Source organism: Pedobacter sp. GQ55, from assembly GCF_059758925.1.
In genome coordinates this window covers 57672-115342 of the sequence record NZ_JCAXEI010000001.1, presented here as the reverse complement: position 1 = coordinate 115342, position 57671 = coordinate 57672, and the positions used below count along the sequence as shown (strand labels likewise).

At 37.5% G+C, this 57671-nt stretch carries 56 protein-coding genes, 1 tRNA gene and 1 pseudogene (2 of these 58 cut by a window edge); 37 read left to right on the top strand and 21 right to left on the bottom strand.

Annotated features, from left to right (window positions below; all coding sequences use genetic code 11):
• From AC6CH7_RS00500 to AC6CH7_RS00490, 3 genes are all read left to right on the top strand, one after another.
• Positions 1 to 178: the end of an alpha/beta fold hydrolase gene (locus AC6CH7_RS00500; RefSeq protein ID WP_498260803.1), read on the top strand. 788 nt of this gene lie to the left of the window's left edge; the window shows 178 of its 966 coding nt (coding positions 789-966); the start codon falls outside the window, past its left edge; its stop codon occupies positions 176 to 178.
• Between the two features lie 523 nt (positions 179 to 701).
• On the top strand, positions 702 to 1298 hold the full coding sequence (locus tag AC6CH7_RS00495; protein ID WP_498260802.1) for an FMN-dependent NADH-azoreductase: 597 nt from the start codon (positions 702 to 704) through the stop codon (positions 1296 to 1298).
• Positions 1299 to 1324: 26 nt separating this feature from the next.
• Positions 1325 to 2701 (top strand): alginate export family protein, encoded by a 1377-nt coding sequence (locus AC6CH7_RS00490; protein ID WP_498260801.1) that lies wholly within the window; start codon positions 1325 to 1327, stop codon positions 2699 to 2701.
• Positions 2702 to 2907: 206 nt separating this feature from the next.
• On the opposite strand, the gene AC6CH7_RS00485 is transcribed toward AC6CH7_RS00490, so the two are convergent.
• The 4 genes from AC6CH7_RS00485 to AC6CH7_RS00470 all read right to left on the bottom strand — a co-directional run bounded on the left by AC6CH7_RS00485 (position 2908) and on the right by AC6CH7_RS00470 (position 6703).
• The gene (locus AC6CH7_RS00485) at positions 2908 to 4692 is read right to left on the bottom strand and encodes an amidohydrolase (RefSeq protein WP_498260800.1); all 1785 of its coding nucleotides are present in this window, start codon (positions 4690 to 4692) and stop codon (positions 2908 to 2910) included.
• A 58-nt stretch (positions 4693 to 4750) separates the two neighbouring features.
• Positions 4751 to 5440: a hydrolase gene (locus tag AC6CH7_RS00480; protein ID WP_498260799.1), complete on the bottom strand. Its 690-nt coding sequence runs from the start codon at positions 5438 to 5440 to the stop codon at positions 4751 to 4753.
• A gap of 127 nt (positions 5441 to 5567) precedes the next feature.
• Positions 5568 to 5708: a hypothetical protein gene (locus AC6CH7_RS00475; protein WP_498260798.1), complete on the bottom strand. Its 141-nt coding sequence runs from the start codon at positions 5706 to 5708 to the stop codon at positions 5568 to 5570.
• 128 nt (positions 5709 to 5836) lie between these two features.
• Positions 5837 to 6703 (bottom strand): alpha/beta fold hydrolase, encoded by an 867-nt coding sequence (locus AC6CH7_RS00470; RefSeq protein ID WP_498260797.1) that lies wholly within the window; start codon positions 6701 to 6703, stop codon positions 5837 to 5839.
• Between the two features lie 967 nt (positions 6704 to 7670).
• On the opposite strand from AC6CH7_RS00470, the gene AC6CH7_RS00465 reads away from it, so the two are divergent.
• The 10 genes from AC6CH7_RS00465 (at position 7671) to AC6CH7_RS00420 (ending at position 16624) form a co-directional block, all read left to right on the top strand.
• Positions 7671 to 8087 (top strand): OsmC family peroxiredoxin, encoded by a 417-nt coding sequence (locus AC6CH7_RS00465; RefSeq protein ID WP_498260796.1) that lies wholly within the window; start codon positions 7671 to 7673, stop codon positions 8085 to 8087.
• Positions 8088 to 8219: 132 nt separating this feature from the next.
• Positions 8220 to 9095 carry a helix-turn-helix domain-containing protein gene (locus AC6CH7_RS00460; RefSeq protein WP_498260795.1) on the top strand — a complete coding sequence of 292 codons (876 nt, stop codon included), beginning with the start codon at positions 8220 to 8222 and terminating at the stop codon, positions 9093 to 9095.
• A 411-nt stretch (positions 9096 to 9506) separates the two neighbouring features.
• On the top strand, positions 9507 to 9911 hold the full coding sequence (locus tag AC6CH7_RS00455) for a hypothetical protein (protein WP_498260794.1): 405 nt from the start codon (positions 9507 to 9509) through the stop codon (positions 9909 to 9911).
• Positions 9912 to 10026: 115 nt separating this feature from the next.
• The gene (locus AC6CH7_RS00450) at positions 10027 to 10854 is read left to right on the top strand and encodes an alpha/beta fold hydrolase (protein WP_498260793.1); all 828 of its coding nucleotides are present in this window, start codon (positions 10027 to 10029) and stop codon (positions 10852 to 10854) included.
• A gap of 135 nt (positions 10855 to 10989) precedes the next feature.
• On the top strand, positions 10990 to 12903 hold the full coding sequence (locus AC6CH7_RS00445) for a protein-disulfide reductase DsbD family protein (RefSeq protein WP_498260792.1): 1914 nt from the start codon (positions 10990 to 10992) through the stop codon (positions 12901 to 12903).
• 123 nt (positions 12904 to 13026) lie between these two features.
• Positions 13027 to 13482, top strand: coding sequence for a thioredoxin family protein (locus AC6CH7_RS00440; RefSeq protein ID WP_498260791.1), 456 nt, complete (start codon positions 13027 to 13029; stop codon positions 13480 to 13482).
• A 48-nt stretch (positions 13483 to 13530) separates the two neighbouring features.
• Entirely contained in the window at positions 13531 to 14151 is a 621-nt protein-coding gene (gene msrA / locus AC6CH7_RS00435; RefSeq protein ID WP_498260790.1) for a peptide-methionine (S)-S-oxide reductase MsrA, read from the top strand.
• Positions 14152 to 14155: 4 nt separating this feature from the next.
• Complete coding sequence (gene msrB, locus AC6CH7_RS00430; RefSeq protein ID WP_498260789.1) at positions 14156 to 14671, top strand: peptide-methionine (R)-S-oxide reductase MsrB; 516 nt, start codon at positions 14156 to 14158, stop codon at positions 14669 to 14671.
• 63 nt (positions 14672 to 14734) lie between these two features.
• The gene (locus AC6CH7_RS00425; RefSeq protein ID WP_498260788.1) at positions 14735 to 15751 is read left to right on the top strand and encodes a hypothetical protein; all 1017 of its coding nucleotides are present in this window, start codon (positions 14735 to 14737) and stop codon (positions 15749 to 15751) included.
• 384 nt (positions 15752 to 16135) lie between these two features.
• Positions 16136 to 16624 (top strand): hypothetical protein, encoded by a 489-nt coding sequence (locus tag AC6CH7_RS00420; protein WP_498260787.1) that lies wholly within the window; start codon positions 16136 to 16138, stop codon positions 16622 to 16624.
• A 461-nt stretch (positions 16625 to 17085) separates the two neighbouring features.
• On the opposite strand, the gene AC6CH7_RS00415 is transcribed toward AC6CH7_RS00420, so the two are convergent.
• Positions 17086 to 17940, bottom strand: a complete 855-nt coding sequence (locus AC6CH7_RS00415; protein WP_498260786.1) for an AraC family transcriptional regulator — start codon at positions 17938 to 17940, stop codon at positions 17086 to 17088.
• Positions 17941 to 18032: 92 nt separating this feature from the next.
• Here AC6CH7_RS00415 and AC6CH7_RS00410 point away from each other — a divergent pair, with 92 nt between their 5' ends.
• The 5 genes from AC6CH7_RS00410 to AC6CH7_RS00390 all read left to right on the top strand — a co-directional run bounded on the left by AC6CH7_RS00410 (position 18033) and on the right by AC6CH7_RS00390 (position 23332).
• Positions 18033 to 18974 (top strand): NADP-dependent oxidoreductase, encoded by a 942-nt coding sequence (locus AC6CH7_RS00410; protein WP_498260785.1) that lies wholly within the window; start codon positions 18033 to 18035, stop codon positions 18972 to 18974.
• Positions 18975 to 18985: 11 nt separating this feature from the next.
• Complete coding sequence (locus tag AC6CH7_RS00405) at positions 18986 to 19282, top strand: putative quinol monooxygenase (protein WP_498260784.1); 297 nt, start codon at positions 18986 to 18988, stop codon at positions 19280 to 19282.
• 10 nt (positions 19283 to 19292) lie between these two features.
• Positions 19293 to 21257, top strand: a complete 1965-nt coding sequence (locus tag AC6CH7_RS00400; protein WP_498260783.1) for an L-dopachrome tautomerase-related protein — start codon at positions 19293 to 19295, stop codon at positions 21255 to 21257.
• Between the two features lie 299 nt (positions 21258 to 21556).
• The gene (locus tag AC6CH7_RS00395) at positions 21557 to 22378 is read left to right on the top strand and encodes an SDR family NAD(P)-dependent oxidoreductase (protein WP_498260782.1); all 822 of its coding nucleotides are present in this window, start codon (positions 21557 to 21559) and stop codon (positions 22376 to 22378) included.
• 66 nt (positions 22379 to 22444) lie between these two features.
• On the top strand, positions 22445 to 23332 hold the full coding sequence (locus AC6CH7_RS00390; protein ID WP_498260781.1) for a helix-turn-helix domain-containing protein: 888 nt from the start codon (positions 22445 to 22447) through the stop codon (positions 23330 to 23332).
• A 71-nt stretch (positions 23333 to 23403) separates the two neighbouring features.
• On the opposite strand, the gene AC6CH7_RS00385 is transcribed toward AC6CH7_RS00390, so the two are convergent.
• From AC6CH7_RS00385 to AC6CH7_RS00365, 5 genes are all read right to left on the bottom strand, one after another.
• The gene (locus AC6CH7_RS00385; RefSeq protein WP_498260780.1) at positions 23404 to 24270 is read right to left on the bottom strand and encodes a CPBP family intramembrane glutamic endopeptidase; all 867 of its coding nucleotides are present in this window, start codon (positions 24268 to 24270) and stop codon (positions 23404 to 23406) included.
• A gap of 36 nt (positions 24271 to 24306) precedes the next feature.
• The gene (locus AC6CH7_RS00380; protein WP_498260779.1) at positions 24307 to 24819 is read right to left on the bottom strand and encodes a GNAT family N-acetyltransferase; all 513 of its coding nucleotides are present in this window, start codon (positions 24817 to 24819) and stop codon (positions 24307 to 24309) included.
• A 201-nt stretch (positions 24820 to 25020) separates the two neighbouring features.
• Entirely contained in the window at positions 25021 to 25767 is a 747-nt protein-coding gene (locus tag AC6CH7_RS00375) for an SDR family NAD(P)-dependent oxidoreductase (protein ID WP_498260778.1), read from the bottom strand.
• A 57-nt stretch (positions 25768 to 25824) separates the two neighbouring features.
• Positions 25825 to 26577 carry an SDR family NAD(P)-dependent oxidoreductase gene (locus tag AC6CH7_RS00370; protein WP_498260777.1) on the bottom strand — a complete coding sequence of 251 codons (753 nt, stop codon included), beginning with the start codon at positions 26575 to 26577 and terminating at the stop codon, positions 25825 to 25827.
• A 22-nt stretch (positions 26578 to 26599) separates the two neighbouring features.
• Positions 26600 to 27352, bottom strand: a complete 753-nt coding sequence (locus tag AC6CH7_RS00365; protein ID WP_498260776.1) for an SDR family NAD(P)-dependent oxidoreductase — start codon at positions 27350 to 27352, stop codon at positions 26600 to 26602.
• Positions 27353 to 27474: 122 nt separating this feature from the next.
• Here AC6CH7_RS00365 and AC6CH7_RS00360 point away from each other — a divergent pair, with 122 nt between their 5' ends.
• Complete coding sequence (locus AC6CH7_RS00360; protein WP_498260775.1) at positions 27475 to 27819, top strand: winged helix-turn-helix transcriptional regulator; 345 nt, start codon at positions 27475 to 27477, stop codon at positions 27817 to 27819.
• Between the two features lie 645 nt (positions 27820 to 28464).
• Here the strand turns inward: AC6CH7_RS00360 and AC6CH7_RS00355 are convergent.
• Positions 28465 to 28881, bottom strand: coding sequence for a hypothetical protein (locus tag AC6CH7_RS00355; RefSeq protein WP_498260774.1), 417 nt, complete (start codon positions 28879 to 28881; stop codon positions 28465 to 28467).
• A 120-nt stretch (positions 28882 to 29001) separates the two neighbouring features.
• Here AC6CH7_RS00355 and AC6CH7_RS00350 point away from each other — a divergent pair, with 120 nt between their 5' ends.
• Both AC6CH7_RS00350 and AC6CH7_RS00345 read left to right on the top strand, forming a co-directional pair.
• Positions 29002 to 29253, top strand: a complete 252-nt coding sequence (locus tag AC6CH7_RS00350; RefSeq protein WP_498260773.1) for a hypothetical protein — start codon at positions 29002 to 29004, stop codon at positions 29251 to 29253.
• A 140-nt stretch (positions 29254 to 29393) separates the two neighbouring features.
• Entirely contained in the window at positions 29394 to 30182 is a 789-nt protein-coding gene (locus tag AC6CH7_RS00345; RefSeq protein WP_498260772.1) for a nuclear transport factor 2 family protein, read from the top strand.
• A gap of 254 nt (positions 30183 to 30436) precedes the next feature.
• Here AC6CH7_RS00345 and AC6CH7_RS00340 read toward each other — a convergent pair whose 3' ends face one another.
• From AC6CH7_RS00340 to AC6CH7_RS00330, 3 genes are all read right to left on the bottom strand, one after another.
• The gene (locus AC6CH7_RS00340; protein ID WP_498260771.1) at positions 30437 to 30598 is read right to left on the bottom strand and encodes an Arm DNA-binding domain-containing protein; all 162 of its coding nucleotides are present in this window, start codon (positions 30596 to 30598) and stop codon (positions 30437 to 30439) included.
• A 156-nt stretch (positions 30599 to 30754) separates the two neighbouring features.
• Positions 30755 to 30828 (bottom strand) — tRNA-Ala (locus tag AC6CH7_RS00335).
• Positions 30829 to 31470: 642 nt separating this feature from the next.
• The gene (locus AC6CH7_RS00330; protein WP_498260770.1) at positions 31471 to 32055 is read right to left on the bottom strand and encodes an SMI1/KNR4 family protein; all 585 of its coding nucleotides are present in this window, start codon (positions 32053 to 32055) and stop codon (positions 31471 to 31473) included.
• A gap of 181 nt (positions 32056 to 32236) precedes the next feature.
• Between AC6CH7_RS00330 and AC6CH7_RS00325 the strand changes: the two genes are divergently transcribed.
• The 3 genes from AC6CH7_RS00325 to AC6CH7_RS00315 all read left to right on the top strand — a co-directional run bounded on the left by AC6CH7_RS00325 (position 32237) and on the right by AC6CH7_RS00315 (position 33667).
• A complete protein-coding gene (locus AC6CH7_RS00325; RefSeq protein WP_498260769.1) occupies positions 32237 to 32488 on the top strand; it encodes a DUF8617 domain-containing protein in 252 nt (83 codons plus the stop codon).
• Positions 32489 to 32657: 169 nt separating this feature from the next.
• On the top strand, positions 32658 to 33062 hold the full coding sequence (locus AC6CH7_RS00320) for a hypothetical protein (RefSeq protein ID WP_498260768.1): 405 nt from the start codon (positions 32658 to 32660) through the stop codon (positions 33060 to 33062).
• Between the two features lie 119 nt (positions 33063 to 33181).
• On the top strand, positions 33182 to 33667 hold the full coding sequence (locus tag AC6CH7_RS00315; RefSeq protein WP_498260767.1) for a hypothetical protein: 486 nt from the start codon (positions 33182 to 33184) through the stop codon (positions 33665 to 33667).
• Positions 33668 to 33853: 186 nt separating this feature from the next.
• Here the strand turns inward: AC6CH7_RS00315 and AC6CH7_RS00310 are convergent, their stop codons facing one another.
• Positions 33854 to 34096 carry a hypothetical protein gene (locus AC6CH7_RS00310; RefSeq protein WP_498260766.1) on the bottom strand — a complete coding sequence of 81 codons (243 nt, stop codon included), beginning with the start codon at positions 34094 to 34096 and terminating at the stop codon, positions 33854 to 33856.
• Positions 34097 to 34958: 862 nt separating this feature from the next.
• Here AC6CH7_RS00310 and AC6CH7_RS00305 point away from each other — a divergent pair.
• The 6 genes from AC6CH7_RS00305 (at position 34959) to AC6CH7_RS00280 (ending at position 42096) form a co-directional block, all read left to right on the top strand.
• Positions 34959 to 36134: a GmrSD restriction endonuclease domain-containing protein gene (locus tag AC6CH7_RS00305; protein WP_498260765.1), complete on the top strand. Its 1176-nt coding sequence runs from the start codon at positions 34959 to 34961 to the stop codon at positions 36132 to 36134.
• Between the two features lie 11 nt (positions 36135 to 36145).
• Positions 36146 to 36721 (top strand): HEPN domain-containing protein, encoded by a 576-nt coding sequence (locus AC6CH7_RS00300; RefSeq protein ID WP_498260764.1) that lies wholly within the window; start codon positions 36146 to 36148, stop codon positions 36719 to 36721.
• Positions 36722 to 37102: 381 nt separating this feature from the next.
• A complete protein-coding gene (locus tag AC6CH7_RS00295) occupies positions 37103 to 38146 on the top strand; it encodes a DUF2806 domain-containing protein (protein ID WP_498260763.1) in 1044 nt (347 codons plus the stop codon).
• 116 nt (positions 38147 to 38262) lie between these two features.
• Positions 38263 to 40323 carry a hypothetical protein gene (locus tag AC6CH7_RS00290; RefSeq protein WP_498260762.1) on the top strand — a complete coding sequence of 687 codons (2061 nt, stop codon included), beginning with the start codon at positions 38263 to 38265 and terminating at the stop codon, positions 40321 to 40323.
• A 92-nt stretch (positions 40324 to 40415) separates the two neighbouring features.
• Positions 40416 to 41402: a DUF4062 domain-containing protein gene (locus AC6CH7_RS00285; protein WP_498260761.1), complete on the top strand. Its 987-nt coding sequence runs from the start codon at positions 40416 to 40418 to the stop codon at positions 41400 to 41402.
• A gap of 235 nt (positions 41403 to 41637) precedes the next feature.
• On the top strand, positions 41638 to 42096 hold the full coding sequence (locus AC6CH7_RS00280) for a JAB domain-containing protein (protein ID WP_498260760.1): 459 nt from the start codon (positions 41638 to 41640) through the stop codon (positions 42094 to 42096).
• Between the two features lie 653 nt (positions 42097 to 42749).
• Here the strand turns inward: AC6CH7_RS00280 and AC6CH7_RS00275 are convergent.
• Positions 42750 to 43136, bottom strand: a complete 387-nt coding sequence (locus tag AC6CH7_RS00275) for a hypothetical protein (protein ID WP_498260759.1) — start codon at positions 43134 to 43136, stop codon at positions 42750 to 42752.
• Between the two features lie 330 nt (positions 43137 to 43466).
• On the opposite strand from AC6CH7_RS00275, the gene AC6CH7_RS00270 reads away from it, so the two are divergent.
• The 6 genes and pseudogenes from AC6CH7_RS00270 to AC6CH7_RS00245 form a co-directional block, all read left to right on the top strand.
• Positions 43467 to 44159: a hypothetical protein gene (locus AC6CH7_RS00270; RefSeq protein ID WP_498260758.1), complete on the top strand. Its 693-nt coding sequence runs from the start codon at positions 43467 to 43469 to the stop codon at positions 44157 to 44159.
• Between the two features lie 71 nt (positions 44160 to 44230).
• Positions 44231 to 44938, top strand: a complete 708-nt coding sequence (locus AC6CH7_RS00265; RefSeq protein ID WP_498260757.1) for a DUF2490 domain-containing protein — start codon at positions 44231 to 44233, stop codon at positions 44936 to 44938.
• A 45-nt stretch (positions 44939 to 44983) separates the two neighbouring features.
• Positions 44984 to 45724, top strand: coding sequence for a head GIN domain-containing protein (locus AC6CH7_RS00260; RefSeq protein ID WP_498260756.1), 741 nt, complete (start codon positions 44984 to 44986; stop codon positions 45722 to 45724).
• Positions 45724 to 46821, top strand: a complete 1098-nt coding sequence (locus tag AC6CH7_RS00255; RefSeq protein ID WP_498260755.1) for a serine hydrolase domain-containing protein — start codon at positions 45724 to 45726, stop codon at positions 46819 to 46821. The genes AC6CH7_RS00260 and AC6CH7_RS00255 overlap by 1 nt, the downstream gene beginning before the upstream one ends.
• A 363-nt stretch (positions 46822 to 47184) precedes the next feature.
• A complete protein-coding gene (locus tag AC6CH7_RS00250; RefSeq protein ID WP_498260754.1) occupies positions 47185 to 47319 on the top strand; it encodes a hypothetical protein in 135 nt (44 codons plus the stop codon).
• A 93-nt stretch (positions 47320 to 47412) separates the two neighbouring features.
• A pseudogene (locus AC6CH7_RS00245) lies at positions 47413 to 48051 on the top strand (outer membrane beta-barrel protein); the annotation flags it as partial.
• 4 nt (positions 48052 to 48055) lie between these two features.
• Here the strand turns inward: AC6CH7_RS00245 and AC6CH7_RS00240 are convergent.
• On the bottom strand, positions 48056 to 49810 hold the full coding sequence (locus AC6CH7_RS00240) for an ATP-binding protein (protein WP_498260753.1): 1755 nt from the start codon (positions 49808 to 49810) through the stop codon (positions 48056 to 48058).
• Positions 49811 to 49840: 30 nt separating this feature from the next.
• A complete protein-coding gene (locus tag AC6CH7_RS00235) occupies positions 49841 to 50959 on the bottom strand; it encodes a twin-arginine translocation signal domain-containing protein (RefSeq protein WP_498260752.1) in 1119 nt (372 codons plus the stop codon).
• A gap of 261 nt (positions 50960 to 51220) precedes the next feature.
• Here AC6CH7_RS00235 and AC6CH7_RS00230 point away from each other — a divergent pair, with 261 nt between their 5' ends.
• The gene (locus AC6CH7_RS00230; protein WP_498260751.1) at positions 51221 to 52411 is read left to right on the top strand and encodes an ROK family protein; all 1191 of its coding nucleotides are present in this window, start codon (positions 51221 to 51223) and stop codon (positions 52409 to 52411) included.
• A gap of 79 nt (positions 52412 to 52490) precedes the next feature.
• Here AC6CH7_RS00230 and AC6CH7_RS00225 read toward each other — a convergent pair whose 3' ends face one another.
• The 3 genes from AC6CH7_RS00225 to AC6CH7_RS00215 all read right to left on the bottom strand — a co-directional run.
• Complete coding sequence (locus tag AC6CH7_RS00225) at positions 52491 to 53906, bottom strand: glycoside hydrolase family 125 protein (protein WP_498260750.1); 1416 nt, start codon at positions 53904 to 53906, stop codon at positions 52491 to 52493.
• 4 nt (positions 53907 to 53910) lie between these two features.
• Positions 53911 to 56172, bottom strand: coding sequence for a GH92 family glycosyl hydrolase (locus AC6CH7_RS00220; protein ID WP_498260749.1), 2262 nt, complete (start codon positions 56170 to 56172; stop codon positions 53911 to 53913).
• Between the two features lie 168 nt (positions 56173 to 56340).
• A protein-coding gene (locus AC6CH7_RS00215) for a RagB/SusD family nutrient uptake outer membrane protein (RefSeq protein ID WP_498260748.1) crosses the window boundary here: on the bottom strand, positions 56341 to 57671 show its 3' portion. It continues 322 nt past the right edge of the window; the window shows 1331 of its 1653 coding nt (coding positions 323-1653); its start codon lies off the right edge, out of view — the gene reads right to left on this strand; the stop codon is at positions 56341 to 56343.

Sequence of the window (57671 nt, the reverse complement as noted above, 5' to 3'; positions counted from 1 at the left end):
GATTACCTGGGGTAAGGATGATAAGATATTTCCTGGATCTGGTGCCTTGGCCTATAAAAAAGACCTGCCCAATGCGGAAATACACTTATTTGACGGAGGACATTTTCTGCTGGAGGAATACGCTCGGGAGGTTGCGCATCTCATGGGTAGCTTCTTGCAGAAAAAAAACCTTAAGTAGTTATGTTTAGGGTCCTTAACGTGATTAAGGTTTATAACGCGACAGCCTGCTTAAGAAACAGGCTGTCTCTACTTTACTGGCTCACTCCCGGGCTGCATTTCACCCAAGATCATCAATGATGGTAAGTGGTGTGTTAATCCCGTTACTATTACATCAATCCTGTAAGTTCTGAATACATTTTCGGGAAATTTCCGGTAGAAATCCTTGGCATTTGAAACCTGTATCATCAATGACCTGGCATTATCTTAAAGATCAGACACTACACCTTAATAATTTAATTTACAACCATATATACACAGAAAACACCTCGCTGGAAATCGTTCAATACCTATCACTTTTCTGATAACTGATATCTATCCTATGCTATCATTTCTGGTTAAAGCTATCGTAGTTTTACCAAAGTTTAACGGGAGAAAACCAGAGATAATTCATTACCAAACCAAAATTTATAATAAAGCAACAGAGGGTTATACTCCGTCAATATTGATAAAAAAACTAAGGTTAAACTATTAAAACGAAAAAAATGTCCAACATCCTTCACATTATTTCCAGCCCTCGGGGCGATGCGTCCAACAGCATTAAACTTGCCAATGCTATCATTGATCATCTAAGGATAAAAGATCCTGGTGCTGCTGTCCATGTTAAAGACCTAACCAAATCACCATTCCCGCATTTGGAAGAAGTGCACCTGAATGCATTTTTCACACCGGCTGAAAAGCACACCCAGGAAAATAAAACCGCCATCAGTCATTCAGATCATGCCATAGCTGAAATAATAAATGCCGATGTCATTGTCATTGGCGCCCCAATGTACAATTTTGGCATCTCCTCTACCCTTAAGGCCTGGATTGATCACATTGCCCGGGTCGGAATTACCTTTAAATATACTGACCATGGCCCCGAAGGATTAATCCATGGGAAAAAAGTCTACCTGGCAGTTACCACAGGAGGCATCTATAGTTCAGGGGATTATGAGCGCATCGACTTCCTAACCCCATACCTGAGATTCATGCTGGGATTTATAGGACTTGAGGATGTCACTGTTTTCCGCGCAGAAGGCTTTGCTATATCTGGTGTTCAGGAGACCGCACTTGAGAAAGCAATTGACAGTATAGCCTAGCTGATTGTAACAAGCGATTCGAGAATATGCGATCAGGAATTTTATGGACAACGGTATTCATCTTTTTCCTATCGCTGTTCCAGGCACAGGTATCGGCACAAAGCTTTGAGCTATTGCGGTATGATGAGGATTACAGCATTTTAAAGGATTCCACTAAAAATCTTTATCACCGGTTAAAATTCATTTCCCTGAATCACCTAAAGGATAGGTACCTGAGCCTGGGCGGAGAAATTAGGCATGAGTTCGGTGGAAAGATCGACGAAGACTGGATAAAAGACCAGGGGTACAATTATTCCATACTCCAGCGTTATTCAATCCATGCAGACATCAATGCAAGTTCAAGGCTTAGGTTTTTTGTGCAGTTGAACAGTGCCCTGGAGAACGGGAGCAAATACGGCCCTGCCCCGAGTGATGAAGACAAACTCAATGTCCAAAACCTGTTTGGGGAATTCAAATTCCTAAATGGAGCTATTTACCAGCTATCCCTCAGACTAGGACGACAGGAGATCAATTATGGCTCAGGCAGGCTCATATCCGTTCGGGATGGCAACACCACCCGCCAGTATTTCAATGGGGCTAAACTGTTGTTCATTACAGCTGATTTTGCCCTGGATGCCTTTGTCTTTGCCACGGACGAAGTCAAGTTCGGCCTGTTAGATAATCGAACCGGCCATCAGGCCAACCTCTGGGGCACGTACTGGAATGTTAAACTTCAGCACGCACAAAGCCTTGATCTGTATTACCTGGGCATAAGCAGAGAGCATGCTAAATTTGAACAGGGAAACCAACATGAACTCAGACATACCCTGGCCGCACGGTATTTTAAAAACGGCGAAGGCTTCTCTTATAATCTAGAAACCGCCTACCAATTTGGGAAGTTCGGTGAGGGAAATATCAGCGCCTGGACTGCAGCAATTGAACTGGGTTATACTTTTAAAGATGTCAGGTTTAAACCATCTATTCATCTCCGAAACGACTATATTTCCGGGGATAAACTCCCGGGAGACGATAAACTGCAAACCTTTAATCCATTATATCCTAAAGGAGGATACTTTGGTTTTAATCCATTGATAGGTCCATCCAACCTGATTGATATTCATCCTTATCTGACCTTAGCCATCACTGGCAGACTAACCGTGCAAGGCGAGCTGGCTTTCAACTGGAGATACTCCTTACAAGATGGGCTTTACCGACCAAGTGGTAACTTTAACGCTCCTGGATCTGGTTCTGATCGTCGCTATATTGGCACCACCTACCTTATCAGTGCAGATTATCAATTTAACAACCATCTGCAGGTGAGCTGCGGCGGACAATATTTCAGCGTAGGCGATTTCATAAAGGACATCACCCCCCTTTGGGCCGACTCGAAATATTTCAATGTCCAGGTATCTTTTAAATTTTAAACCCGGGACCGGTGTTAGGCTTAACCTCCAGCTTAAGCAGCGTACGATATTGCTCAACAACTTAAATGAACAGTGGGTTGCAAAATGCCAGTAGCGATCAAACTCAGCCCGGAACAGAAATATGAGTTGATATAAAAAAAGCAATTACTAATTAAAGTAATTGCTTTAACAACTTTTATATTCCCTGACTACGGATCGGTTAATGCTTAATGATGTTGGTACCCACCGTAAAAATTTACCGGGCTCCAACTGGGTAGCGCCTTGGGCATCATCGGAGCATATTTGGTAAATTCACCAGAACCGTACACGGCTTTGCCGTTTAAAATGGTCAGCTCTGAGCGTATATTTTTAATGTCTGCTCCGTCAATATTTAAGTAATCCGCCGAAAGAATCACCAGGTCGGCCAGATAACCAATTTTTAGCATGCCTCTGTCTTTTTCCTGACGTATCAGAGAAGCACTACCCTGGGTATATAATTTAAGTGCGGCGATCCTGTCAAGACAATTTTCTTTTGCAGAAAATTCAACTCCGCCAACAGACCTTCCGGTTACAAACTGATAGATACCAATCCAGGGATTATAGCTGGAAACCCTTGTGCCGTCGGTTCCTCCGCCAACCCTAATGCCCTTTTCTAGCATCATGCGTACCGGAGGAGAATTAAGCGCTGCCTTTTTGCCATATCTGGCGATAAAGTTTTCTGCCTGAAAGGCCATACGGTCCTGAACTGCAATTCCGCCACCGAGCACTTTGATCCTGTCAAGATTTTCATTGCTAACCGTCTCGGCATGATCAAAGAACCAAACAAGCCCATCCAGCGGAATTTCCTTGTTGACCTGCTCGATGACATTCAGGAACCGGCTAATGCTTTCGTCATAAGTAGCGTGTAACCTGAAAGGCCAACGATGTTTGACAAGCTCGGATATCACCGCCTTCAACTGGGCCTCCATAATTAATGGAAGTTCCGGCCTCGGCTTGGTAAAGTTTTCAAAATCGCCGGCCGAAGAAACCAGGTTTTCCCCTCCACCCTGGACGTAATATTCGGTGGCTTCATTCGAATGTCCGTCACCGCCATGCTCGGCGATTTCCACCATATTGATCCACTTGAGGTAATCCTGCAATTCTGTACCGGGCTTCTGTGCGAAAAGATAATAAGGCAATCTGATGGTCAGTTCACCCTTTTTAGCTAACAAATCCGTGACACTGTAATCATCTGGGAAATTTTGAAAGCCTCCTCCTGCATCCATTACACTGGTGACCCCAAGGGAATTGAGTTCTGAAACGAACTGCCTGGTAGAATTGATTTTTTCCTGATCAGTTAACTCCGGCAATTTTGACAAAGTAGAGTACAAAATAAACGCATTGGGCTCGGCAATCAACAGCCCGGTGGGCTGGCCTGCCGGATCTTTCTGGATTAGTCCGCCTACAGGATTTGGCGTATCGCCTGTAATGGAAAGTTTTTCCAGGCCTGCCTTGTTTAAATAAGCCTGACCATAAAGATAAAGAATAAAAGCAGGGGTATCACCCGTTGCCTCATTGATCTCTTGTAAAGTAGGCAGCCGTTTTTCCTTAAACTGGTATTCGTTCCAGCCACCAACTACCCTCACCCATTGACCGGCAGGCGTTCGCGCAGCTTGTTCTTTTAGCATAGCCAGCGCTCTTTTGAGGCTTTTTACACCATCCCATCGTAACTCAGTATTGTAAAACCTTCCCCCGCGAATCACATGAAGATGCGAATCATAGATACCAGGAATCACTGTTTTGCCCTTAGCATTGATCATTTTAGATCCGGATTGTTTTAACCGAAGGATCTCCTGATTGCTTCCCAGAGCGATTATTTTATTACCCGCTACTGCGATTGCTTCAGCTGAGGGGCGCTGATCATCAAGGGTTAAAAACTTGCCATTAGTGATGATCATATCTGCTTTTTGTTGGGCAGAAAGCCTGCTGGTAAAAGCAAACACTACGATGATTGAAAAAAGAGATAATTTCATGTCAGTTTGTTTTTGACACAATAAGGCACAATCACCTTGGCCTTATTGTGTCAATGAGTTAGTGTTTGATTACGTCCTGAGCGTACTGAATTCCGATACCATACGCACCACCATATTTCTTGATGAGATCGGTAGTAGCTTTATAGGTTTCCGATCTGGCCCAATCACGCTGAAGTTCCAGTAAATATTGCAAGGAGGTGATTGGGTGCGCACCGGCCTGCACCATCCTGGTGACCGCCTGGTCGTGTGCCTCTTTGGAGACATCCCCACTTGCATCAGTAATCACATAGACGGTATAGCCTTCGTTGATCGCAGACAGAGCCGGTCCAACGATACAAACGCTGGTCCACAGTCCCCCCATCACCAAAGTCTTTTTACCCTTAGCTACTACGGCTTTCTGGGCATTCAGATCTTCCCAGCAATTCATTGTTGTTCTGTCGATTATTGTTGTGGAGGAAGCCGGATAAAACTCGCTGATCTCAGGAAATACCGGTCCGCTGAAAGATTTCGCCGCCACGGTCGTAACGACTGTCGGGACATTAAAAATTTTAGAAGCACCTGCCGAAAGTGCCGCATTGTTGCGCAAAACTTCAACAGGGAGGTTACCAACAGCGAAGGCCATTTGACTCTGATAATCGATGAGTACCAGGGTGTGGTTGGTTGGATTTAACAAGGCCGGGCTTGGCTTTTGTGCAAAACTGTTTAAAGATGCAATGGCAATAATTGATGATAAAATTAGCTTTTTCATTGTTATATATTTACTGATGAATAATGGATTATAAATTGGTATTGTGTTGGGTAGTGTGATGCCCCGCCCTTGGGTTAATTGCTAGCCGAAAATTGAAGAAATACTATCGCCGGCTGGAAGATGCCTCCTAACCAAAAGCGATCCCAGCTGTACCTAACAAGCCGCCAGATGTCATTAAAATCCTTTCGGCAATTAACTTTGCAGCAGGATTGCCCCAGCTAAAGATCAACAGGCGTATTATTTCGCATATTGTGCTGAAAAATGACATCTTGTAGCATATTTTATCCTTTAAGGTAATGAAACCTGTCCGGGCACCGCCAGATAAGATCTATGAAGTCTCCCCATTATGCAGGAGACCAGAGATCCACAGGGAGTTATAAAAGGGATGGATTATAGTTAAACTTTTCGATCCAGAAAATCTTTAATCTTCTCAGCAATCTGATCACCGTGGCTCTCCAGGGCAAAGTGACCGGCATCAAACAAGTGGTATTCCAGGTTTTTGACATCTTTCTTATAAGCCTCAGCCCCGCTTACTGGAAAAATGTAATCGTTCTTGCCATAAACAATCAACATCTCTGGGTTATAGTCCCTGAAATATTGCTGCCACTCCGGGTATTTGGGCGGGTTAGTGCCGTAATCATAGAACATGTCGAGTTGGATCTGCCCATTTTCATGTCTTTCAAGATGTCGAAGGTCAATTTCCCAGTTGTCCGGACTGATTACCGAAGTATCAGGGACTCCGTGCGTATATTGCCATTTCAAACCATCCGGATTGTGGAAAGTGCTCAGGGTATGTTCAGCCTCTTTGTTGGAGTGGTCTGCCCAGTAAACTTTGAAGGGATCCCAGAAGGCTTCCAGTCCTTCTTCATACGCACAACCATTCTGAACGATAAGCGTGTCAATCCTTTCCGGATGCTTTGAAGCAATTCTCCAGCCTACCGGCGCACCGTAGTCCATCAGGTACAAGCTGTATTTGACGACATTTAATTTGCTAAGCAACTCTTCAATGATCAATGCATAATTGTCAAATGTGTACTCAAATTCAGCGATAGGTGGCTGTTCGCTCCGGCCATAACCAGGATAGTCAGGGGCGATCAGATGGTACTTGTCCGATAACTGATCAATCAGGTTACGGAACATGTGTGAAGATGTAGGATAGCCATGCAGCAACACAAGTGTGGGAGCATCTTTCGGCCCTGCTTCCCGATAGAAAATGTTGACACCCTTGATGTCGATAAAATGATAAGTGGTTTGATTTTTCATGATTTTTTTAATTACTGATTAATGGTTACGCCTATCTAAGGATCAATGCCGGCGACATTTCAAAAGTAATGGCCCTGGACTAATCTCGTATATCATGCTAATTATACATCTTATCATTAAAATCATATATGCACAAACACATGATTATCAGCCAAATACCAATAATAATTTAGCATTTCCATACAAACACTTAAGGGATAAATAAAATACCACTCAGCCAGACGGGAGAGCATTATTAAAAATGAATACCAAAATCATATTTAACTTAAACAAAATTCCGGCGGGCACCTGTGGGGCTAGAGTTATGACAAACTTTTCGGACAGAAGACGGCGGCCCGTTTGCTTAATACCTACGGCTTTGATCAGAGAATTCTTCGGCCAGCAGAACCAATACCGCCTCTTCTTTTTAAGGGAGATGGCTCCGAACTTGCGGCTTAACCGCGGATTTTACAACCGTAAGCGGTCAAGCATTTCGGGAGTCTAATAATGGTTTTTCTGGGATCCATTTCTCAATAAGCATGACAACGCCATGAACCTAAATTTTCCAGCGTGAATAATGCAGGCCGGTGATTCAATCATACCCGTATGATCCAATTCACCTAAAGACAAACAGGCAAAACCTTATCTTCCACAAATCACCTTAATCATCAAACCTTTCAGTCCCACAAAACCAGTCTTTCGCCATTGGCATTTAGGAAATCTTTTAATTGACGCTGGGTAAATCGACATATAAAAAACGGGTAGATACTGATTACAGCACAATATTTTAATCTCTGTCTAAATAGACATAAGAGAATATTAGAATGTCTGAGGTTCACAATTCAAAAATGTACTTTACGAGGAATAAGAACGTTTTGACTAGCTGAACTAAATCTCCCAATAATTGACCCGATTTACAAAACCTTTCGCTTTTTTGTGATGCACCTTTGCAATGTCAATAATGACAAACAATTTTAAAATATAAAAAATGAAACGTACCGCAAAAGCACATTGGGAAGGAACCGTAAAAGACGGCAAAGGAACATTAACAACACAAAGTGAAATTTTAGATCAAACAAATTATAGTTTCAGAACACGCTTTGTTGGCGACGAAAAGGGAACTAATCCGGAAGAGCTGCTGGCAGCCGCACATGCAGGTTGTTTTACCATGGCAGTTAGCTATGCATTGACAGAAAAGGGTTTGAACCCAATTTCATTAGACACAGAGGCTGCTGTATCAATGGATGCAGGGGGAATTACAGGAATCCAATTTTCAATAGTCGGAGATGTAGAAGGTATCACTGCAGAAGATTTTGCAGTTATCACAAAAGAGGCAGAGCAAAATTGTTTAATTTCCAAAGTTCTAAATATACCCATAAGTTCAGAAGCTCATCTTATTTCATAATTTTGATTTTAAGATATAGTTTTCGGTAATCTATAATATCTCATTCAACATTTGTACTTTAGCTTAGTTGAATGAGTCTTCATTCTCATCATCCTAGTGTATCCACATTGTTATCAGGATAAAAATACACTGATGACTACACAATATATAAGACAAATGATTTCAGACTATAAGAAAATTGATCTGTTTGGGAAAACATTTATTCAAAAGGTAGATTTAAAACCTCCTTTTGAATTTTCTTTTCCTGTTGCGGAACAGGCTTGCTTTTTATATATGTTAAAAGGCGAGATGCAGTATGCATCTGAAGATGACCATTTAAAGATTTCCACAAACCATTCTTTATTGTTAAACTGTATAAATTCCGGAAAACAAATACATGATGGTAATTCGGATGACCCTGGTGAAATTGTAATTGTAACATTCCATCCCGATATCTTAAAAAAGGTTTACGACAAAGAAATTCCGTCAATCTTTCAGTCAAATGATCAAATATCAAACCAAGCCAGGAGAGCAATCAGTAATGATTTTTTGATTCAAAAATATATTGAGGGGTTACTCTTTTATTTTGAGAATCCTTATTTGGTAAATGACGAGATCTTGATTTTAAAATTAAAAGAAATCATTCTATTATTATCACAAACGCAAGAAGCTGAAACTATACGGACTATCCTATCGCAGCTTTTCTCTCCAACAACTTATACTTTCAAACAGATTATAGAAGCAAATCTGTTTATGGCGATTAATATTGAAGAACTGGCAGTAAAAACCAATTTGAGTGTTTCATCTTTTAAAAGGGAGTTTAAGAAATTGTACAATGATTCTCCTGCCAATTACATCAAGAGCAAAAGATTGGAAAGGGCGGCAGAACTGCTTCTGGCTTCAGATGAAAGGATTACAGGTATTGCCTTTGACTGCGGATTTAATGACTTAGCTAATTTTACAAAAAGCTTTCATGATAAATACGACAGTACGCCAACAAACTATAGAATACAGAACAATAAGAAATAAAGATACGCAGCTGACCTGATTCCACCCTCGTGGAGGGTCTCTTTTCTGAGTACTGGAATCTGTTTAGAATTCATTATTTTCATGAAACAGATAATCTTGTTTGTTTCGGTTCTGGCTAACAGATTGCACTTCATTCTACCTCACTTTCCCTTCTTTATATGTAGTAATTAAGGTGCACCATTATCTCTTTGTGATGGTATTAAACGTAGGCTAAATCGTTATCTTTTAGAATCAATATACACTCAAAGTCTGAATGGTTTATTGTTGAGGAACTACAGATTTTAAATTTCGAATTATACGATTGCATTTTGGCCTAAATTGTCAAATAATTGAGCTAATCTGTAAAATCCTTTTCCTTTTTGTAGCGCAACTTTGTATTGTCAATAGTGACATAACGTAAATTATCAGGAAATGAAAAATTTAAAATTAGTGATGGCATCAACCTTATTTGCCGTTTTGTTTTCAGTAAGTGCTTTTGCGCAAAGTTCAGCAAAAATTATAGCAGTAGTTAACAAGGCCAATTGGTGCAGTGTATGCAAGGCAAACGAAGAAAGAGCAATGGCAGCCTTTAAAGAAAACAACAAGGATGGAGCCTATCAGTTTGTAGTTAACGACCTCTCTAATGCCGAAACTGCTAAAAAATCAGCGGCAGAAATTAATCAGCTTGGGCTTACCAAATTAATGGAACCTTATCAGGCAACAGGAATAGTGTGCCTGTTTGATGCTAAAACGAAAAAACCGATCAATCAATTACTCATGTCTCTGTCTTCCGAAGATATTGGCAGGGCAATGGCAATGCTCAAAAAAGACAGATAATACTGTATCTACTCGTGTTGGAAAGGCTGCCTTAAATGAGGCTGATTTTATAAAACCATTAGAAATTCACGCTAATTGGGTGATGATAATTTAAAAAACTAAAGAATCAAATAACATGAAATTCATAAAAAATATAGGGCTTTTATTGGTATTGGTGCTGAGCCTGAATTCTTGCTCAAAGGATGATAATATTTCAATTAATGAAGGAAAGCATTCAACCTATGTTTTGGTGCACGGCGCCTGGCAGGCTTCTTTTGTGTGGGATAAAGTTAAAGCAGACTTAGAGTCTCAGGGAAACAAAGTTATTAAGGTAGAATTATTAGGTCATGGCAATGACAAAACACCTGTTTCTGAAATTACTTTTGATGGATATGTGCAACAGGTTAGAGCTGTTATAGACAGCTTAAATACACCTGTTATATTAGTAGGGCACAGTTTGGGAGGGGCAATAGTTACTCAAGCAGCAACAAAACTGCCTCAAAAAATAGAGAAATTAGTATATATAGCCGGCTTTATTCCAAAAAGTGGCAGCAGCGTATTCGAATACTCGGCGATGGATGCGGAAACCTTGATTCCTTCGGTACTGGAATTTTCTACAGATGGGAGTACCGTCACGATTGCCAATCCTGAAGTAAATATACGGGATGTTTTCTGTCAATATGGTTCTAATGAGGACATCGGCTTACTGGTAGAAAAACTTCGACCGGAACCGGTTGCTGCTGCTGGAACTCCGCTGAATTACAGCAGTGATGTTTATAATACAATAGCAAATAAGTACTACATCTATACTACCCAAGACAAAGCTATCAGCTATGCTTTTCAACAGCAGATGGCCAATGATGCTCACATTACAAAAACCTATAAAATTGAATCAGGACATAGTCCTTTTCTTTCCAAGCCAGCAGAATTAGTTCAGCTCCTTATTCAAATAGCCCAACAATGATGATTTGCGCTTTGGAGATTCAATGTATTTATTGAGGAATCAGCAGGTTAGCAGTCCTATTATGGAAAATGACGCATTTTCCGTCCTGCTGATTCCTCTAAATAGTAACAATTAAATAATCAGAATATGTCAGTAATGAAAAGAATAATTGTTTTTTCAATATTACTTGTGTGCTTTGTCTTTACCAAAAATTATGCTCAGCTGCAAGAAAATCCCGTAAGGTGGAAAGCAAGTATCCAGCAGGGAAAAGGAGATACTTTATTGATAAACCTTACAGCAGCTATTAAAGAAGGATGGCACATCAACAGTCAGTTTAATGCCATTCAGGACGGGCCACTGCCAACAGTTTTTGATTTTGAGAAATCGAAACAATATACTCTGGCAGGTAAAGTAACCGAGCCAAAACCACTCAGCAGAATAGAAGGCGCATACAACGGCCAAACACTATATTATTTTGAGCACGAGGTTAGATTCACCCAGAAAATTATTCCCAAAACAACTGACAGTCTCTCTATTAAAGCTGCCATAACATACATGTCTTGCAGCAGTACCATGTGTCTGCCTCCTGAAACGGAAGAAGTAGCGTTACTATACAAACCTCAACATTCACTTGCACCGGCAGATCAAACGGTTCATTCTGTAAAAGAAACCAAAGTAGGCTGGGTTTTCTTAGGTGGACTACTCGGTGGTTTTTTAGCTTTGCTAACGCCTTGTGTGTTTTCAATGATACCTCTTACAGTAAGTTATTTTACAAAAAATGGCGGTATTAAAAAAGCTATTTTGTATGCAGCCTCAATTGTTGTTATCTATGTTACGCTGGGACTTACCATTACCTTGACATTAGGTCCCGATGCGCTCAATGCGTTGGCAAGCAACGGAATTGTAAACCTAATCTTCTTTCTGATATTCGTTGTATTTGCTATTTCATTCTTAGGTGCTTTTGAAATAACCCTACCTAATAGCTGGTTGAATAAATCAGATAAAATGGCAGATAAAGGTGGTTCAATCGGGATATTCTTTATGGCGTTTACTTTAGCACTGGTATCGTTTTCGTGTACTGGCCCAATCATTGGAAGCTTGCTGGTAGAGGCTGCAATCAATGGAAGTATCGTTGGTCCGGCTGCCGGGATGCTTGGTTTTGCCCTTGCCCTGTCTATTCCGTTTATGCTATTTGCTGTATTTCCAAGTATGCTTAAAAAACTGCCCAAATCAGGCAGTTGGCTGGGCAAAGTAAAAGTAATATTGGGATTTCTGGAACTGGCTTTAGCTATGAAGTTTCTATCCACATTTGATTTGGTGTACCAATTGGGGTTCTTAACAAGGGAGGTTTTTATAGCTGTATGGATTGTAATATTTACCTTATTTGGTTTTTATACGCTTGGTAAATTAAATTTTGACGAGTATGAAAAAAAATCAAAAACGTCTATAAGCGGGTTTATCTCCTCTATAGTAATCTTCAGTTTTGTAGTTTACCTGATTCCAGGATTGTGGGGGGCACCTGTAAAACTGGCCAGTGGATTTTTACCTCCATCATTTTATAAAGAATGGAATCAGAATGCAACAACCAGCAACTCAAACACTGACATTACCTCGACAGAAAAGCATGCGCAGTCCTGTCCACAAAACCTCAATTGTTTTCATAACTATGAAGAAGGTTTAGCCTATGCGAAAAAAGCAAACAAACCCATTTTATTTGATTTCACGGGCTGGAGCTGTGTTAACTGCAGGAAGATGGAAGACAATGTATGGAGCGATACAAATGTTTGGAATAAGTTAAATAACAACTATGTATTGATTTCACTTTATGTAGACGACACCACTCCTTTGCCAGAAGATGAGCAATACGTTTCCACAACAACCGGAAAGAAAATAAAGACATTCGGGAATAAATGGAGTGATTTTCAGACGACGAAATTCAAGACCAACTCACAGCCATACTATGTAACAGTAGATTTAGATGGCAATATGCTCAACGAACCTGTAGCATACGAACCCAGCGCGGAAAAATATGCTGTATTTCTACAGCAGGGAATAGAGAAATTTAAATAGACATTCTGACAAAAATGAGTTTTGAACTAAATCACCAAATAATTGGACTGATCTGCAAAGCGCATCTCTTTTCTATGTCGCAATTTTACCCTATCAATTGTCACAATAACAAATTGTTGTTTTATGAAACAGATAAAATTAAATACCCAGGTCGTATGCCTAGGTTTCTTTCTGGTTTGCATACTTTCATCGTGGAGCGTAAACGCACAGCATAAGCCTTCGGAAAGTAGGGGAATTATCTTTAATAACCAGGAGTTTAAAAAGGTGCTGGCCATAGCTGAATCCAGCCATAAGAAAATATTTGTCGATGCTTATGCAACTTGGTGCGCACCTTGTAAGCAACTTCAAAAAACGACATTTAAGGACCCAAAAACATCGGCTTATTTCAACAAGAAATTCATCAACATGAGCATTGATGTGGAAAAGGGAGAGGGAATTGAGCTTGCAAAAAAATGGCAGGTAGAAGGCTTGCCAACACTCCTTATTCTTGACGAAAAGGGCAAGGTAATCGCAGATCATACTGGCTATGTAGATGGAGCAGGTTTGCTTGAATTTGCTAAAGAAGCAATGGAAAGATAATGTCGATGCGACACCCTAAATACAGCAAATAACTTCAAAGTAAAAGAAATGAAAGAGCGAATATTTTTATTATACACCTTATTGTTTTACTCGTTTTGTGGGTTCTCAGCTACCCACTATGAAAAAACAACCAACAAAACGGATACCGTAACATTTGCATCCGGTTGCTTTTGGTGCATTGAAGCCAAATTCTCACAGCTTAATGGTGTTTTGAAAGTTACTTCAGGATATACCGGTGGCCATGTAGCCAATCCGAGTTATGAACAGGTTTGTACCGGGAAAACTGGTCATGCAGAAGCAGCTAATATCGTTTATGACCCTGAAATCATTTCTTATGATGCATTGCTGCAGGCTTTTTTCCTATCTCATGATCCGACGCAATTGAACCGTCAGGGTAATGATGTAGGTACACAGTATCGTTCTGCTATATTTTACCATAATGAAACGCAGCGCCTGAAAGCCGAATACTATATCGCAGAACTTACGAAACAGAAAATTTACAGCAAACCTATTGTAACTGAAGTAGCACCTCTTATGGAATTTTATGAGGCGGAAAACTATCATCAGGAGTACTATAAAAAGAACCCAAACCAAGGTTACTGTCGGTATGTAATACAGCCACAACTGGAAAAATTCAAAAAGATATTTAAAGACAAACTCAAAAAATAAAGTAATGATGAAGAAAATTATTTTTAGCTGCCTGTTGGCGATAATTTCTGTCGGCAGCTTTGCCCAGAACCAGCAATCAGAAAAAGAACATAAGAACAATCCTTATTATTCCACAACAGATACAACTAAGCTAAACGTGTCTGAAGCTGAATGGGAAAAAGTGTTATCCGAAGACCTTTTTGCTGTAGCCCGACAAAAAGATACAGAGCGACCGTTTACCGGAAAATACTGGAAAAGCAAAACCAAGGGCACTTACTATTGCGCTGCTTGCGGAAATATACTTTTTAGATCGGATGCCAAGTTTGCCAGCAGCTGCGGATGGCCAAGCTTTTATGAGCCAATCAGAAAAAACAGCGTCGAATATGTTGTAGACCAAACCCACGGAATGGATAGAACAGAAGTGATTTGCGGTAGATGCGATGCGCATCTGGGACATATTTTTGATGATGGACCAGCACCCACCTACAAAAGGTTCTGCATGAATTCCATTAGCCTAGACTTTGAACCAGATAAGAAGTAATCCAACAAATAGTAGATCTATTAGAAATAGTTCATCGCGTAAGATTTTCAAGAACCCGTTAACATGATGATAAAAAAGATTAAATTTCAGGCGCTCATACTTGGCTTTACACTATGGTCTTGTGGCATTCATGCACAGAACATGGTCAGTATGTCTTCTTTACACCCCGAAGCCGACACACTCAGTGCAAGCAAGAAAGAGCTTGCTATTCGCTATCCCGATTTAAGGCAATTCGGTGTTTCAGTAAACCACTTTGGCTATAGTGATTTTGATGCAAAATCAGATGATATTGATTTTGCCAGTGGAAAAATAAGAACCGATCGTATCAGTACATTTTTCAACTCACCTGTTGTTAATTGGAAAGGCAATTCCTTATCGGCCAGCATTTACTATACCTATACATCTACCGAACTAAAAGACATTACAAATAAACTTCCTAACCAGGAAATAGCGCCGCTAAGCACAGATAAAAGCACATTCGATTTAGCTTTAAATTATTCACGGTCAGCAACTCTGTTTAATCATCCCATTATTTACGCTGTGGTGGCAAGAGGTATTTCAGATGGATTCAGTAGCTTTCGCCGTTTTAATTTGAATGGAAGTTTCAATTTACCATTGAAGAAAACTCAAAACACAACATTCTCCGTTGGATTAGTGGTTTTAGTAGATCCCTCTGCAGCGATCCCTGTTGAACCGATAGTTAACTATTATCATAAATTCAGCTCATCAGGAATTGAATTAATAGTAGATCTTCCGAATGGGATTAACGTAAAAAAAGAAATTGCGAAAAATGCATGGTTCAAAGTTGGCTCCAATCAGCGTTCCTACACAACTTTTTATAACCATCATAATACTTTCTTAGATGGTAAGGTAAGCTATAACACCATTGAATTGAAGAATGGTGCGGGGTTTGAATACCTTTTTGCAAAGAATATTATGCTGACCGTAGACGGTGGATTTGATAGTTTTTTATCTGCCAGAATTTTCAAAGATGGTGAACGCTATAATAACGCTTCCTTTAAAAGTAGCAATAAAGGAACTCCATATGTGAATGTAGGTTTGTCGTTATTGGCATTTTAATTAGGTGAAATGGTAAACATCATCAATATTTCTTCCATTGCAGGGATAGCACCAAGCTCCGGCTAGTGAACCTTAAAAAACAGTCAAGGTTATAATAAAGGCTGCTAATATGACAGAGCGACCATTGTACCTAATTTTAGATAGTGTGCACATGCATTTACTAAGTTGGAATTATTGAGCACAAGTGATAAGCAAGGAAAAAGTTGATAAAATCAGCAAATTCGTAATCTTCGATAGTGTGTCAGTAAAGCCCTCTAAATCTAAAAAATTTGGAGGGCTTTGTTTTGAACCAAATTGCCAAATAATTGAACCAATCTGCAAAGTTATTTCATCTCTTGTATTGCAATTTTGTACCTATCATTTAAACATTCAAATTTCAAAACTATGGGATTATCACATTTAGGTATTTTTCATACCATCATCGGTGTTGTAGCTATTGTTGCAGCCATTATTTCTTTAATAAAAAGTGCAAAAATAGATTTGGGCAAAGTGACGGGCAAGATTTATTTTTATTGTACTTTGATTACTTCGCTAACCGCTTTAGGATTGTCCAGTATCAAAGGTATTAACCCAGGACATATTCTTGCAATACTCATTGTGATTTTGATTTCGGTAGCGTATTTTCTTCACATAAAAAAACAAGGTAACAACCGTTCTCGTTTTATTGAGAATTTCTTTCTTTCCTTTAGTCTTTTTCTGTCGTTGATTCCCACCGTTAATGAAACCCTTACTCGTGTTCCGGTGGGAGATCCGATAGCACAGGGACCAACAGATCCATTGATTGGCAAAATACTTCTTTTACTCTTCATTTTGTTTATTATCGGTTCTGTTTTGCAATTCCGCGGGCAAAATAGAATTATTAAGGCAAAATAAGTCTTGTATTTATTCAATAATAATAAGGTCAAAGATCTTCAAGATAAATGATTTGATTTTAGTCTTAAAATTTAATGATCAAAACAATAAAATCACAAAACAGCTGAATGGATAAATTTCACAATGAAACATTTTAATCCGCCCTTGAAAGGGCGGATATTTTCATTCAGATAGAGGAATCCGATACATATGTCATGAATTTAGGTCGGTACTTGCAAAGGACCAGAAATTTCAAAGCATAAGCATGAGCTAGGATGATGCAGTAGCTGGAAGCTTTTTAAAACGCTAAAGGTAGAAATATTCATGGATCAGCAGCCTGCTAAAGTAGAGGTTCTTTGATACATCGAAGGATTTTATAATACCAGAAGAGCATACTCTACTCTGGGATACAATACCGCTAAACAGATGGAGGAGATACTATTGGAAAAAGGAAAATTAGCGGTGTAAAAAAGTGTCCTATTTTAGTTTGCAATTCCTGTCTTTCTGTATTCTGTTGGACTTACACCCCTATATTTCTTGAACAATCTGTTAAGATGGCTCTCATCCGTAAATCCTAATTCTAGTACGATTTCATTGATGCGCATGTTGCTATGCAATAAACGGGTTTCGACCAACGTCAGCTTATAGTTGGTGATGTACTGCTGGATGCCTTCACCTACATGTTTTTTGAAGAACTTTCCGAGATACCCTTGTCCTATACCCAGTTTAGCACTCATAACACTGGCACGGAGCAATTCTGGTGAATAGATATTTTCCTGGATATAATTGATAAACTTTACGGCATGCTGATCTGTGTTATCATCCACCTTTTCCGGAAGCTTCAATGCAATGTTTCTCGCTACGATAGTAATCATCGTATTGACAAGCTGATCGATCATTTCCTGGTGATAAATATTACGATTTATTGATTCTGTACCAATGGATTGAACTAGTGCTTTTACAAGTGTTTTGTCCCCCGGATTACACAGGATACAGCCAGGCTGGTGACTAGCATTATGCAAGATGAACTCCAGCCTTTTTATTCTATCCTTATCATGGTTATCGGCGCGGGACTGTGTTTTAATGTAAACATCATTAAACTGCAAAAAAAGAAACTGTGTCGTAGCCTGTACATTAAAAGAGTGGCTGTCCTGAGGTGTGATCAAAAACATTTGACCCGGAATATAATTAAATTCATTCCCGTTGATAATCTGCTTTCCACTACCACCCACAATGTAAACTAGCTCAAAAAAATTGTGCTTGTGAGCCAACACAGGACTTTCTTCAAGCTCTGCAAACTCAATATGGTAAGGTGGGTATAAGTTTTCCGTTTTCATATAAGCTCACAAATATACAGATTATTGTCTAATTTATACATATAAAACACTTATTTACTGTATAATTTTGCCTCAACAAATAAAATAAAAAAATGAAAGCAATTATTGTACAAAAAGCAGGTGGCATTGAAAATCTCAAATTGACCACTATTGAAAAGCCAAAAGTAAAAGAAAATGAAGTACTTGTAAAAGTATCTTCGATAAGTGTCAATCCAGTAGATTATAAAGTTAGGGCAACTGAGAATATGCTTGGATGGCTTTTCGGTGATGTCCGCCCAGCTATCCTTGGCTGGGACATTTCTGGGACAGTTGCTGAGTCAAAATCAGCACTATTCAAAGTAGGAGACGAAGTATTTGGCATGCACAACTTTCCAGGTGCGGGTAATGGATATGCAGAATATGTTGCTGCCAATGCCGGCCACCTTACATTGAAACCTGCCAATATCTCTCATGAAGAAGCTGCTGCTGCAACGTTGGCACCATTAACGGCATGGCAATCCCTTTTTGAGCGTGCTGGAGTAAAGAATGGTCAAAAAGTATTAATTAATGGTGCATCAGGTGGTGTTGGTCATTATGCAACACAAATTGCCAATTACTTGGGGGCAGAAGTAACAGGTATTTCCTCTGAAAAAAACAAAGCATTCGTATTAGGGAATGGTGCACACCACCATGTCGATTACATGGATCCTACTCAGTTAGATGCCTTAACTGATTTTGATGTGGTATTTGATACGGTTGGTAATAAAACTATCTTAGAAATGGCGACTCCATTGAATTCCGGTGGTAAGATCGTTACAATTACCAATCACAATTTAGCCCAAGAGGATATCGATTTACTAAAATCAAGAGGTATAGAAGCGTCTTCTTTGCTGGTAGAATCCTCAGGTTCAGATATGGCTAAAATAGCCAATTTACTTCAACAAGGAACGCTCAAGTCATATGTTTCGGAAACATTTGATTTTGAAGATCTAGGAAGCGCTCACAAGCAACTTGAAACAGGTAGAACTGTTGGAAAAATTGTAGTCAATATTTAATCTCTTAAAATATGTCGATACATATAATGGCTATACTAACTGCAAAAAATGACAAGGTCAATCATTTGCATGGAGAATTGAAATCACTGGTTAAAGATACGCAAAAAGAACCGGCCTGCTTTCAATACGAATTATATCAGGACGTTGAGTCTCCAAACGTTTTTATAATGTTGGAAGAATGGGAAAATGAAGATGGTATAAAAAGCCATGCGGAATCAAATCATTTTTTGGCATTTCTAAAAAAATCAGAAGCACTCATGCTTAACCCCTTACAAATATTTAAAACAAAAAAGTCAATTGATAATTGATAAATTAGACATGAAAAATATCTTTTTACTAACGGCCTTATTTTTAATGCACTCGCATTTTTTAAATGCCCAATCGGGTGCTGACAAACTTGAGGTCGTTGCAGAATTACCAGTAAGGCCAGCGAATATTGCAGTTTCTAAAAATGGTAGAATCTTTGCAACCATTCATCCTCTTGGAAGCAGTGAATTGCAATTGATTGAAGTTATTGGGAAAACTACATTTAAGCCTTATCCCGATGCAGGTTTTCAGAAAAATGGAAATCCGGTCAGCGAAAAATCGCTGGATGCACCATTGGGGATTTCCATTGATAAAAATGATCACCTTTGGATTGTAGATATGGGTTCTAACCTAGGCAAAACAAGAATATTCTGCTTTGACATTGAAAAAAATAAGCTTTTAAATAAAATTGAATTGAACCAGTCAGTTGCGCCTAAGGGAAGTTTTATCCAAGACTTGGCTGTAGATGAAATTAACGGTTGGATCTACCTCGCAGATATAGTAAATCCAGCTATTATTGCCGTAAATATAAAAACTAACGAAGCTAGAAGATTCAGTAACCACACTTCTCTGGAAGCCGAAAACAGAGACATGATCATAGATGGAAAACTGACTTACTTTTCAGGAAAGCCTGCAAGAGTTGGAATTGATCCGATCACAATATCAAGTGATAAAAAAACACTTTACTTTGGTGCAATGAGCGGGACCACTTGGTACAAACTCAGTACACAACTATTCAAGTCCAATGCCGATGATACCGCAATTGCAAACGCAATTCAGGTGGCCGGCCGAAAACCTATGAGCGATGGCGCTTTGACAGATAGTGAAGGTAATCATTATTTTACCAATGTATCCGAACATGCGATCAGCAAATTAGAGGTAAACGGGAATTTATCAAATATCATTCAAGATGAGCGATTACTATGGCCGGACAATGTTGCTATTCATAACGATTGGATGTATATATCCACGAACCAATTGAATACAACGCCGGCGTTTACAGGAGATGCAGATTTGGGAAAAGCTCCATATTTTCTTTATCGTTTTAAATATGCTGAAAACAAAACTGCTATTGAAAACAAATACACTTTAGACAATACAAGTTTATACCCAGAAGGAATTGATTATGATTTAAATAACAATCGCTTTATTGTGGGCTCATTATACAAAGCTGAAGTATATACGATGTCATTAAAAGGTATTCTGACTCCTTTTATTAAAGAAAGTAAAATGGCTGCAGTTTTAGGTATTTTCACAGATGAAGTTAGAAATAGACTAATTGTAGTTGGTGGCGATCTGGGTTTATCAAAAAAAAGTGCACCTAAAGGTGCCAGTGCTGGTTCAGAAGCATTGGTTGAAGTTTATAATTTGGCGACAGGAAAACTTATTAAAACAATTGATTTAAAATTTTTAACACCTAATGGTGGAGCATTACCAAATGATGTTACGGTAGATGAAGACGGAAATATTTATATTACAGATTCTTTTTCTCCCATTATATATAAAGTGGATCATCAATACAACGCTTCTGTTTTTGTCACAAATGAATTATTTAAACCTGCGCCAAATTCCTTTGGATTAAATGGAATAGTTTTTCATCCTGATGGCTATTTGCTTGCCGCCAAGACTGATGATGCGAAATTGTTTAAAATATCTTTATCGAATCCTTCGCAAGTAAAAGAAGTAACCGGCATTTCTTTTAAGGCTCCTGACGGACTCGAGTGGACGAAAGATTACAAGTTAATAATAGCTGGCGATGCGGTAGCTGGCGATGGAAAGGTCTACACTGTTTCCAGTACCGATAATTGGAAAACCGCAAGTTTGGATAGTGAGATGAATATAGGTAAGGACCAGTTTCCTACCACAGCTGCCCTGGCAACTGATGGAAAGGTTTATGTTGTATCAGCCAAGTTAGGAAAACTATTGAGTGGTGACACAAATCAATCTGACTTTACAATTCAGAGAATTAGAAACTAGCATTGTGACAGAGAACCCCATACCAATTTCGGTGTGGGGTTTATTGTTTATAATTGAATTCATTGAAAATATAAAAATGTCTAGCAAAGTATTTTAATTCAAATTTTTGGCAAAGGGGCTATTCAAAAATATGCTGAACTCTTAATCCATGGGAAGCTGATCTGAAAATGTGCTAAATCAATATGAAGAGAAGAGTTTTCGCAAATTAATTGTAGTAAAAATGTATCCTTATTCCAGCGTTTTGTATAAGAGTTATCGAGGTTGCCCTGTCTAGATTTGCAGTACTAAAATTATACAGTATGTCAAAAACAATTTTTATTACGGGTGCATCCCGTGGATTTGGAAAAATATGGGCAGAAGCCTTTTTAGACCGTGGTGACAAGGTTATTGTTACTTCAAGGAATATAGCTGCATTGCAGGATTTTGCAGAAAAATATGGAGAGGCAGTATTGCCATTGGAATTGGATGTAACTGACAGAAAAGCTTGTTTTGAAGCCATCTCAAAAGCAAGGCTTCATTTTGGGAAAATTGATGTAGTAATCAATAATGCCGGCATAGGAGTTTTTGGCGCAGTAGAAGAATTAGATGAACAAGCATCAAGAGATATTTTTGAAGCAAATTTCTTTGGCACTTTATGGATTACTCAAGCAGTACTACCTATTTTAAGAGAGCAAGGCCACGGGCATATTTTACAAGTGTCAAGTGCTATGGCCATTTATTCATTTCCAACCGTAGGTCTTTACAGTGCCTCTAAATTTGCCGTGGAAGGGCTTAGTGAAGCTTTATCTCAGGAAGTGAAAGGTATGGGCATACATATTACTCTTGTAGAACCTAATGGATATGCCACAGATTTTAACACTTCATCTGTTCAGAGTGCTTCTATTTCTGCCTATGACAGTATGAAAGCAGAACTATACGCCCATCCGGAATTTACTGCCGATGATGCATACGGTGAACCAAAAGCGACAGCCGAAGCGATTTTAAAAGTAGTAGACTCGCCTACACCTCCGTTACGTTTGTTTCTCGGAAAGAAAGCATTTCCTCTTGCAAAGTATTTTTATTCGGATAGATTGACTAACTGGGAAAACTGGAACGATGTTTCAGTTAAAGCACACGGTTAATATAAAAAATGTAATTTTACGAACAATTAACCCATGTTCAGGCATGGGTTTAAAATATTCTTTTAAATGCATTTCAAGAGTTTAAACGATGTACATCGCTGCAACAATTATCCCGAGCCAGAAAATCCGCTTCTTACTCTTTTTACCTGTAATCCGCTTCGCAGCGTTTCTACATATGAAGTAACGACAGACTTTTACATTATTGCTTTTAAAAAGTTCAACTCAGGTGACATTCGATACGGTAAAACACGTTACGATCATCAGAGCGGATCAATGTATTTTCTCAAGCCAAATCAAACCATTAAATTAAAAGATGTTGCCTTAGATGGCGAAGGTTTTGAAATCTGGTTTCATAAAGATTATCTCAATGCACATCCTCTTCATTCTATTATAACGAAGTATAGCTATTTCGATTATGAGCTCAATGAAGCATTGCACATTTCAACAAAAGAGCAACAGACAATATGGGATCTTTTCAAAAAAATAGAGAGCGAACACTATAATAACCAGGACGAATTTACCAGGGAAATTATTATTGGACATATTGAATCGATTCTTAAATACTCGCAGAGATTTTACAAACGCCAGTTTATCAACAGATTCATTCATTCAGGAACGATATCTACCAAATTTAACAACGCTTTGGTCTCCTATTTTGAAAAAGGGTTTCTACAGGAAAAAGGTTTACCAACGGTCGCATTATTGGCCAGTGAACTAAATTTGTCTCCACGCTACTTAAGCGACCTCCTTAAACAGGAAACAGGCAAAACAGCAATGGACATGATCCAAATATTTCTAATTTCAGAAGCTAAAAATTTGCTCAACCAAGGTAATTATACAGTTAGTGAAATTGCTTATCTGTTGGGATTCGAGCATCCGCCCTATTTTTCACGCTTGTTTAAAAAAGAAACTGGTATCAGCCCAAGCCAGTATATAAAGGCACAGTGGAACTAAATACTGAGAATGTAATTTGGTTTCCAAGCCTAAAACATATCTTCCTAATTATCATAACAATGTTCGGATAATTAGGAAGTATATATACTGATAAGTTCTTTTCGTCTACTCCAGAAATATATAGCGAAAACTACAATAACTGCTGGTACGACGGCTCCAAATTCATCGTAGTACCACGGAGACTTAGCATTGGGCTGAGTGAGCGGTGTAAAAAAACTTTGAATAAACAGATTATGGCTTGCGTGCAATAGAACACCGGTCCACAAACTTCCTGATTTCATTCTGTACCAGGTAAAAATAAAACTAACCGCAGTAATAGAAACCGTGAAGCAAATCAAGCCATACCACGCTGGGGTTCCGTTATTGTAACTTCCAAAAACTAATAAGGGGTAATGCCATACACCCCAAATTAGGCCAGTAGTCAGTGATACTCCTGTATAACCCATTTTTTTAGCCAATTCAGGCACCAGAAATCCTCGCCAGCCAATCTCTTCTCCAAGTGCAGTCGAAATACTTGCAAACATTCCTATAGCACCATTCATAATGAAAAAAATAATAATAAACAGCCCGTGTGGAAGAGCATCCCAACCAAATTCATGTGCTGTATTGGTTACAAATGATATGTTATAAAAATCTCCCCAACCCGTTGACCAAATAATTAGGTAAGCCGCCAGAGAATAGAATAAAGGTATTAAATAGCTACCCCAAAGATATTTAGACTTACCTAAGTTCCATGCAAGTTCTGACATCTTACGTCCTGTAAGCTTAAATGTAACGATTGTTGCCAACGCCGGACACCACATAATACCATAACCGAACATCCGGCCAGCGATTCGACCTGCATTTGGAGCATTCAATGTAAGCACCCAGACAATGGAGCTGAAGATTAAAGTAAAAATCAAATAAAGTAAAATTGGATTTTGTGATCTTAATTTCATAGATTTCATTTACGTTTACGTTTACGAAAATAAGTTTTATGTTATTTGAAGGTTCTTTTCAAATGCTTTTCTAGAATTCCCTCTGAAAGTAACTTCTCCGCAATAAATGTAACCAAGCTTTTCAAAAATCCGCAACATACCGAAATTATCAAAGTTTGTGTCCGCTTTGATGCTATAAATGTTTTTTTCGACTGCAACTTCCTCGATGAATTTCAACATGAGTTGAGCTAAACCTTTTCCTAAGTGTTTTTTTGAAATTGCAACTCTGTGAAGTACGACGAAGTTTGTGTCAGTAATCCATTTCCCTCTAATGCTGGCGTACTCAGGTTCATCATCTACCAAGATCATACAGTATCCAATGATAGCATCTTGTGCGGTGAGCACATAGCCTGCTGCCTTTGCGATATCATTAATTATTACATCTAAATTGGGATAACCATCTTGCCACTGAGTACTGCCCTCATTTTTTCGTAATTCAATTGCTTCCTGTAAAATAACCCATATCTGCTGTGCATCATTTTTTTCTGCTTTTCTGAATATATAATTCATAATAATTCTTTTTTTTAAAAAACTTTTCACAGTGAATCCTAGATTTCAAATAGTTCTGCAACTATCTAAACGGAACACCCTTCGTCAGTGGTTTAAATCTAAATTGATATACATTTTATCTCTTCTCCAGCTTGTTTTATTTGACTGTAGTCCATTTTCTGTATTGAATGCAGCTCCAAAACTAGGCACTTACTGAAGTAACTATAACATCCCACCACCTGCTGTAATTCGTTCTCCTGTAACCCAACCCGCATCATCGGAAGCTAAAAATACTGCAACTTTTGCAATATCTATTGGCTTTCCGATACGGCCTAATGGAGTTTGTGCCAAATAGTATTTTTCCATTTCACTGCCCGGTCTTCCATCAGCGGTTGAACCTTCAGATTCCGTCATGCCAGGTGCAATTGTGTTGACTCGGATGTTTTTAGGTCCCAACTCTTTGGACAAAGTCTTTGCAATCGTATCTATTCCCGCTTTCATGGCACAGTAGATCAATGTACCTGGAATTGGATTAAGGCTTATTGTAGAACTAATATTAATGATATTTCCTCCTCTTTCGCCGAAGAGGGCTACGGCTTCCTGTATACAAAAGATATTGGCCTTCAATCCTGTATTAAATTGCATCTCATACGTTTCTTCGCTCACGTTTTCCAGCATTTCATATCGCCATACATTGGCATTGTTGACCAGAATGTCTAATTGGCCAAAAGCTTGCTTTGCCTCGGCAAAAAGTCTTTTTATGTCAGATAGCTTTGAAATGTCAGCTTGAACAGCTACGGCAGCACCTCCATTGCGGGTAATTTCTGCTACTACTTTTTCCGCATCATCTCTGCTCGAGGAATAATTAACGACAACTTTTGCCCCTTCTCGCGCAAATTCTTTAGCTATTCCGGCTCCTATACCTTTAGAAGATCCTGTAATAACTGCAACTTTGCCTTGTAATTTCATTTTTTGATTTTATGTTTAAAAAATTTAATGTTCTGTCTTTTAATTGAAGAGGACGTTTTATTGAAGACCTCCAGATACCTGTATTCTCTCTCCTGTTACCCAACCAGAGCTGTCAGAAGCTAAAAAAACGGCAACCTTAGCAATGTCATCTGGTTGTGCAATACGACCAAGTGGCGTAAGCTTGCGATTTTCTATTTCAAAATCACTTCCTATAAATCCTTTCTCGCGAGATCCATCTGTGTCTGTCATTCCAGGAGCCAGGGTGTTTACCCTTATTTTTTTTTGTCCTAATTCTTTAGCGAGCGTTTTGGTAACATTATCAATTGCCGCTTTTGTGGATGAAAAAACCACGGTGCCAGGCATCGGATTGAGACTAGTTGTTGCACTGATATTAATAATACTGCCACCATTCTCTCGCATCAACTTAACGGCTTGCTGCGTGCTTAAAATATTACCAACCAAATTGATGTCGATTTGTTTATAAAGGTTTTCCAACGTTAAGTTTTTCAAAAGCTCTATCTCCAAGATTCCCGCATTATTCACCAGAATGTCCAGTGTGCCGAATGTTCCAGCAATCGTATCAAATAAATTAATAACATCTTCAGGTTTTGAAACGTCTGCTTGTACTGCAATAGCAGTTCCACCATTATTTACAATTTCTTGTACCAGATTGTTCGCCTGGCTTTCGTTAGTATTATAATTAACGATCACTTTCGCCCCTTGCTGTGCAAAGGCTTTAGCGATACCAGCACCAATTCCTTTTGATGCACCGGTAATTAAAGCTATTTTAGCTTTTAGTATCTTATTCATTTTTAATGCTAATTTTTTATGGCTAAATCATTCCACCAGCAACCTGAATTCTTTCCCCAGTGACCCATACTGAATCGTCAGAGCCCAGAAAAACGGCAACTTTTGCGATGTCAATGGGTTGCGCTATCCTGCCAAGCGGAATTTTGGACAGAAGATTTGCTTCCCATTCACCGCCCATAAATCCCTGTTCATGTGACCCCTCAGTTTCCGTAATTCCAGGTGCAATTGTATTGATCCTGATATTTTTGGGTCCCAGTTCTTTGGCCAATGTTTTGGTGACATTATCAAGACCTGCTTTTGTAGCCGCATAAACAAGTGTTCCAGGCGTTGGATTGATACTTACCGACGAACTAATATTGATAATGCTTCCACCATCTGACCCCATCAATTCTACAGCCTTTTGTGAACAAAGAATTGGACCGATTAAATTTATACCAATATTGGCATTGAGCGCTTCAAGTGTAATCTCTTCTAATGGGATTATGCCATAGATACCAGCATTATTGATAAGAATATCCAATTTTCCAAATGTTTTCGCAGTTGTTTCAAACAATTTAAAAACATCGTCAGGCTTTGAAATATCCGCCTGAACTGCTATAGCCGTACCACCGGCCTTTTCAATTTCTCGAACTATGTTGCTTGCGCGTACTTCGTTTGATATATAATTTACTACAACCATTGCTCCTTCACGGGCAAACTCTTTAGCTATTTCTGCACCAATACCTTTTGATGCACCTGTAACTATCGCTACTTTATCCTTTAATCTTAAATTCATATTAAACATTATTTTGTTCAAAAATAAAGTGTTTGTATATTTATCGCAAGTATGTACTTTTTTGTATCTTATATACAAAAAAGTATGTAAACTGATTTTCAATACATTACAAAAAAATAAAAATGAATAAACGTAAAATAAAATGTTCTGATGAACCAACCTGCTCTGTGGATTATGCTTTTAGACGAATTGGCGGAAAATATAAAGGACGAATTTTATGGGCTTTACACATAGATCCTGTTTTGCGCTATGGAGAATTAGGACGTGCTTTACCTGACATCACCACGAAGATGCTAACGCAAACGCTGAGAGAATTGGAAACTGATCTTATTATCAATAGAAAAGTCTACCATCAGGTTCCTCCGATGGTGGAATATTCGTTGTCAGCAACAGGATTGGAATTAATTCCATTTATTAAATATCTTAAAGAATGGGGTGATAAGAAGATAGCTCAGGAGTCAAAATAAAGGGAAAATCTATTGAAAAAATTAATTGAAATAGGCGTTTAACTTGGATATTATGCTGATTATGGCCATCGCCCCATAGTCTAAGCTGATCACCGATTTTACGGCCAAATTGGCCAGCCAGGTCTGCACCAAAATGTTCAGTTCGATCGATTGGGGATTATTGCTTGAGATTTTGTTTATGAAGCTCTATTTGCATATCTCTTAATATATTATTTCTTTCAAGACTAGCGATCCAAAGACCATTTAGGGCTTGAAGAATAAGATATACAGATATCATTATACAAATTATAGTAATTAGTCGGAAGAATATTGTCCAGTTGTCCATGGAGAGCTTAATTAGGTACACTAATGTATTAAGTCGTACTTGCGTACTTCTTCTTTGACACCTTCGAGAAAGACTCAAAAATTCCGACATTACACTTAAACCTTCCGCAACAGTCACCATCGTTTTTTTTGTAACGCAAATCATCAAAAACTCATCATCAAAAACTAAAACTTCGATTTGAATAATGGAATGAGTTTATGATAATCCGGCAAAAAAAAATATGTTTTTAGAAGTCTTATAAAAGATATAAACCCAAACATTTTCAAGCCTAGCTGATTATCAAATAATGAGGGAATTATGATAATCTATAAGGGGTCATTCTACATTGCATTTTCTTCAAGAAATTGGCGAAAGAGCACAAAACACTCTAAAACAAAGAAGCTGATAAAGATAAGCCAAGTAGCTTTCAGAGTCTTTTTGTATTGTACTTCATCTATTACAAAGAGACGATTATCCTGATCACCTTCCTTCTCCAATTTCAAAATTTGGAATAAAAAAAGATAATTTAGTAGACTTATTATTATTATTATAAAAGCAGCACCCTTTTTTGCTGTTGAAAAACCTATGAGGCCTGGGCGTATTAGATTGGCAATAGCAAATGTATCCGCAATAAGAAATACATAAATCAGCATTATGCTGATAGATGCTAAATAATGTGAAACGGGACTATAACCATCTTTCTTAACAAAGTAGTTAAACATCGTTTGATAGAATTGTTCGATTAGACGTTTGATCATTTGGTTAGGGTACAAATAAACTGATGAACGAATTTTATATCAATTCGCTCTGATTATTCTTGGTTTCAATGTAGCTATAATATTAAAAATATAAGGTAGATCAGGCACTATACGAATCATTTGAATTACGTGACTGAAAATAATCTTTTTGAGGCGGATGTTGTTGGAACGATTCTTAAGATGGCGAAAGACAGCCGGTATTCATACGACGAAACTCTGCCGGATGAAAATTTCGCCGCATTCACTGTTCTTTCTTTTTTGTCGAGCAGATTAAATGATTCTTTAGCACCGGTGACCGGTGTTGGAGACGGTGACGGTGACGTAAGGTGTCCAGTTGCCGCCAGTTTAAAATCTGTCTTCATTATCAGATAAAAAAGCAAACAGGCTGGGGACAATCAAATCCACAGGTAATTCGATCTGTGAAACTGGCAACTTCGAAGCTGCATTAGAAAATGACCTGTCCACGTTGAAACATTTTGGATCTTCGGAAGTCTTATTAAAAAGAGACAACAATGAAAATCTACAACAACCTACTCATCCTGACGCTACTAATTTTCATCAGCACAACAGGTGTACTAAACGCGCAGGAAAATGTTGAAGCGATCCAGCGTACCGTCAGGCAACAAGACAGTTTATTCTGGAAAGGTTACAACGGTTGCGATTCCGCGCTGCAGTCAAGTCTGATCGCAGATGATATTGAATTTTATCATGACAAGGGTGGCATCACTCTGGGTAAAGCTGCCATGCTGAAAAGTATTAAAAACCTGTGCAATGGTGATTTTCGTTTGCGTCGCAAAGCCATAGACAGCACGGTGAAATTGCATTTGCTCCGGGCAAATGATACCGTATATGGCGCATTGTTCACCGGTGAACACGTGTTTTACCTGACATCAAAAGGTAAGCCAGAGCGTCTGGATGGCCACGCTCCATTTGCTAATCTCTGGCTGTTGAAAAACAATCAATGGAAACTTTCCCGAGTATTTAGTTATGACCATGGACCGGCAAAATATATCAATGAACGCAAACCAATATCACTTTCGAAAAATCAGCTACAACAACTGACGGGCAATTACAAAGGCAGTCAAACTGGAAATATGATTGTTGATATTGATGGCGACCACCTTAAATTAATGATAGGTGAAAAAACTTTTTCAATCTATCCGGAAAACGAAAATTCGTTTTTTATGAAAGACCGGGACCTTACGTTTTCATTCAAGAAAAAATCAGGGACCAAAGGTCAGCTTATCATCAAAGAGTATGGTGAAACAGTAGAAATGGCAGAGGCAGTTGAACCTAAATAAAATTTAAACCCTCTTGCAACAACAACAAATAATTTTTATTAAAAAGGGTTAGGATTAAAGTGTATATTTTAAAGAGAAGAGTTGGTAAGATGTGTATTACGCAGATAGTGGTTCCTCGTCACTTTTGGTGAAAACTCTAAATTTATATGTCACCCGTCCTAACAGCTTAGTTTTTTTAGTGGCCTTTCGGAGAATCAGAATAGATTTTTTATAACGAATTTTTATTCTTCACCAAAAGTGACGAAGAACCACTTTCATTGAAATATACACTTTTTATCATCCCATTGCTTTTTTGTTATGCAAATCTTTGTAGATCTAGTAAAAGACCTTTGTTGATAATAGATTCTAAATACGATTGGATAAGTTCCATCCTTTTTTGCTCTTCTGATGTCCAGAAAGGTAGTAATGTTGACCATAATCTGATTGTTATGGTTAAGTCTTTACTCAATTCTTGCGCAAGAAACTCGCAAAATTATTGTGAAATTTGTGCACATGACTTAAGCAATCTATCTGAGAGAAACCTCGTTTCGAAAATAAAGCCTCTCAGAATTAACTGAAAGGCTTTCAATGGGTGGAGAATAGCGGAGTCGAACCGCTGACCTCTTGCCTGCCAGGCAAGCGCTCTAGCCAGCTGAGCTAATCCCCCTTGGCTAATAGTAGTTCGAAAACTACTAGAGTGGGGCAAAAGTAATTAAATTTAGAAACCTTGCAAATTAAATGTGTAATTAATGTTTTTATTAGTTCATACAGTCTGGCTATAGCTACATTTCCTGTTCATTATTTCATTTTCTTTTGATTCGTAAATACAGTCGTAACACCATGCACACATAGGAAGTGTGCGAGTTTTGTGCGAAAAATGTGCGAACTCAAACGATGTCTAGCCATAATTAACAAACATTATGGTTACCATAAAACTATTATTAGATACACGAAAGTAGCAGGCTAAATCACGCACTTATTCTCAACACACTGCAATTCGATTATGAAAATAAGGCTATTGAAAGCATGTTAATATATAAAGTCGGTAACCAAGCATTAATACCCGAATACTTTACTTTTTATTATTCGTCATTGGTTAAATCGAGGTATACTAAACCTGCATTTAATCGGGTAATAGTCAATAATGAAGAACCTGCATTGGTTACAATTGATTTTATTGTATCCTAAATGCTTCCCATCTATTCATTTTCAATTTAAATGAATGGATGGGAAGTTTTAACAACTATTGCATGAATTACAATAACCATCTTAAAACTGAGAACAAACCATATATCTACCTAAGCCCGTTTTATAGCTTGGCATGAGAAAGCTCGTCAAATGCTTTGAAATCACAATCTAGATAACCATCGTCGTCTAAGAACATAACATCAGTACGATAAGCTTCAGCAATGACCTCAAACATATATGTTAAGGAATTAAAAGCATAATCAGGATCATCACCAAAAGTATTTGTCCAGAATATCCTGCCATAGTTTGGTGTCTCCTCATTCAGATCAACCCAATAACAATTGCCTGCCCCATCCTCTAAGAATGGAAACAATTTCTTGCCCGGCTGAAAGTCCTTAGTCCAATTGTGAAAGCTTTCTTCAAACTCTATGCTTTGATTGTAATAGCTAACTGCATCCTCCAGTGATAAGAAGTTGTGTATTGGTATCAGTCCTGTAAGGCCCGATGGCGTTACGCTGTCAATATCAGTTCCGTCAGCAAACAAATAAAGCTCCTTCAACTCGGCATTGAACACTAATCCCAAAGCTGCTTCTATCTTTGCTATGTCTTGCAAGTTGGCAGATTTCCTAAGTATAGTAGGGAAATGATAATTTAAATCCTTTTGCTTGGTGAGAATTATCTTGAAGCTTTCTATAATGCTATTCATAAACTGATAAAAGTTTGCTATTTGTAACCAAGATAGTGATAAAAGCAAACAATTAGGCATTTGACAAAGTTATCAGGAACAATCACCTAAAGTTAATTAAGGAAGTATATCGATGAAATATGGGCGCAGGAATGTGGCTCCATTTGCTTATTTTGCAATATATACTTAATTTAAGACAAATATGCCAAAGATAAGATGCGATTGCGACAACATTATTTATTTAGGAGATATTCCAAGTTCGAATCAATGGATGATCATCTCTGATAAAGATTACGACGAATTAACGGATAAGAACTCAGACATCGCAGGTAAAATTGATGCAGAACTCGTATATTCCAAAATGCAGATTGTTGTCAAGTGCAGTAAATGTGAAAGACTACATATCTTCTGGGAAGGATATGATAAACCACAGACTGTATATTCTAAACAATGATTAACCATATTCCTAAATAAAGGCTTTCGCTCTATTGATGCATAAGAGAAGGGATATTCTACGATCATGGAGTGCAACACGCTTCTGCAATTTACTTTACCAAGGCTCAGCTCAATCATCTGGTCTCCAAATTGATTGATAAGCATAAATTTTCTATATCCATACTCGCATGCTGTTAAGATTTTATTACTTCTGTTTCCTCTATTTTTATAAAGATAAAGACAATGACAAACCTGAGGATTGGATAGGATGGTTTAGAGCTTTGCTATTAGTGGAGTTAACCGTCTTTGGTCTAACGATGTTGATTGGTCTGCTGGTCAACAAATCCATAATGCACCTTACACCGTTTACTCGTGTAATAGGCATTATAATAACCCTTGTAATTTTAGGGATATTGTACCGTATTTTAGCAGCTAAAGGCAGACATCAAGATATATATGATGAATTTATAAACCATCGATGGAATACTAAGAGAACCCGTGTGATTTGTTGGGTTATTTGGATTGCTAGTTTACTATTGCCAATGGCAATTGCGACTTATTTTAAAGGCTATATAAGTTTGCAATCTTCTTAATATTCCCACACCAACCCTCTCCACAGATGGTGGCTTAGACCGAGAATGCAACTTTGGTAATATGTTATTATATTTGTCTAATGGGACAACGAATAGCTGCTATAATCACCAAGGGACAAGTGGACGTCCCAGAATCAATAGTTCATTTTGCTCAGCACAATTTAACAATAATCGTTCTAGACTTCGGTGAATCGGATGTCTCAGGTCTGATTGAAGCCGCATTAGAATTTGATCAGTTTGACTCGTTTATAATTCATTTAAAAGAAACTGACTTTATGGTTAGTGATGACGAAGGAGGATATTACAGAAAAGAGAAGTGGGTGTTTTTAGTTGGACTAATTGAAAGCTTAGAGTTAAAATCTTGGTTCATTGAATTTTACAGTGAGTGGGGAGACCGTCCTTCAAATCATCTTTTTATGCCTATAATCGATAATAACATAATTAAAGAATCGTGCATTCACATGTGGAACGAAGACGAGGTTGATTATACACTTATTTCATCTACTAAACTTAGAATGGGACTTACCTTGAATTGGTTTGATAATGAGAACAGATATTTCACGTACGAGCATGCAAAGCGTGATTATGAATTGAGAAAACTCTAGTCGGGATTTAATATATATTTGTAGTAATGCATTCCTATACTCAGGCTTCGCTCAAAAGAGGGGCTTGAGATAAATATCAAGCAATTAATTCTTCTCAGCAACATCGTTGTTTAACGGTGAAATAGCGTCAATAAACTCAAGCCATTCTACCAGTTCTTGCACAATATAGTTGGGCAAACTTATAATTTAAATACTGGGAGGATTATTTTCTTTCCTGTATTTTCTTATTGACCTATTCACATAAAAGCAATATAACCAGACTGCTAACGATATTATAAAGGCTGGTACAAGATATTTTATCTGGTAAAGGGGTTTAGCAGTATGATCAGTAAAATAGTAAATCATACAAAAAAGAGAAAACGGAGCAACAAAACCGCTTACTCCCATTAGTCCCGCAGTAATAATTTCTTTAGCTTTTAAATTTTCCATAATAACTAGGTTGGTTTGTTAAAGATAGCAATTATTTAAAACCAACAATTCATTGTGATTCTTAAAGTGTAATTATATGAATATACATAAGCAATGCCACTTCACCCTTATTAAAGCCGTTTCGTTTGTGAGCTACCATCGGGGAGTTTAATTGCAGACGCAAACAATGCCTTTCCCTACTTTTGCTGCTTACAACAGGGGAAGGCATCGTCTGGTCTTTAGTGACTGAGGAGGAATAACTACAGGCTTCATTTACTAACTTTACTGCGAACAGTTCGTTCTATCAATAGGCTTGTGGTGTTATCAAAGCCAGTCGTCGGAAGAAAGGTACTTCACCGCTCCTAAGTGGGTGCATTAATCACGCCAGATATACTTCGCTCATCTAGGATAAGTTTATCCTGGATTCACTCAGTTTAAAATATATCTGTCATGCTTACTGCTTGCCACAAAGTCCCGATTACGTGCTATCTTCTCCAACAGTTAAATCTTCATTCACTGCGTTCAATTGATTTTAACTGTTACAGCTAGCTTGTTTATGTGCTCACCTAGCGATCGGTAAAAACTTCGACTGCGTCTCGTGCCTTCGACATAGCGCGAATCACACTTCGTGTTTCTTTTCGCACATTTTTACCTCAATTCGCGAGGTTAGGTGAGCTAATAAGGATTTAGATTATTGTTTATTTATCCAATTAAACTATTAATTCAGCATTTAATGGGGCTGATGCTATATAATTCTTCTTTGCGTATGAACACATTTGTGTTTAGATTGATATGACGGACTTTTAAGTCATTTGATGGGTCTGGTGACATATTGCTAATGTTCCAATTTGTTTTATATTTGAATAAATGAATAGAAAAAACCATGGTGCAGAATAATTTATTTGATGATCTTGAAAATGTTAATTTAGAAGATGAAGATGATGTAAAGGTTAATTTGGTTGAGTATCAGCAAGCTGTCATATGGTCAACTGATTGGACAACAGAGACAATTGTTACTCAAATGGATAAAGGGTCAATAGACCTTAAGCCAAAGTTCCAAAGGAGAGAGGCTTGGGATGATAAAAGAAAAAGTAAATTCATAGAGTCGATAATTTTAGGCTTACCAATACCCCAAATCATACTTGCTGAGAGAAAGGATAAAAAGGGGACCTATATAGTAATAGATGGAAAACAAAGACTGTTGAGTATAAGACAATTTTTCTCAAAAGCGGATGATTTACTTTTCCCTAGGCTAAAACTTAAGGGTTTAGACTCCTTATCGGCCTTGAATAATAAGTCATTTATTGATTTGGAAGCAGATCCTAACTTAGAGGACTTTGCTACTCAACTTGAAAATCAACCAATTAGAACGATCGTTATTAAGAATTGGCCAAATGAAGCTTTTCTCTATAATGTTTTTTTGAGGCTCAATACAGGGAGTTTACCATTGGCACCTCAAGAACTAAGACAGGCTCTTCATCCAGGTCCATTTATAGATTTTACAGATGAATTCTCAATTGAAAGTAATCAAATAAAGAAGGTTCTAAATATTGATGAACCAGATTATCGAATGAGAGATATTGAATTAGTTATTAGATACTTTGCCTTTAAATATTACATAAATGAATATACCGGCAATCTAAAGAAGTTCTTCGATGAAACCGTTAAGCAATTAAACCAAGACTGGGGGACTAATGAAAATAAAGTAAAAAATAGCGCTAATGAACTTAATAATGCCATTGACTTTTGCTATGGTATATGGGAAGAAAATGCCTTTAGAAAATGGAAGGGTAACGAGTATCAAGGCAGATTTAATCGGGCTATTTATGATATAATGGTGTTTTATTTTTCTGATCCAGTGATTAGAAATGCAGCTCAACCTTTTGCTGCTCAAATAATAGATAGATTCAAATTGCTTTCCGAAACAGATAATGAGTTTTTGAATTCATTTGAAACTTCAACCAAAAACATAGGGCCAACTGCAAAGAGGTATTCTACATGGGGAAATGCTTTAAGTCAAATTTGTGGGGTTCCGATAGCTATCCCTAATTTAGGCTAGAGAGACTAAATATGGCAAATTCAAAAAGGTTCAAGCAATTGGCTAAACGTATTAGCGTAATTGAAAATTCATATTTACCTGCTGTAAATGCATTAGGAAATTATACCAATAAAGAACAAGATGATTTAAGAGCTTACCTACTTTTAATACATGCAGAAATAGAATCATATTTTGAAGAGGTCTCAGAGTCAAAAGCAAAGGAAGCGTTTGATAAATGGAAGATAAATAGATCTAAAAGTAATGTGCTACTTGCTTTGTTGTCTTTTTGTGAACATCCAATTAAGGGCAATGAATTAGAAGTTAGGATTCATAAATCATTATCTTTTTATATCGGCAAGCTAAAAGTGAATCATGGAATTAAGGAAAAAAACATTTTAGATATATTGCTGCCGGTTGGAATTGAATATAGTACATTAGATGCCACTTGGTTGTCTATAATGTCTTCTTTTGGGTCTAGTAGAGGTAAAGTCGCACATTCAACAGCAGCTGTTCAGAGTCCACTTGATCCAAGCACTCTTAAAAATACGGTAACCCTTATACAAACTGAGATAGAAAAAATTGATAAAGAAATAAAAAAAATAAAATAGCAATTTAATCAAAGGAAGATTATATTAATCATTACACAAAGTTAAGCCTGCCCTATCGATACGTTTAAAGAAGTTAGTAAGCTTGAAGCGCCCAATAACTGCACGTAAACCTATTGTCCATTTGCCGTTTATGAAAGAGGATTTGGAAGAAAGACTTAAAAAGGACACCAAATATTAAGGGGTTATATACTACAATATTACTGTCCTAAATTTCTTTATCAGTTTTACTCATGCCATTCAGCTAGGCTTAATCCATCACTAATTTTCTGATGTACCTCTGGAATCGGCGTTGTTTGGGTATTGTCTTAGTAGATTAAATTAGTTAATTTGCACTTAATACATTACTAAATATCAACAGAATTATAGATAAACGCCTCCAGCATGGAATTTAATGACATATTAGGTATTGGTAAAGTGCTACCAATAGACAAACTCATGGATATTGTTTCAAGTTCAGTCGGAAGACTATCCAAATCTTACTTCGATAGGAAGGATATCGATACCAAAACATATGAAATTAAAAAGCTCGCTGAAGCACGAGCAGATGAGATGAAAATAATTGCAAACGCGATTAAAGAGAATCTGTCCTTGACTGGTGGTATCGAGTATACAGAAAATAAAATAACTATTAGTTCCCCTAAAGAGATTGTACTAGAATCAAAAGATTTAAACCTGATAGAGCAGATCGAGGAACGGGTTAGAGAGCGAATGAATTTTCAACAAACTAAAAAACAGTTAAATATAGAAAATGTGACTGCGTTTGCTGCTGATGAATTAAAGAATGAGCCTCCAATAGTCGATGAGCCATTAGATGAAGATTGGACCACTAGATTTTTTAACATCGTTGAGGATGTAACCAGTGAAGAGATGCAGGCCTTATGGGGGAAGATTTTAGCAGGTGAGATTAAACAGCCTAAATCCTATTCTTTACGTACATTAGAGCTAATTCGGAATTTATCTAAGAGCGAAGCGGACACCTTTATGAAGGTCGCCAACTTATCTATTATGTCTATTGGTGCTAATTTCATTTTCAAAGGAAATGATGATGAAAAGCTTACTACTTTCGGAATAAATTACACTGACATCGCACTTCTTACTGAAATAGGATTAATTCAACCGAGTGATTTTGTAAGCCACCAGTTTTTAGAACAGGCAACTGATTCTCAGCGCATCCTTATTTCTGGTAACCTAGCTATTTTTGTAAATGTCAAAGCAAACACACCAACTATATCAATGCCAGTTCATGTTTTCAGCAGCTCAGGGAGTGAGCTTATAAAATTGATTAAGCCAACTCCACCTCTTGAATATTTATCTTATTTTGCTAAATCAATCAAAAATGCTAATGTTGATGTCAAATATGCTCCTATACTCTCAATGGAAGGAAATTCTATAAGGTATACTACTCCATTAATAGATTTTATCTAGAATCTAATGAACAGCACTTCTACATGCAAGCAATTCAAAGAACCTGAATTTAGACAATTCAAAGGTATTCCAATCTTTACCCTTTGATTAATATTAAATTAGACTAAAATTAACATATGGAAGAATCATTACCTGAATTGCATACAAATGTTTCCGGAAAAATTAGAAACACAAAACTACCTAAAGCCAAATCTCTTTGGCCATTGTTTGAAACTATAAGTAATTCAATTCACGCAATTCAAGACAAAGGATTAGGCAACGGGAAAATCTCGGTCAATATTTATAGGCAGGGGGGCTCAGAGATTCTTGCACAATGTGAAAGAGTGGATATATATCCAATTAAAGATATTGAAGTTATTGATAATGGGATCGGTCTGAACCTTGGAAACTTTAAGTCATTTCTTACGGCAGAATCAGAACATAAAATCGAAAGAGGTGCCAAAGGCATTGGAAGATTCGTTTGCCTAAAAGCATTTAAGAGTTTAAGTTTTAAAAGTAGCTTCAAGAATGAGGAATTAGGCACGAACTATATAAGAGAATTTACATTTAAACCTATTGGCAAAGGAATATTCGACCATAAAGTGGATAGTTCACAAAGTACAAAAACTGGAACTTCAGTCACGCTTGGTAATTTTATAGTTGATTATCAGGAAACTTGCCCAAAAACTTTATATGATATCGGAGAAAAGATAATAGATCATTTTTTGGTGTATTATCTCAATAAAAAAGCCCCAAATATTGATCTTATTGAAAAAATCAATGGTTACAAAGTTGATTTAAATAGCATCTTCAATACATCTTTTAAAGCAGCAATTAAGGCTAGTAAATTTGACCTTTATGGCTCCGAATTCGATATCCATTTATTAAGACTTTATGATGTTAAAAAGGGTCATCGAATTCACTATTGCGGGAATGATAGAGTTGTTCGAGAAGAGAAACTTGTCAAATATGTTCCAGATTTAGGTAATTCCATTATGGAAGAACCAGGTGTGTATTTTACATACCAAGTTTATGTCACAAGTAAATTCCTGGATGCAAATGTTGACAATGAGCGCACTGATTTCGATTTCCCTGATAACTTGGAAGAATCTGATCTTCAACATTTAGTAAATGATTCTCCTAATTTAGATCGCATTAGACAAAAGGTTATTCAAAATTTAGAAGAGTTATTAAAGGATTATTTAAGTAAAGTAAGAGAGGAGAAATACACAAAATACAGTCAACATATAATTGCTGATGCACCACAATATAAGACGTTGTTAAAATACAAGCCTGATGTTGTTCGTAATATGAATCCGAATTTATCAGGGAATAAATTGAATATTGAACTATACAAAGTTCAATCTGATTTAGAGGTTGAAATAAAGGAACTCGGAGAAAAAGTACTAAACCAAAGCGTTATCACCGACACCGATGAATACAAAGAGCTGTATGACGAGTTTATTGAAAAGTTCAATGACATAGGCAAAGCCAATCTTGCGAAATATATTGTTCATAGAAAGTCTGTGATTGAATTATTAGATAAGTTCTTGGGAGCAGATGAAAAAAATGAATATTTTACAGAGGATACAATTCACAAAATATTTTTTCCCCTCAAAAGTGAGTCCGATGAAATTACATTTGAGCAACAGAATCTGTGGCTGATAGATGAGAGATTATCATATCACTCCTATTTATCATCAGATAAATCTTTCAAAGAGGTTAAAGTCTTACCTAGTTTGGATAGTCTCGATAGACCTGATTTATTAATCTTTAACGAAAGTTTTGCCTTTGTTAATGATGATGCACCTCATAATTCATTTGTTATAGTCGAGTTTAAAAGACCTGAAAGACATGATTATAACACTAGGCACAAAAAGAAAAACCCTATTGATCAAGTAATTTCGTATATCAGTACCATACGAGAAAATAAAGCAACTGACAGAAGAGGTAAAATTATTCAAATTGATAAAGATAGGACACCTTTCTATGCTTATGTAATCTGCGATTTCAATAACAGCCTCATAGAAATTTTAGACGAGCGAAACTATACTCAAACACCAGATGGATTGGGCTATTATTATTTCCACTCTAAATATAATGCATATATAGAAGTTATATCTTATGTCAAGTTATTAAAAGACGCAAAAGCGAGAAATCGATTGCTATTTGATAAACTCGGGTTACCTAGTAATTAATCCCAATCGAACATTCCATATCGAAAGCTATCCATGAATGGATTCGCTGCATTATCATGAACTTCTAATTATACACCGATTGCAATAAGGAAATGAGCAAAAAGAATACAACACGCAAAACAGTTTTTATATCATCTACTTTTCTTGATCTTAAAGAGGAAAGAAAAAAGGTTTGGGATTGCCTTGAGAAATTTGACGTGACAGTTAAAGGAATGGAACAATTTGGAGCAAGAAAGTCCACCCCTTTGACAACTTGTATTTCCGAAGTTGAACAGTCAGACATTTATGTGGGGATCATAGGAATGAGGTATGGCAGCGAAGAACCAAATACAGGAAAATCCTATTCGCAATTAGAATATGAGAAAGCTATTGAACAGGATAAAGAAATTTTAATTTATCTTATCGACGAAGAGAGCTCAACAGTTACGCCTAACCTCATTCAATTTGATAGAATTGAAAAATTAAATAATTTTAAAACTATTCTTAAAGATAAACACACTGTTGACACCTTTTCAAATTCACAAGATTTAGTTACTAAATTACAACGTAAATTTAACGAACTATTAACACCAAAAGTTACTGATGTCGTTGAGGATGAATACGAAAATACAAAAAAAGTGCTAGATCTATTTTTTCTAGTTCCTGCCGCTTATTCAGGAAGAGAAATAAAATTAAAAGTAAAATTTATCGGACACCCGCAGCCTGTTTCAAAAGCTGTTTGCCAAAGTTTTAATTTTGCATTTGGCAAAACCGTTATCAGCAAAATCGAAGTAACCCATCCAATATTTAAATTCAAAAACTTTAGGCATATTTTTATTGAATTCGAACAACTCAATAAAATTATAGCCTTGTCTGCATCAATTGAATACGAAATTTTCGCTAAGGTTTTGTTCAAAGATGAAAAAGTAAAAATTATGACAACAGATTTCAAGGATAAAATGGAAAGAATTTATAATTACGACGAATATGATCCAGGTAATGAGTATGACCCAAATTATGATGAGCCTTATTATGATGTCATAAAAGAAGGTGATGGGCAAATTGCCTTGAATTTAACAAGCATTACGGTTGATAAATGACGGAATTAATCTTTTGACCATCGCGCTTAGAAGTCTCCCGCCTTTTTAATGATAATTTATATTACACTAGTTTAGTTATTTTATTAATTATTACACAAAGTTAAGCTTGTCCAATCGACACGCCTAAAGGAACTACGGCATAAACCCAACAGCCATGCACATTCCATTTATTCCGTTCCTCCTTTGCTTAGTCTCTTGAAAAGCTTGGTTGAGTACCATAATTAATTAAAATCTTATGGTACATAACACATTATTTAACGTGGCAGAGGTTGAGATCAGCTACAGACCTAACTACAAACCTTCGGAAAGACCGCAAATAAGCACTTCTCAACAAGCCTACGAGATACTAATAGCTCATTGGTCATTAGGTCGGATAGATTTCTTAGAAGAGTTTAAAATCATCCTATTAAACAGAAGAAACAAAGTTCTAGGACTGGCTGAGATTTCAATTGGAGGAGTTAGTGGCACATTGGCCGATCCAAAAGTTATCTTTGCCATAGCATTGAAGTCTGGAGCAAGTGGAGTAATACTATGCCACAACCATCCGAGTCAAGAATTGAATCCAAGTCAGGAGGATATGGCTTTAACCCAGAAGTTGAAACAAGGAGGAAAGTTGCTAGATATCGAGATACTCGATCATTTGATAATAAGTAAGGATAGCTTTTATAGTTTAGCTGATAATGGAGTTTTATAAGCTACGTTCAATTAACTAAATTGCAACAATTAACAAATTAGATAACAAGGTTAGATACCGTGCGAAATTCGTGCGAAAAGATGAATGAGAAGAAAAATAAGGGTTTGAGAGGCTTCTGAAGTGATTGGCTTACTTCTGCCAGGCAAGCGCTCTAGCCAGCTGAGCTAATCCCCCTTGGCTAATAGTAGTTCGAAAACTACTACAGTGGGGCAAAAGTAATTAAATTTAGAAACCCTGCAAATTAAATATTTAAATAAAGATCATTTAAGGTGACTTCTCATTTTTTTAGATCTCACTTGGACTTCACGCTACAACCTGTGAAATTCCTGTGAAAAAACATGGCATATAGCCAGTTTAAATGCGGAACGAGTGGCCAGTTTTGGGTTCTTCCCCAATTTTGGTGGTAGCGCAAAGTGTCATTGTACATCCGGCTCTAAAAAATGCTTTTCGGCCGTAGTGAGGATATTTCTGGGAGAGAGGAAAGACCGGGAAATCCATTTGATCACCAAAATTGGGGAAGAACCAGTTCGGCGAAATACCCATGCTGAGCGCGCAGCTTATTAAATACTAATACCAAGACGAAAGTAAAAGCAAATACTAGCTTAAGAATATTTTTATACATGACTATCTTTTTTGGACGTAAAAAAATAAGATTATAAATCGCTGCATCCCTCATTTGAGATGAAATCCAATACCAGTATCTTTACTGGACCGAATATCGACGGACATAAAACATCATCTGGTTTAGACAATTCGACATCATAGTGGTAGGTGATATAGAAAACTTTATCAGGTACTTTTAATGCTTCGGGAACATTAAGCAATGCGGCTTGATAGGAAATAATAATACCATTACCGTCTTTTATTGGGGTCGCATCTGGATTTGGTTTGGTGAAACTAACCAATATAGCTCCTTTTTTGGGGCAGTAAGAACCAACAACTTTTATCTGGTAACACTGTTTAGAATCTTTCTCTTTCTCGCATGATAGTTGAATACAAAAGAGGAATAAGAAAGATAGATAAATAAGTTTCTTTTTCATGCGGAGAGGTTAAGTATTGATTATCTTAAGATACATATATTGCATTAATTAACAAATTACATATTTAAGGTTAGATACAGTGTGAAATTCATGTGAGAAGTAGAATGAGAAGATAAATTAAGCTTTAAAGTGCGTCTGAAGCTGATGTCCGAGTGCCTGCCAAGCAAGCGCTCTAGCCAGCTGAGCTAATCCTCCTTGGCTAACAGTAGCTCGAAAACTACCAGAGTGGGGCACAAGTAATTAATTTCAGAAACCTTGCAAATTAAATAACGAAATAGATGAATTTAAAATCAGATAAGCAGTATATTTAATTCCAAACCAAATATCAATATGAGATATCTTTTCGCTCTGGCTGTTGTTCTATGTTTATTTATTAATGTTCGGGGACAACAGTCTACATCTACCCTCTCTGGAACATGGGAAATCAAAAATTTCACTTATGGCGACAACCCTAATAATAATGAACAGAATGCAAAGTTTAAAAAATATAAATCTTTTACTCCTACTCATTTCACAGTAATAGAAATTGACCCGAATACAAATATCACAACAACAAGTATTTTTGGCACCTATACCATTACAAACGGGATATACACTGAGAAAATATTAAATGTAAATAGGGAATCTTCTGGTATGATCGGCCAGACTTTTTCTTTTACAATTGTATTTGAAGGTGAAGACAAAATGATACAGACCGGATCATTCAACGGAATAAAAGCCTCTGAATTGTGGATAAGAGTGCATAGCGCTGATAACATTAGTATGCAAACCCAACAAAAAAAACCACTGTACATAATTAATACCCCAGACAAAAAGATACCTCTTAAAATCGACAGTAATTCTGTTAGTCCGCTTCAAGCAATTGACCAGGCTCGGATCGCTTCAATTGAAGTCCTTAAAAACGAAAAAGCTACACAGTTATATGGCGAAAAAGCGAAAAACGGGGTAATTATAATTACCCTAAAAGAGCAGGATTTGGATGAAGTTTTGAAAAAATTAAAAGAACAACATCTTATAGAATAAAAGCTTTTATAAATATTAATTTTAAATATTGTTCCTATTTTAGCAACACACACAAATAGAACAATATTTTTATGCGTCTTTCCTTATTTCTACTCACTGTATTAAGCCTATTTTGCACTGCCGGTATTGCCCAGACTATACAACAAAACAGCGGCTGGTTATTCTTAATGAATACCACTAAAATAAATAACAAATGGGGTGCCCATCTTGATGTTCAACTTAGAACTGCCGACAACTGGAACCAGCTAAGAAATTTCATGTTCAGGCCCGGCTTAACCTACTACATTAATAACAAAAATGAAGTAACATTGGGCTACTTATTAAATGAAACCTTTACCCAGTCAAAAGGTACCAGAGATAATAAGTTAACAGAACATAGGATATGGCAGCAATATATTTATAAACATAAAATTAGCACAATTCTTACCAGCCACCGGTTCAGAACAGAACAACGTTTTATAGAAAAAAACGGAACAGATGATCTGTTTTCGCAACGCTTCAGGTATTTTTTACGGTTTATTGTTCCGCTAAAAAAAGGACAGCAGGATTTTGAAAAGGGGCCATTTGTAGCCTTACAAAATGAGGTATTTCTAAACCTTCAAAATAAAGACGAACTAAACGGCCACGTATTTGATCAAAATCGTGCCTACGCAGCAGCGGGATATAGATTAAGTAAAAAAGTGGATATTGAAGCTGGCTATCTGAATCAAACTTCTAAGGGGCTAAACTCGACTACAATGAACAATGTAATTCAACTTGCTCTTTACACAAGGTTTTAGACATTAATTCGTTTATTTAGACATATAAAATTTAAAAAGATAAAGATGAAGAAGACATTTCTGTTTGCCACCTTATTTTGTACCGTTGGGTTCAATGCAATTTCTAAAAATAATAATGCGGCCTTCCCTCCTTTTACTAAAATAGATGCCCCTTCTTTTGATGAAAGAAATGTAAAAAACTTTACCGGTGTTGCTGCAGGTGGGCCAATTAATGTGGTGATTAAAATGGGGAGTACCGAAAGCTTAAAATTTGAGGGGGATGCAGAGGCAATTTCCACACTAATAAGTGAAGTTAAGGGCAACATCCTGGTAATTCGTCCAAAGAACAGCTGGACAAGCTGGGCAAAAAAATACGAAGGTAAAACCATTACTGCATATATAACGGCAAAAGACATCACCAGCTTAACCATGAGTGGCAATGGAAGTATAACTGTATCAGGTGCGCTAACCAGTGGGGAATTTACAACCACACTAAGTGGTTCCGGCAGTATCAAAGCCAATATTGATGTGGATAAGCTAACCGGCGTTATCAGTGGCTCCGGCAACCTAAACATAAGCGGCAAAACAGATGCAGCACAAATTACCATCAGTGGATCAGGAAATTTAAATGGGAAAACTTTAGTAACCAATAGACTATCAACGAGGATTAGTGGATCAGGTACTGTTAGCATTAAAACGGATGGCACCATTAAAGCATTTATTAGTGGTTCTGGTAATGTTTATTACAGTGGAAACCCTACTATAGAAAAAACCGTAATAGGGTCTGGTGGTGTAAGTGAACTGTAATGAAGCAAATCTTATCAATCTTTATTCTGGTTTTTCTCTTTTCCTCATCAAAAGGTCAGGATTTAGCTCATTTTGCTGATAGTATAAGGGTTAAAAATGAAATACCCGAGTTAAGTTATGCTGCCCTTACAGCCGACAGTGTGCTGGTGAAAAATGTATCGGGTTTTAGAAGATCTGATGTTCAAAATGATGAAACAAAAGCCAACATTGATGATTATTTTCATCTGGGTTCAAATACAAAAGCAATAACAGGTTTTATTGCAGGTTACCTAGTAGAAAACAAAAAGATTAGCTGGACAACAAAGTTTTTCACTTTATTCCCGGAATGGAAAAAAGATGCCAATCCTGCATTTTATGAAATCACCCTGCTCGACTTATTATCGCACAGAGCGTTCATTAAACCCTATAACAGCGGGACTGAGTTTCAATCGTTACCCAAATTTACCGGCACCAAAGATGAGCAGCGTAAATTGTTTGTAAAATACCTGATCAGCAATGATGCGCTGAAAAAAAATAATGAAACCTATAATTATTCTAATGCTGGGTATAGTGTTGCCACTGCCATGCTTGAAAAAGCTAGCGGAAAAACATGGGAACGGCTACTAGATGAAGTCCTCTCAAAAAAACTTCACCTAAATTATAAATTGGGATGGCCAAACAGAACTGATGTGAATCAACCTTGGGGACATTGGATTGAGAACAGTAAATTGACTCCCCTATCTCCTTATGCTGATTACAATTTAAATCTTATTGAACCATCTGGTGATATCAGTATGCCTATCAGCGATTACATTAAATTTGTTCAGCTAAACTTGTCGGGGTTAAGGGGCAAGAATAATCTTTTAAAGTCAGAGACTTATAATTACCTGCATTATGGATTAAAGGATTATGCTATAGGATGGCTTAATGTAAATAAACCAGACAAGCACTCATCTGAACATGCGGGTTCTGCTGGTACATTTTACTGTTATACCTTGATTAACAAGGATAAAAATGTAGCCTATATCATTGTGGCCAACTCTGCAACAGAGAATGCTTTAGATGGAATATTTAAACTTCTTGAAAAACTGATAAAAACAGTTGAAACTAAAATGTAGTCTATTAAACCCTATACAACTTAACCATAAACTCTCAATTCGAAATTCTTCGCCGCTGCCATTTTTCTCTTAATTATTAACGCCAACCTTTGGGCTCAAGTTAAACTTACAGGAACAGTAAATGATGCCTCACTACTTTCTTTACCCAGTTCCGGTATAACCTTAATTAATTTAAGCAATAACCAAAAGCAATCTTTAACGACAGTTAGTGTTGTCGCTTTTATTTTCAGCAATCTAAAAGCTGGGGGAGCACTTAATATCTGCTTCCTTTACCGGTTATCATAAAACCGAGCTAAACATTCTGATCAACAGTGATACCACTTTGAAAATCATCTTAAACAAGCTAGTACTGCATTAAATGAGGTGAATGTTATTTCCAATAAATCGACTTTAGAAAACAACACAGAAAAACTAACCTATAATGTTTCAAATAGTATTGCCGCAACAGGATCTGATGGACTTACAGCCGTAAGCCAGATTCCCGGGAGTTATGGTTAATAACAATGAAATATCAAGCGCAGGAAAAGGCTTCCTTAAAGTAATGGCTAACGGTCAATTGATTCGACTAACCGGACTTGATTTAATAGTAATTTCGAATTGTCGCATGTTTACAAAAGCGCCCTCACTTCTTCCATTTTCTTAAACATCGCCAATAATGGGTTTAATTATGTTACAATAGCAAGCCCTGATACAAACCTAGTATATACAACGCCTATAAATTTCTTAAAAACCTACAGGTATGGGATTTCAGAGAGCTTCTCTTCAACTGGGGTTAGTTGGCTAGAAAACAACAATCAGGCAACATTTTACCGCACAAACTCCTATTCTAATAACAATAGCTTTAATGACATTAAAGCATATGGTTTGTATTTGGCCACGAACAATACTGTCTATTTTAATGCAAATAAAACCTTTGCTACCGCAGCAAATTTCTGGTATCAGTTTCCGGAAGTTAATCACATTGAAAAGCGAGACCACTAGTACAAATTGGACTTGGGGTTGACAGCTTTAGCGCTTAAAAAAAGTCTAAACATTACATTAAATGTAAATGATGTTTTTAGAAGTAGTGCCATGGCGGTAACAACTGTTGTAAATGGAATTAAGCAAAAGTTCACCAATTTTCAAGTCAATAGATATGCACAGTTAGGTCTTAGTTATCGTTTAGGAAGTAAGGGAGCAAAAGCCAGGGATCATCAAACAGGATACGAAGATGAAAGAGGCCGAAACTAAGTGGTTATTGTGAATTAAAGTTTGCTATACGCTCTTGAACAATTTGCAACTTTCCTCTTAATTCTTCTGGCTGAAACGGTTTACTTAAGTAATCATCCATTTTGCACTGCTCTATTTTCTCTCTTACCTCATCAGAGGCTGAGGCTGTAAGTGCGATGATATGAACATTTGATTTAGTCGAATCCACAATTTCTCTGATCATTTTAGTTGCAGTATACCCATCCATTACAGGCATGTTTAAATCCATTAAGATTACATCGAAATAGTTTTCATTAACTAATCTAAATGCCTCTTCACCATTTTCGGCGATTACAATCTGAGCATTCCAGGTCGACAACAGTTTTTTCATGAACAAGATATTCATTGCATTATCCTCGGCTAGAAGAATTTTTAGCTGATCAATATTTACCTCTTTTTGTTTTACCTCTTTAATTGAGTTGGCCACTAGTTCAGTCGTCGCATATTTAATGTCAAAGTAAAACCGGGTTCCTTTACCAACCTCACTGTCTATCATTATTTTACTACCCATCTGTTCTAACAAGTGCTTTACAATGGAAAGACCTAATCCTGTACCTCCAAAATTTCTGGTAATACTTTTTGATGCTTGTAAGAAAGGTTCGAAAATTATTTTTTGCTTTTCAGGACTGATCCCCATGCCTGTATCTTTAACTGAAAATCTTATTACAATACCATCCTGGTTCTTCCTTCTTATTATGGCACGTACCTCCACCATCCCCTTTTGGGTAAATTTAATGGCATTACTTACTAAATTAAAGATGATCTGGACAAGCCTTGTTGGGTCTCCAATTACTTGTTGTTTTCCAATTTGGGCATCTATTTGAACATGATAATTTAGTCTCTTTTCTCCCGCCTTTGCTCCGAACCCCGCACAGGCATTTCTGATCAGAGTAGAAATATCAAAAGGAATCGATTCCAATTCTATTTTCCCCGAGTCTATTTTATTAAAATCTAAAATATTGTTTATCAACGACAACAAGCTTTCAGCAGAGAACTTAAGCACATCCAGGCTTTCCTTTTGTTCTTTATTTGGTTTATCATTTAGTAAAACGTTAGACATTCCGATTACAGAATTCAGGGGCGTTCTTAACTCATGTGACATCGTGGAAAGAAAATCTGTTTTAGACTTAACAGTAAGCTGTAATTCTTCATTAAGCATCTTTTTCTCATTAAGTGTACCGTAGAGAACAGTATAAAAGTAATAGTGAGATGCTGCTATGGCAATAAAATTAATTCCTATTATGAGTATTGAAATGGTATGGTTATCATATTGACTATTAAGACCCATAAAATCGCTTCCACGATTAATAAGTGCTAAACACATCGTTACCGTAAATATTGAACAGTAAAGAATACCCCAACGACGACCAAGTCCATAAAAACTAAAGGTCATTGCCATGAAAATGTGCTGCATTATTGGGATGCTTACTTTATGAAAAAATAAATGTCTTATGATATAGCTTGTAATTGCTATTAATGCAATGTGTATTAATATTTTTACAATACCTGGTTTGGAAAGTAATAGTTTAATTACCACAATTGAGACCAGAAATGAAATGGAGTCGTCAATAAGTTTATCGTAGCTGTGACTAATTAAATGATCAGTAATTGATAGTGCAATTTTTGGAAAATTTAATAGTAAAACAATGAAGAATACAGTTATTTTAGCTCTTTCAATAGGATCCGATACGTTCGGTAACGTTCTTTTAAGAGACCAGTTAAATATAGATAAATCGTTCACTATTAGGCGCTAATAAGATTCTAAAGATACCTATTTTAATGGAATAACCATATTCCATGATCTTTCTAGTTGATAAGGTCTGCTACCGGCACCGGTGGCTGCAAATAAGTGGGTGGGCTTTCCATCTTCAAATAGCAGAAATGGTCTTTCAAAATTGCCTTGTTTTGTAATTGTTCCGTCGTCCCATGTAACGTTTCGGGAATAGGCTTTTACTGGATCTGCAAGATCCCATTTTATTCCATCCTTAGATAATGCATGGATACCACCGCCCTCTTCGCCACAAATATGTCCAAAACGATCTTTCATAATAAGTTCATAGTGGTCCTTAGCCCACCATACAAACGGATCCTCAACATCATTGTCCATTTGTCCTGCTGTATGGAATTCAAACAGCGGCTTATTTGACAAACGCTCGTAAGGGCCTCTAAATGTCTTAGCTCCCGCGGCACCAAGCAATAAGGGCGGATCATAATTCTTTTGAGAGGATTTATACATTAAATAAACCCCTCCATCTGGTAGCACTACGGGTGATGGGTTAGAGGTAATAGATGCATCCCAGTGGCCAGGTCTAGGTTCGAGAATTGGTTTTTCACTCCTTGTCCATGGTCCATAAACAGATTTAGACCATGCCATACCTATACGCTTATTCATCCAGGCTCTTTGACCTAATCCGTTACCCCATACATCATCCCCTGGTTTTGGTTTTGGATCAGTATAATGATTGCCGAAATAATAAAGCACAAAGTATTTTCCGTTTTTTACAATACGTGCATTGTGTGTTACGCAACCATCAAAAAACTGCTTACCCCTTGCTGGCAAAACGACTTCAGCAAACTTATAAGGACCCGCGGGTATTTTGGACACAGCTCTTACAATTTCAGAATTGGTAACCCAATTGCCAAAGCCATACTCTTTAGACCATCTGGAGGCAAACATATGATACAGACCATCCTCTCCTTTAACAACTGAGGGATCCCAAACCCAATAATCATCCATAGCAAAGCCACCATTTACAGGCGCTGGGAGCATTCTTTCAGGAAATGAAAGTTCTTTATTATTATGCTGTCCAAGTAAAGTATCGCTGAGAAGGAGACCTGCAGTTAAGCCTGCGGCTCCTTTAAGAAAGGTTCGTCTTGTAAAGTTGTTCATACGGTAAATTGAACTGGTTAGTGCCCTAATTTAGTGGGGTGCGATAAATATACTAACAATTATCCTTAGAGATAATAATTTTCATTATTTTAGACAACGCAAAGTGCTGGAACGATTGAGCTGTTCCAAATTGCACGATGTGTGTTCATTTATGAACAACAATAATCCAATAATAAATTAAACGGCTATCCTCAGTCTTATGCGCATTAATATTTTAACTGGCATATTCTTGGCTCTACCGGCCTGTGGAAAACATGTATCATGACTGCAACAATTAGAAAGTACCATATCTTAAGAAAAGAAGTGATCAAACAACTGTATTACAGCAAGATGCTCACCTTAACTGAATTAAGTTCTCTTAGTCATAAGAGCTTACCATTAATTACCAGCGCGGTGGGTGATTTGGTAAAAGACGGTTATGTTCTAGAACATGGCCTTGCCCCCTCAAGTGGTGGTCGCAGACCCTTAACTTTTTCATTGAATCCGCAAAAACAAATGTATATCATTGCTGTGGCTATGGATCAGTTAGTAACACGCATGGTTATTTATGACTTACTAAACAAACCTCAAAATATAACTTATACACTCCCCCTCAACTTAGGAGATGATACTGATGCATTGGCCAAATTAATACAATTCATCAAATCAAACATAGCACTTTCAGGAATTCCATCAGAGCAATTCCTTGGAGTTGGGATTGGAATGCCTGGTTTTGTAAATGCAGAACAGGGAGTTAACCATACTTTTCTTAAATCCCCAGATGAAAAAAGCTTAACGGATTACCTAAAGAAATCAATTGGTCTACCTGTATTTATTGAAAATGACTCTAGTTTAATTGCCTTCGCTGAATTGAAATTTGGGATTGGGAAAGGCTACGATGACATTATGGTCGTAAATATTGGCTGGGGAATAGGCCTTGGAATGATCATTAACGGAAATCTTTTTAAAGGGCATAATGGTTATGCAGGTGAATTTAGCCACATACCTTTATCTCAAAGCAACAAATTGTGTTCATGCGGTAAGAGAGGCTGTTTAGAGGTAGATACCTCATTAATGGTCCTGGTTGAAAGGGCACGATCTGAAATGGCCAATGGCGTAAGCTCCAGTATGGAGAACTTATTTAAAGATGAATCGAGGTTACAAGGAGATCATTTTCTGGATGCAGCAAGGGCCGGAGATCCTTTAGCACTCTCTATACTTTCTGATGCTGCCTTTTTAATAGGAAAGGGGATTGCTACACTAATTCATATTATGAATCCAGAACTTATAGTTTTAAGTGGGCGAGGTGCGGCAGCTGGTAAATTCTTAATGGCTCCAATACAACAAGCTATAAATGAATTCTGCATCCCCAGATTAGCTGACCATAGTGAAATAAAAGTTTCGGATCTTGCCTCAGCATCTGAACTTTTAGGTGCTGCAACCCTCGTAGTAGAAAATTGCGATTTTGCCTAATCAAAATTACTGCGTGATAATTGAAAAGGGAGCTGTTCCTTGTTTAACAACTCCCTTTTACTAGTCAATTATTTATAACCTATACCAAAAGGTGTGGTTTTTCTTTGTAAATTTTCCAAAGCAACTCGCCAAAAATTGTGTTTGACCATGCGAACCAGGATCTGGTAAAATCTTTAGCATCGTTTTTATTAAAAGATTCGTGCATAAATCCTGTACCACCATGACAGCTTTGCAATGTTTGCAAACATTGTTTAATTTCTGCGTCATTGTTGCTCGTTAATCCTCGCATTACAACACTAATTGGCCAGATCTTATCTAATCCTGTATGTGGGCTGCCAATTCCCTTTCCAGCCTTACCTTCAAAATAGAAAGGGTTTTCTAATGAAAGAATTAATTTGCGCGTATTAATGTATACCGGATCATCAGGTTTTACTGCACCCAAATAAGGAAGTGCCAGTAAACTTGGTACATTAGCATCGTCCATAATATTGAAACTGCCATAACCATTTACCTCAAATGCATATACTTTACCAAATTGAGGATGTGTTACAATGGCATATTTCTGCAATGCGTTTTCAACTTCAGTTGCCAAAGCAATACATTCATCTGCCAGGGCAGTATCTTTATTTACTGCCTTCAATATTTCCGCTGCTTGTTTTAAACTGATAACCGCAAAGAAATTAGAAGGAACGAGGAAATTATATATAGTGGCATCGTCACTAGGACGGAAAGAAGAACAGATTAGACCAACCGGTTTTACTGGATATCCGTAACCGCTTAATGGCACGCCATCAGTAGCCCAGGATGTTTTGCGCTGGAAATGATATGGCCCCAGACCGTCCTTTCTTTGTTGCTCTTTAAAAGTCTTCACAATTAAAGCAATTGCATCTCTCCAGGTAGTATCAAACGGCGCTGTATCCTTAGTTAACTTCCAGTATTGATAACTTAAACGGATCGGGTAACATAATGAATCAATTTCCCACTTGCGCTCATGAATACCGGGTTTCATGTCGGTGATATCGGTTTTCCACTCCCCTTCTTTCGTCTCATCGCCATAAAATGCATTTGCATAAGGATCTTTATGAATGCATTTTACCTGATGGTTAATTACACCTGCAATCATATCATGCAGCTTTTTATCATCCTTTACAAGCGACAAATAAGGTGTTACCTGTGCTGTACTATCGCGCAGCCACATGGCATCAATATCACCGGTGATTACATAAGTATCAGGCTTGCCATTTTGTTCCGTATAAGTTACAGTAGTATCTAAAGTATTAGGAAAACAGTTTTCAAACAACCACCCTAATTCCTTGTTTTTGACATTCTTTTTGAATTCAGCTATTGCACTTTCTACAGCTTTACTTTGAAAGTGTCTTTTTGATTCAGCTACCCTGACAACAGGAAAATCAGGTGCCGCAGCAAATGATACTTTATCCACCATAAGTCCGGCTGCCAATAACCCCGTGTTTTGTAAAAAGATTCTTCGTTTCATTGTTTTATTTTGATAAAGAAAAAGGCTTATCATCACCAGAAAGGCCTCTTTGCAGATTTGGTTTATTACTCATTTCAAATTTCAATATACCCCCATTGGTAATGTCACTATGTGTGATATAGTTTTTGGTATATGTTTTCCCGTTCAGCGTTGCTGCACTAATGTAAAAGTTTTCTTTGTTATTGTTGTTCCCCTCAATGATAAATTTCTTACCATTTTCCAGACTAATTGTAATTTTTTTGAACATTGGACTGCCAATAACATATTGATCTGTACCCGGACAAACGCTATAAAACCCCATTGCACTTAATACATACCATGAAGAAGTTTGTCCCTGATCTTCATCTCCAGGATATCCATTTTCTGTAGAATTGTAAAGTTTATACATTACGTCGCGTGCATGGAATTGCGCTTTCCATGGTTCACCGGCATAATTATATAGATAAATCATATGCTGTATAGGCTGATTACCATGTGCATACTGACCAAGATTGGCCATCACCATCTCTGTCATTTCGTGGATTAAGCCCCCATAAGTACCGACTTTAACTTTGTTGGGTTCAGTAAATACAGAATCCAGTTTAGCAGTGAAATTCTGTTCGCCTTTCATCAGATTGATTAAGCCCTGAACGTCTTGAAATACTGACCACTGATAGTGCCATGCATTACCCTCTGTAAAGGGGCCGCCCCATTCAATCGGGTCAAAATTAGGTACCCATTTACCATCCTTCTGTTTACCACGCATAAAGCGGGTACCGGGATCATAAACGTTTTTATAGTTATACATTTGTCTGCTAAACACATCAGCATAGAAATCGTTGTTGGTCATTTTTGCCAGATTATAGCCACAAAAATCATCGTAAGCATATTCCAGCGTTTTTGCTGTGGCTTCTCTGTATTCCGGATATGGAACATAGCCCAGTTCGTAATATTCTTTCCAACCATGACGACCGTTGGCAGGTCCCCATGGACCTTTATTGGTTGCCTCATGAAGGTATGCTTTTAGCGCTTGTTCCGGATTAAATGTTCTGATCCCTTTTGCCCAGGCATCAGCTAATAAAGAAATGGCATGATTACCAATCATACTTCCTCCCTCTCCAGGGAATGACCAGGATGGAAGCCATCCGCATTGCTGCTGCGCATCCAACATTGCCTGCATATAACGACCATGCATTGTAGGCTGCATAATGGTATTTAATGGAAACTGAGCACGGAAGGTATCCCAGAAACCAGTGTCAGTGAACATGTATCCCTGGTGCACTTTGCCATCATACGGACTAAAATAATAGGGTTTACCATCTTTATCGTATTCAAAGAATTGTCTTGAAAACAAGCTTGCTCTGAAATAGCAGGAATAGAATGTTGCTTTATCCTCTTCCGATCCACCGTCTACAAGGATCTTACCCAAATGGTCATTCCATATTTTTGCGCCCGCAGCTTTTGTTTGATCCAGGGTTTTAAACTTCCCTAACTCTCTTTTTAAAGTTAAGCTTGCCTGGTCTTCACTGATGTAGGACGACGCCGTTTTCGCTTGCACTATTTCGCCCTGTTTAAATTCGATATAAGCACCCCTCCCTTTACCCTGTGCTGTTAATGTACCTTCCGATATTGCGTTATTCGTATTATCCCAGGTACCATACTTTACAAATGGTTTATCAAAAATGATTTCGAAATAGCTATTCAGGCTGTCTCTTATACGGCCGTTATGAACATACCCCGTGATCTTTTTTTCTTTAGGATAGATCTTTACCTCACTTAAACCGGTGTATCCATCCAAAACGAGGTAGCTTTTACCATTCTTAGGAAAGGTAAAACGCAGGTGCGCTCCCCTTTCTGTTGGGGCTATTTCAGTTACAATATTATTATCGAGTTTTACCCTGTAATAATTAGGTTTAGCAATTTCATTCTTGTGGTCAAAACTCGTCTGGCGATCATTTTCATTTACGATGAGCTTTCCTGTAACCGGCATTAAAGAAAATACGCAATAATCATTTGTCCATGAACTGCATTGATGGGCTTGCTGAAAACCGCGAATGCTTTTCTTAAAATATTGGTATTTCCAGCCATCTCCATTGTTACCCGTTTGTGGGGTCCAGGTATGCATGCCAAAAGGCATCGCGGTTGTGGGGTATGTATTACCCCTTGTAAGTTCATGTTTAGAATTGGTGCCCTGTAGGGTATTTACGTATTGCACCAGATCTGGCTGTTGCGCAAATGCAACATTGAGAAGCAATACAAATGCGATTAGAATAGTTTTTAGTTTCATGTTTGTGTGGTTCTCCCTTATTACCTATCTAAGGGGTTTTATATTTGGCTTAAAACGATTTAGTATCCCAATAATATGAAAATAAAATAACTTTTAAAAACAGAACGGGTGATTGTTGTTAACAATCACCCGTTCTTGGTACTTAGGAAAATCCTAAGGAATTATTATTTAATTATAACCTGGGTTCTGAGTAAGCTTAGCATTTAAATTACGTTGCTGCTGTGGAATTGGATATAATGCCTTGTTTGCACTGGTAGGTGTATGATCCCACCATGAACCTGTAGCAAATTTACCAAAGCGGATTAAGTCATCTCTTCTGAAACCTTCAAAAATGAACTCACGGCCGCGTTCAGCTAACAACTCATCCATTGTAAGGGTTGAAGTTGTGTATGCGTTAGCAGCCCAGTCAGCTTCAGTGAATGCACGTTTTTTACAATCGTTAACTAATTGTAAGGCTTCTGCAGTTGCAACGCCCCCGTTTTTACGCATAATTGCTTCTGCTTTTGCAAAGTAAATCCAGGTCAAACGATAGATGTTCCAGTCCGTATTGTTGTAATTAGGATCAATTTCAGGTTTTCCACCCGGGCCAGGAAATTGATTACCTAATTTATATTTATTAAAACGAACACCACTGTTCTCTTCGCCTTCACTCATATTAGAAACAGTAGAACCAGTTTTGATTTTACGGATTTCATCAACAAATTCCAATTGCTGATCTTTATATTCTTCTGAAGCCAAGACTGGTGTTTTTCCGTCCGAAAACTTAACCATTTTACCAATTAACAACCAGTCAGATTTACGCTTGTCAGCATCTTTATATGTAGTGTATACGCCAGGAATTACGACAATACCATCGTTGCCATTACGACCACCGCCATAGATTTCCTGCTGTTTAAAGTGATAAAACTCCGAAGGAAAGCCTGTGGCAAAATTGGCAATTTTATAGTCGAAGGCAATTGAGAAGATCACCTCTTTAGACAGATCATTGGTGCTGTTAAACTGGTCTGAAATATTTGGGTCTAAAACCATCGCACCATTTTGACCGCCGGCCTCGCCAGAGATTATTTTATCGGTTGCTGCGATACAATCATCCCATCTAGGAGTGCCTATCCATGCCTCTGCATTCAAATAAAGCTCCGCCAACATTGCATAACCAGCTGCCTGATTCATGCGACCAAGCGTGGCTCTCGATGCCTTAGGCGCTTTTTCAATATTAGCTTTAATCTCACTCTCAATAAATGCAAATACTTCAGCTCTATTAGTAGTACTCGGAAGTTCGCCTGAGGCACCTTCTGGAATCACTGTCGAAATTGGAATGTTGCCAAATAAATCCATTAGTTTTAAATAATGAAAAGCACGAAGCAACTTCAATTCGGCGATATAAGCATCTTTTTCTGCTTGTGTGATACCCATTTTTGCGATATCACGGGTCTCGATATTTGCGATTGCGCTGTTACAAAGACCCATTCCCCAGTACATCAATACCCATGCATTGTCGA

Coding starts and splice junctions, on each gene's coding strand:
- AC6CH7_RS00230 (WP_498260751.1), top strand. CDS start 51,221: ATGACTGCAACAATTAGAAAGTACCATATCTTAAGAAAAGAAGTGATC.
- AC6CH7_RS00300 (WP_498260764.1), top strand. CDS start 36,146: ATGGCAAATTCAAAAAGGTTCAAGCAATTGGCTAAACGTATTAGCGTA.
- AC6CH7_RS00305 (WP_498260765.1), top strand. CDS start 34,959: ATGGTGCAGAATAATTTATTTGATGATCTTGAAAATGTTAATTTAGAA.
- AC6CH7_RS00280 (WP_498260760.1), top strand. CDS start 41,638: ATGGTACATAACACATTATTTAACGTGGCAGAGGTTGAGATCAGCTAC.
- AC6CH7_RS00380 (WP_498260779.1), bottom strand. CDS start 24,819: ATGAATTATATATTCAGAAAAGCAGAAAAAAATGATGCACAGCAGATA.
- AC6CH7_RS00260 (WP_498260756.1), top strand. CDS start 44,984: ATGAAGAAGACATTTCTGTTTGCCACCTTATTTTGTACCGTTGGGTTC.
- AC6CH7_RS00440 (WP_498260791.1), top strand. CDS start 13,027: ATGAAACAGATAAAATTAAATACCCAGGTCGTATGCCTAGGTTTCTTT.
- AC6CH7_RS00410 (WP_498260785.1), top strand. CDS start 18,033: ATGAAAGCAATTATTGTACAAAAAGCAGGTGGCATTGAAAATCTCAAA.
- AC6CH7_RS00355 (WP_498260774.1), bottom strand. CDS start 28,881: ATGATCAAACGTCTAATCGAACAATTCTATCAAACGATGTTTAACTAC.
- AC6CH7_RS00455 (WP_498260794.1), top strand. CDS start 9,507: ATGAAAAATTTAAAATTAGTGATGGCATCAACCTTATTTGCCGTTTTG.
- AC6CH7_RS00235 (WP_498260752.1), bottom strand. CDS start 50,959: ATGAACAACTTTACAAGACGAACCTTTCTTAAAGGAGCCGCAGGCTTA.
- AC6CH7_RS00365 (WP_498260776.1), bottom strand. CDS start 27,352: ATGAATTTAAGATTAAAGGATAAAGTAGCGATAGTTACAGGTGCATCA.
- AC6CH7_RS00345 (WP_498260772.1), top strand. CDS start 29,394: ATGAAAATCTACAACAACCTACTCATCCTGACGCTACTAATTTTCATC.
- AC6CH7_RS00360 (WP_498260775.1), top strand. CDS start 27,475: ATGAATAAACGTAAAATAAAATGTTCTGATGAACCAACCTGCTCTGTG.
- AC6CH7_RS00470 (WP_498260797.1), bottom strand. CDS start 6,703: ATGAAAAATCAAACCACTTATCATTTTATCGACATCAAGGGTGTCAAC.
- AC6CH7_RS00270 (WP_498260758.1), top strand. CDS start 43,467: ATGAGATATCTTTTCGCTCTGGCTGTTGTTCTATGTTTATTTATTAAT.
- AC6CH7_RS00400 (WP_498260783.1), top strand. CDS start 19,293: ATGAAAAATATCTTTTTACTAACGGCCTTATTTTTAATGCACTCGCAT.
- AC6CH7_RS00330 (WP_498260770.1), bottom strand. CDS start 32,055: ATGAATAGCATTATAGAAAGCTTCAAGATAATTCTCACCAAGCAAAAG.
- AC6CH7_RS00295 (WP_498260763.1), top strand. CDS start 37,103: ATGGAATTTAATGACATATTAGGTATTGGTAAAGTGCTACCAATAGAC.
- AC6CH7_RS00420 (WP_498260787.1), top strand. CDS start 16,136: ATGGGATTATCACATTTAGGTATTTTTCATACCATCATCGGTGTTGTA.
- msrA (WP_498260790.1), top strand. CDS start 13,531: ATGAAAGAGCGAATATTTTTATTATACACCTTATTGTTTTACTCGTTT.
- AC6CH7_RS00390 (WP_498260781.1), top strand. CDS start 22,445: ATGCATTTCAAGAGTTTAAACGATGTACATCGCTGCAACAATTATCCC.
- AC6CH7_RS00375 (WP_498260778.1), bottom strand. CDS start 25,767: ATGAAATTACAAGGCAAAGTTGCAGTTATTACAGGATCTTCTAAAGGT.
- msrB (WP_498260789.1), top strand. CDS start 14,156: ATGATGAAGAAAATTATTTTTAGCTGCCTGTTGGCGATAATTTCTGTC.
- AC6CH7_RS00220 (WP_498260749.1), bottom strand. CDS start 56,172: ATGAAACTAAAAACTATTCTAATCGCATTTGTATTGCTTCTCAATGTT.
- AC6CH7_RS00290 (WP_498260762.1), top strand. CDS start 38,263: ATGGAAGAATCATTACCTGAATTGCATACAAATGTTTCCGGAAAAATT.
- AC6CH7_RS00395 (WP_498260782.1), top strand. CDS start 21,557: ATGTCAAAAACAATTTTTATTACGGGTGCATCCCGTGGATTTGGAAAA.
- AC6CH7_RS00425 (WP_498260788.1), top strand. CDS start 14,735: ATGATGATAAAAAAGATTAAATTTCAGGCGCTCATACTTGGCTTTACA.
- AC6CH7_RS00285 (WP_498260761.1), top strand. CDS start 40,416: ATGAGCAAAAAGAATACAACACGCAAAACAGTTTTTATATCATCTACT.
- AC6CH7_RS00385 (WP_498260780.1), bottom strand. CDS start 24,270: ATGAAATTAAGATCACAAAATCCAATTTTACTTTATTTGATTTTTACT.
- AC6CH7_RS00340 (WP_498260771.1), bottom strand. CDS start 30,598: ATGGTCAACATTACTACCTTTCTGGACATCAGAAGAGCAAAAAAGGAT.
- AC6CH7_RS00495 (WP_498260802.1), top strand. CDS start 702: ATGTCCAACATCCTTCACATTATTTCCAGCCCTCGGGGCGATGCGTCC.
- AC6CH7_RS00225 (WP_498260750.1), bottom strand. CDS start 53,906: ATGAAACGAAGAATCTTTTTACAAAACACGGGGTTATTGGCAGCCGGA.
- AC6CH7_RS00325 (WP_498260769.1), top strand. CDS start 32,237: ATGCCAAAGATAAGATGCGATTGCGACAACATTATTTATTTAGGAGAT.
- AC6CH7_RS00405 (WP_498260784.1), top strand. CDS start 18,986: ATGTCGATACATATAATGGCTATACTAACTGCAAAAAATGACAAGGTC.
- AC6CH7_RS00255 (WP_498260755.1), top strand. CDS start 45,724: ATGAAGCAAATCTTATCAATCTTTATTCTGGTTTTTCTCTTTTCCTCA.
- AC6CH7_RS00320 (WP_498260768.1), top strand. CDS start 32,658: ATGCTGTTAAGATTTTATTACTTCTGTTTCCTCTATTTTTATAAAGAT.
- AC6CH7_RS00465 (WP_498260796.1), top strand. CDS start 7,671: ATGAAACGTACCGCAAAAGCACATTGGGAAGGAACCGTAAAAGACGGC.
- AC6CH7_RS00480 (WP_498260799.1), bottom strand. CDS start 5,440: ATGAAAAAGCTAATTTTATCATCAATTATTGCCATTGCATCTTTAAAC.
- AC6CH7_RS00450 (WP_498260793.1), top strand. CDS start 10,027: ATGAAATTCATAAAAAATATAGGGCTTTTATTGGTATTGGTGCTGAGC.
- AC6CH7_RS00370 (WP_498260777.1), bottom strand. CDS start 26,577: ATGAATAAGATACTAAAAGCTAAAATAGCTTTAATTACCGGTGCATCA.
- AC6CH7_RS00415 (WP_498260786.1), bottom strand. CDS start 17,940: ATGAAAACGGAAAACTTATACCCACCTTACCATATTGAGTTTGCAGAG.
- AC6CH7_RS00460 (WP_498260795.1), top strand. CDS start 8,220: ATGACTACACAATATATAAGACAAATGATTTCAGACTATAAGAAAATT.
- AC6CH7_RS00445 (WP_498260792.1), top strand. CDS start 10,990: ATGAAAAGAATAATTGTTTTTTCAATATTACTTGTGTGCTTTGTCTTT.
- AC6CH7_RS00275 (WP_498260759.1), bottom strand. CDS start 43,136: ATGAAAAAGAAACTTATTTATCTATCTTTCTTATTCCTCTTTTGTATT.
- AC6CH7_RS00485 (WP_498260800.1), bottom strand. CDS start 4,692: ATGAAATTATCTCTTTTTTCAATCATCGTAGTGTTTGCTTTTACCAGC.
- AC6CH7_RS00490 (WP_498260801.1), top strand. CDS start 1,325: ATGCGATCAGGAATTTTATGGACAACGGTATTCATCTTTTTCCTATCG.
- AC6CH7_RS00310 (WP_498260766.1), bottom strand. CDS start 34,096: ATGGAAAATTTAAAAGCTAAAGAAATTATTACTGCGGGACTAATGGGA.
- AC6CH7_RS00475 (WP_498260798.1), bottom strand. CDS start 5,708: ATGTCATTTTTCAGCACAATATGCGAAATAATACGCCTGTTGATCTTT.
- AC6CH7_RS00265 (WP_498260757.1), top strand. CDS start 44,231: ATGCGTCTTTCCTTATTTCTACTCACTGTATTAAGCCTATTTTGCACT.